The 57671-nt window shown below is 35.9% G+C and carries 44 protein-coding genes, 2 rRNA genes, 1 pseudogene and 1 riboswitch (1 of these 48 running past the window's edge); of the genes and pseudogenes, 11 read left to right on the top strand and 36 right to left on the bottom strand.

The genetic code is table 11. From position 1 onward, the window contains the following. Nucleotides 1–1885: the 3' portion of an S-layer homology domain-containing protein gene (locus tag HF990_RS08440; protein WP_168412409.1), read on the top strand. It extends 23 nt beyond the left edge of the window; only the last 1885 of its 1908 coding nucleotides appear in the window; its start codon lies beyond the left edge, outside the window; its stop codon occupies nt 1883–1885. Nucleotides 1886–2098: 213 nt separating this feature from the next. Here HF990_RS08440 and guaA read toward each other — a convergent pair whose 3' ends face one another. The 7 genes from guaA to HF990_RS08405 form a co-directional block, all read right to left on the bottom strand. Beyond that, nucleotides 2099–3646: a glutamine-hydrolyzing GMP synthase gene (gene guaA, locus HF990_RS08435; RefSeq protein ID WP_016838961.1), complete on the bottom strand. Its 1548-nt coding sequence runs from the start codon at nt 3644–3646 to the stop codon at nt 2099–2101. A 67-nt stretch (nt 3647–3713) separates the two neighbouring features. Continuing rightward, a complete protein-coding gene (locus HF990_RS08430; protein WP_168412408.1) occupies nt 3714–5885 on the bottom strand; it encodes a transglutaminase domain-containing protein in 2172 nt (723 codons plus the stop codon). Beyond that, nucleotides 5882–7066, bottom strand: coding sequence for a DUF58 domain-containing protein (locus HF990_RS08425; protein ID WP_168412407.1), 1185 nt, complete (start codon nt 7064–7066; stop codon nt 5882–5884). The genes HF990_RS08430 and HF990_RS08425 overlap by 4 nt, the downstream gene beginning before the upstream one ends. Continuing rightward, on the bottom strand, nt 7063–8007 hold the full coding sequence (locus HF990_RS08420; RefSeq protein ID WP_168412406.1) for an AAA family ATPase: 945 nt from the start codon (nt 8005–8007) through the stop codon (nt 7063–7065). Before HF990_RS08420 ends, HF990_RS08425 begins: the two co-directional genes overlap by 4 nt. A 340-nt stretch (nt 8008–8347) precedes the next feature. Further along, a complete protein-coding gene (locus tag HF990_RS08415) occupies nt 8348–8695 on the bottom strand; it encodes a hypothetical protein (RefSeq protein WP_096549759.1) in 348 nt (115 codons plus the stop codon). A gap of 199 nt (nt 8696–8894) precedes the next feature. Next, entirely contained in the window at nt 8895–9728 is an 834-nt protein-coding gene (gene nadE / locus HF990_RS08410) for an ammonia-dependent NAD(+) synthetase (protein ID WP_168412405.1), read from the bottom strand. Between the two features lie 9 nt (nt 9729–9737). Beyond that, nucleotides 9738–11198 carry a nicotinate phosphoribosyltransferase gene (locus tag HF990_RS08405; RefSeq protein WP_016838954.1) on the bottom strand — a complete coding sequence of 487 codons (1461 nt, stop codon included), beginning with the start codon at nt 11196–11198 and terminating at the stop codon, nt 9738–9740. 224 nt (nt 11199–11422) lie between these two features. On the opposite strand from HF990_RS08405, the gene HF990_RS08400 reads away from it, so the two are divergent. The 3 genes from HF990_RS08400 to HF990_RS08390 all read left to right on the top strand — a co-directional run bounded on the left by HF990_RS08400 (nt 11423) and on the right by HF990_RS08390 (nt 13988). Beyond that, nucleotides 11423–12151: an ABC transporter ATP-binding protein gene (locus tag HF990_RS08400; protein WP_016838953.1), complete on the top strand. Its 729-nt coding sequence runs from the start codon at nt 11423–11425 to the stop codon at nt 12149–12151. Between the two features lie 3 nt (nt 12152–12154). Continuing rightward, complete coding sequence (locus tag HF990_RS08395) at nt 12155–12928, top strand: ABC transporter permease (protein ID WP_016838952.1); 774 nt, start codon at nt 12155–12157, stop codon at nt 12926–12928. An 82-nt stretch (nt 12929–13010) separates the two neighbouring features. After that, entirely contained in the window at nt 13011–13988 is a 978-nt protein-coding gene (locus HF990_RS08390) for a proline dehydrogenase family protein (protein ID WP_016838951.1), read from the top strand. A gap of 52 nt (nt 13989–14040) precedes the next feature. Here the strand turns inward: HF990_RS08390 and HF990_RS08385 are convergent, their stop codons facing one another. The 9 genes from HF990_RS08385 to HF990_RS08345 all read right to left on the bottom strand — a co-directional run bounded on the left by HF990_RS08385 (nt 14041) and on the right by HF990_RS08345 (nt 26824). Beyond that, the gene (locus tag HF990_RS08385; RefSeq protein WP_026019112.1) at nt 14041–14649 is read right to left on the bottom strand and encodes a response regulator transcription factor; all 609 of its coding nucleotides are present in this window, start codon (nt 14647–14649) and stop codon (nt 14041–14043) included. After that, nucleotides 14649–15776 (bottom strand): sensor histidine kinase, encoded by a 1128-nt coding sequence (locus HF990_RS08380; RefSeq protein ID WP_026019111.1) that lies wholly within the window; start codon nt 15774–15776, stop codon nt 14649–14651. The genes HF990_RS08385 and HF990_RS08380 overlap by 1 nt, the downstream gene beginning before the upstream one ends. Nucleotides 15777–15866: 90 nt before the next feature. Then, nucleotides 15867–16898 carry a Delta(5) desaturase DesA gene (desA, locus tag HF990_RS08375; RefSeq protein ID WP_040764737.1) on the bottom strand — a complete coding sequence of 344 codons (1032 nt, stop codon included), beginning with the start codon at nt 16896–16898 and terminating at the stop codon, nt 15867–15869. Between the two features lie 195 nt (nt 16899–17093). After that, a complete protein-coding gene (locus HF990_RS08370) occupies nt 17094–17585 on the bottom strand; it encodes a GNAT family N-acetyltransferase (protein ID WP_016838947.1) in 492 nt (163 codons plus the stop codon). Nucleotides 17586–17752: 167 nt separating this feature from the next. Continuing rightward, the gene (gene metH, locus HF990_RS08365) at nt 17753–21184 is read right to left on the bottom strand and encodes a methionine synthase (protein ID WP_168412404.1); all 3432 of its coding nucleotides are present in this window, start codon (nt 21182–21184) and stop codon (nt 17753–17755) included. Further along, complete coding sequence (locus tag HF990_RS08360; protein WP_168412403.1) at nt 21177–23024, bottom strand: bifunctional homocysteine S-methyltransferase/methylenetetrahydrofolate reductase; 1848 nt, start codon at nt 23022–23024, stop codon at nt 21177–21179. Before HF990_RS08360 ends, metH begins: the two co-directional genes overlap by 8 nt. A gap of 102 nt (nt 23025–23126) precedes the next feature. Continuing rightward, nucleotides 23127–23231: riboswitch (SAM riboswitch) on the bottom strand. A gap of 69 nt (nt 23232–23300) precedes the next feature. Next, the gene (gene hemG, locus HF990_RS08355; RefSeq protein WP_168412402.1) at nt 23301–24701 is read right to left on the bottom strand and encodes a protoporphyrinogen oxidase; all 1401 of its coding nucleotides are present in this window, start codon (nt 24699–24701) and stop codon (nt 23301–23303) included. A 343-nt stretch (nt 24702–25044) separates the two neighbouring features. Next, entirely contained in the window at nt 25045–25923 is an 879-nt protein-coding gene (locus HF990_RS08350) for a tetratricopeptide repeat protein (RefSeq protein ID WP_016838943.1), read from the bottom strand. A 19-nt stretch (nt 25924–25942) separates the two neighbouring features. Further along, on the bottom strand, nt 25943–26824 hold the full coding sequence (locus HF990_RS08345) for a LysR family transcriptional regulator (protein ID WP_016838942.1): 882 nt from the start codon (nt 26822–26824) through the stop codon (nt 25943–25945). A 193-nt stretch (nt 26825–27017) separates the two neighbouring features. Here HF990_RS08345 and HF990_RS08340 point away from each other — a divergent pair, with 193 nt between their 5' ends. Beyond that, nucleotides 27018–27764, top strand: coding sequence for an alpha/beta hydrolase (locus HF990_RS08340; RefSeq protein ID WP_016838941.1), 747 nt, complete (start codon nt 27018–27020; stop codon nt 27762–27764). A gap of 181 nt (nt 27765–27945) precedes the next feature. Here the strand turns inward: HF990_RS08340 and HF990_RS08335 are convergent, their stop codons facing one another. Both HF990_RS08335 and ku read right to left on the bottom strand, forming a co-directional pair. Beyond that, the gene (locus HF990_RS08335; protein WP_016838940.1) at nt 27946–29106 is read right to left on the bottom strand and encodes an endonuclease Q family protein; all 1161 of its coding nucleotides are present in this window, start codon (nt 29104–29106) and stop codon (nt 27946–27948) included. A 180-nt stretch (nt 29107–29286) separates the two neighbouring features. Next, a complete protein-coding gene (gene ku / locus HF990_RS08330) occupies nt 29287–30111 on the bottom strand; it encodes a non-homologous end joining protein Ku (protein ID WP_096549768.1) in 825 nt (274 codons plus the stop codon). A 97-nt stretch (nt 30112–30208) separates the two neighbouring features. Here ku and HF990_RS08325 point away from each other — a divergent pair, with 97 nt between their 5' ends. Further along, nucleotides 30209–32044 carry a DNA ligase D gene (locus HF990_RS08325; RefSeq protein WP_168412401.1) on the top strand — a complete coding sequence of 612 codons (1836 nt, stop codon included), beginning with the start codon at nt 30209–30211 and terminating at the stop codon, nt 32042–32044. Between the two features lie 33 nt (nt 32045–32077). Here the strand turns inward: HF990_RS08325 and HF990_RS08320 are convergent, their stop codons facing one another. Both HF990_RS08320 and HF990_RS08315 read right to left on the bottom strand, forming a co-directional pair. Further along, nucleotides 32078–33037 (bottom strand): cation diffusion facilitator family transporter, encoded by a 960-nt coding sequence (locus tag HF990_RS08320; protein ID WP_096549770.1) that lies wholly within the window; start codon nt 33035–33037, stop codon nt 32078–32080. A gap of 49 nt (nt 33038–33086) precedes the next feature. Then, entirely contained in the window at nt 33087–33425 is a 339-nt protein-coding gene (locus HF990_RS08315; protein WP_340715121.1) for an ArsR/SmtB family transcription factor, read from the bottom strand. Nucleotides 33426–33711: 286 nt separating this feature from the next. Here HF990_RS08315 and HF990_RS08310 point away from each other — a divergent pair, with 286 nt between their 5' ends. From HF990_RS08310 to HF990_RS08300, 3 genes are read left to right on the top strand one after another with little or no spacing between them, the layout of a single operon-like run. Then, nucleotides 33712–34701, top strand: a complete 990-nt coding sequence (locus HF990_RS08310) for a TAXI family TRAP transporter solute-binding subunit (protein ID WP_016838935.1) — start codon at nt 33712–33714, stop codon at nt 34699–34701. Next, nucleotides 34682–35173: a DUF1850 domain-containing protein gene (locus HF990_RS08305; protein ID WP_016838934.1), complete on the top strand. Its 492-nt coding sequence runs from the start codon at nt 34682–34684 to the stop codon at nt 35171–35173. The genes HF990_RS08310 and HF990_RS08305 overlap by 20 nt, the downstream gene beginning before the upstream one ends. Further along, nucleotides 35170–37176, top strand: coding sequence for a TRAP transporter permease (locus HF990_RS08300; RefSeq protein ID WP_168412400.1), 2007 nt, complete (start codon nt 35170–35172; stop codon nt 37174–37176). The genes HF990_RS08305 and HF990_RS08300 overlap by 4 nt, the downstream gene beginning before the upstream one ends. A 45-nt stretch (nt 37177–37221) precedes the next feature. Here the strand turns inward: HF990_RS08300 and HF990_RS15305 are convergent, their stop codons facing one another. From HF990_RS15305 to groES, 7 genes and pseudogenes are all read right to left on the bottom strand, one after another. Beyond that, entirely contained in the window at nt 37222–39456 is a 2235-nt protein-coding gene (locus tag HF990_RS15305) for an S-layer homology domain-containing protein (protein ID WP_168412399.1), read from the bottom strand. 374 nt (nt 39457–39830) lie between these two features. After that, nucleotides 39831–41120, bottom strand: coding sequence for a LysM peptidoglycan-binding domain-containing protein (locus tag HF990_RS08290; protein ID WP_168412412.1), 1290 nt, complete (start codon nt 41118–41120; stop codon nt 39831–39833). Between the two features lie 411 nt (nt 41121–41531). Next, nucleotides 41532–42737 (bottom strand): EAL domain-containing protein, encoded by a 1206-nt coding sequence (locus HF990_RS08285; protein ID WP_016838930.1) that lies wholly within the window; start codon nt 42735–42737, stop codon nt 41532–41534. Between the two features lie 320 nt (nt 42738–43057). After that, nucleotides 43058–44515 carry a DHA2 family efflux MFS transporter permease subunit gene (locus HF990_RS08280; RefSeq protein ID WP_016838929.1) on the bottom strand — a complete coding sequence of 486 codons (1458 nt, stop codon included), beginning with the start codon at nt 44513–44515 and terminating at the stop codon, nt 43058–43060. A gap of 294 nt (nt 44516–44809) precedes the next feature. Further along, nucleotides 44810–45294, bottom strand: a pseudogene (tnpA, locus tag HF990_RS08275) (IS200/IS605 family transposase). A 222-nt stretch (nt 45295–45516) separates the two neighbouring features. After that, nucleotides 45517–47136, bottom strand: coding sequence for a chaperonin GroEL (groL, locus tag HF990_RS08270; RefSeq protein WP_016839635.1), 1620 nt, complete (start codon nt 47134–47136; stop codon nt 45517–45519). Between the two features lie 104 nt (nt 47137–47240). Next, complete coding sequence (gene groES, locus HF990_RS08265) at nt 47241–47522, bottom strand: co-chaperone GroES (protein ID WP_016839634.1); 282 nt, start codon at nt 47520–47522, stop codon at nt 47241–47243. 253 nt (nt 47523–47775) lie between these two features. On the opposite strand from groES, the gene HF990_RS08260 reads away from it, so the two are divergent. Next, the gene (locus HF990_RS08260; RefSeq protein WP_247595862.1) at nt 47776–48504 is read left to right on the top strand and encodes a CPBP family intramembrane glutamic endopeptidase; all 729 of its coding nucleotides are present in this window, start codon (nt 47776–47778) and stop codon (nt 48502–48504) included. 69 nt (nt 48505–48573) lie between these two features. Here HF990_RS08260 and tatC read toward each other — a convergent pair whose 3' ends face one another. From tatC to HF990_RS08245, 3 genes are all read right to left on the bottom strand, one after another. After that, nucleotides 48574–49404, bottom strand: coding sequence for a twin-arginine translocase subunit TatC (gene tatC / locus HF990_RS08255; RefSeq protein WP_016839632.1), 831 nt, complete (start codon nt 49402–49404; stop codon nt 48574–48576). Between the two features lie 23 nt (nt 49405–49427). Then, nucleotides 49428–49682 (bottom strand): twin-arginine translocase TatA/TatE family subunit, encoded by a 255-nt coding sequence (gene tatA / locus HF990_RS08250; RefSeq protein WP_016839631.1) that lies wholly within the window; start codon nt 49680–49682, stop codon nt 49428–49430. 90 nt (nt 49683–49772) lie between these two features. Continuing rightward, nucleotides 49773–50405: a redox-sensing transcriptional repressor Rex gene (locus HF990_RS08245; RefSeq protein ID WP_016839630.1), complete on the bottom strand. Its 633-nt coding sequence runs from the start codon at nt 50403–50405 to the stop codon at nt 49773–49775. Between the two features lie 130 nt (nt 50406–50535). Between HF990_RS08245 and HF990_RS08240 the strand changes: the two genes are divergently transcribed. Further along, on the top strand, nt 50536–52479 hold the full coding sequence (locus tag HF990_RS08240; protein WP_016839629.1) for an ABC transporter ATP-binding protein: 1944 nt from the start codon (nt 50536–50538) through the stop codon (nt 52477–52479). A gap of 452 nt (nt 52480–52931) precedes the next feature. On the opposite strand, the gene tsaD is transcribed toward HF990_RS08240, so the two are convergent. From tsaD to HF990_RS08210, 6 genes are all read right to left on the bottom strand, one after another. Next, nucleotides 52932–53963: a tRNA (adenosine(37)-N6)-threonylcarbamoyltransferase complex transferase subunit TsaD gene (gene tsaD / locus HF990_RS08235; RefSeq protein WP_016839628.1), complete on the bottom strand. Its 1032-nt coding sequence runs from the start codon at nt 53961–53963 to the stop codon at nt 52932–52934. Further along, nucleotides 53963–54406: a ribosomal protein S18-alanine N-acetyltransferase gene (rimI, locus tag HF990_RS08230; RefSeq protein ID WP_096549781.1), complete on the bottom strand. Its 444-nt coding sequence runs from the start codon at nt 54404–54406 to the stop codon at nt 53963–53965. Before rimI ends, tsaD begins: the two co-directional genes overlap by 1 nt. Beyond that, complete coding sequence (gene tsaB / locus HF990_RS08225) at nt 54403–55110, bottom strand: tRNA (adenosine(37)-N6)-threonylcarbamoyltransferase complex dimerization subunit type 1 TsaB (RefSeq protein ID WP_096549782.1); 708 nt, start codon at nt 55108–55110, stop codon at nt 54403–54405. The genes rimI and tsaB overlap by 4 nt, the downstream gene beginning before the upstream one ends. Beyond that, the gene (tsaE, locus tag HF990_RS08220) at nt 55107–55556 is read right to left on the bottom strand and encodes a tRNA (adenosine(37)-N6)-threonylcarbamoyltransferase complex ATPase subunit type 1 TsaE (protein WP_096549783.1); all 450 of its coding nucleotides are present in this window, start codon (nt 55554–55556) and stop codon (nt 55107–55109) included. Before tsaE ends, tsaB begins: the two co-directional genes overlap by 4 nt. A gap of 1838 nt (nt 55557–57394) precedes the next feature. Further along, nucleotides 57395–57509, bottom strand: a 5S ribosomal RNA gene (gene rrf / locus HF990_RS08215). Between the two features lie 68 nt (nt 57510–57577). Beyond that, nucleotides 57578–57671 (bottom strand): 23S ribosomal RNA (locus HF990_RS08210); the annotation flags it as partial.

Genomic DNA, 57671 nt, shown 5'->3' with positions numbered 1-57671 from the left:
CTTATTTGCACTAATTATTTTCATTCTTCCTTTAGTTATAAACGCTGAAGAGATACCACCCAAAATCGGTGTCATGTTCTCTCATCCAAACGAACAGTATGCCAAAATCACTAGCCCAGGCGGTAAATACAAACCACCTTATATGAATGAAGAAACGGTTTATCCTAAAGTAAGTTACAGCTCCATTTACGATAAAGAATTAAAATATTACCATTTTCTGAAACAGCAAGGTTACAACGTACAGAAAGTATCCCATGATGCATTGAACAGTTTAGAGTTGCTTCATCAATATGATGCCATCGTCTTCCCTTACACTACATTGATGAATCATCAACAAAGGGAAAACTTGAAACGATACATATACGGCGGTGGTGGTGCACTATTCATCTACGGAACAGGTAGAAACGAATTGGACTACATGCCGAAAAACGGACAGATGGACTTGACTCCGTTAATTTTCCATACCATCTCATATATTTGGGAATGGGACAATCTTACAGAATTGTTCCAATCTCGCTTCATCACCGACAATCACTTAAAAAATGTTGTCATTTCCAACAATCCGGACGTTACCCACCCAATTTTAACGGAAGCCTATAAAAAATTGGGACGAAACTACATACAGATTTCCGAAAATCGAAGCGACGGTTATTGGTATGAAATTATGGAGCCTTGGAATTCAAACATTAAACCTCTTCTTGTAATTTCAGACTTTTCCTACGCCAGCCAGCCTGAATACATGAAAAAAGGCAAAACTGGCGCCATGTTTGCATTGGAATATGGAAAAGGACGCGTCGTAGTCATCCCTTTCAAAATGTTCGACTTTTTGCATGTAGAAGCAAATGATAAATGGGAAGACAATACAAGAGGGCTTGCTTGGGATAAAACCTATGGGCACGAAGATGCTGCAGCGCTGACAAATTCTTCTGTGAATTGGGTAATCCAGCGTGCTTCATCCAACGCCTTTAAACGTCTGTATGATGTGCAATTGACCACATCCAACATATCGGCTTACGTAACTCCGCAAAAGAAATTTGCTATCAGAGGAACGGTAAAAACTTCTAACGGAGGCAATGTGCCGGTAAGAGGCTATTTAAAAGTTCAAGTGTTGGATCAAAATAATAAAGTGTTAGGCGAATATAAGCGGGTATTGCCAGGGCTTGCGCCTAAAGGAGCGGAGGATTCATCCTTCACGGAGAAATTTGAAATCTTGCTCCCAGGCAATTTGGCAAATGGAAATTATACCCTTTACATTACTTTCGAAGATACCAGACACGATCGCAAAGGGTTCATTACCCGTGCGGAAAGATTCACTATCACCAAAAAAGGTAACAGCGGAACTCTTTCATCATTTAAAATGTTCTCGGACGTACCAATGAACAGTAGCCATTATAAACATATCAGCGATGCTGCAAAAATCGGCATTATTACTGGTTATGGAAACGGCAAATTCATGCCGGCTTCGAATGTTTCGAGATTGAATGCGATGATGATGCTATTGCGGGCATTGGACATAAAACCTTCTTCCACAGCAACAATGCCGGCAAGCGACATGAAGAAGGGTCAATACGGATATGATGTCATGGCAACGGCTTACCAGCGGGGATTCATTACCCTCGAAAACGGAAAAGCCAATCCACAAGCACCAATACGCCGCGGTGTCATGGCACAAGCTTTGACAAAAGCATTCCAATTACAGGGGAAAAGTGATCTTCCATTCACAGACATCTCCCCTTCATATGAGCAATACAAAAACATCGAAGTACTTTACCATCATGAAATTACAACAGGAACAACTCCGACAACTTATAATCCGTACGCTCCTGTAACGAGACAACAATTTGCAACGTTCATCATGCGTTCGCTGAATGCATCTTCGAAATAAAGACCGCATTTGAAGGATTATTCAATCATTGGATTGGATGATCCTTTTTATTTTTTTGTGATGTAAATAAGAAATATCAATACTATATTTCATACATGGCCAAATCTTTTTCTGCTTTGTACAAGCAATAAAAAACACAAAAAAACTTTCCTTTATCCATGAAGAACTGGATAAAGGAAAGTCGATTGTTGATTCATAAAGCAGGTATTCTGTTTACTCCCACTCGATTGTGCTAGGTGGCTTAGATGTAATGTCAAGAAGTACGCGGTTTACATGTGGCACCTCATTTACGATACGAGTAGAAATTTTTTCTAACACGTCATAAGGAATGCGTGCCCAATCACTAGTCATACCGTCAACGGAAGTTACCGCACGTATACCAACCGCATAATCATATGTGCGTTGGTCTCCCATAACACCTACAGATTTAATGTTAGGCAATACAGTGAAGTATTGCCAAATTTCACGATCAAGGCCAGCTTTTGCAATTTCCTCACGTAAAATTGCATCGGATTCACGAACGATTTCTAGTTTCTCTTCTGTTACTTCTCCTAATACGCGAATAGCAAGACCTGGACCTGGGAATGGTTGACGCCAAACAATCTCATCCGGTAAACCAAGCTGAGTACCTAGTTCTCGAACTTCGTCTTTGAACAATGTTTTTAATGGTTCAATTAATTCAAATTTCATATCTTCTGGTAAGCCACCAACATTATGGTGAGATTTAATTGTTTGAGCAGTTGCTGTACCAGACTCAATGATATCTGTATATAAAGTTCCTTGTGCTAGGAAATCCATATCATTCAATTTGCTTGCTTCATCGGAGAATACATAGATGAACTCATTTCCGATGATTTTGCGTTTTTGTTCAGGGTCTGTTACTCCTTTTAATTTGTTCATGAAGCGTTCACGAGCGTCGATTTTAATGACTTTCATTCCGAATTTACCTTCGAATGTTTCCATTACGCTCTCCGCTTCACCTTTACGAAGAAGGTTGTGGTCGACAAACATACAAGTCAATTGGTCTCCAATTGCTTTATGAATTAATACCGCAACAACAGATGAATCCACACCACCTGAAAGGGCACATAATACTTTTTTGTCGCCTACTTGTTCGCGGATTTTTTTGATTTGTAAATCAATGAAATTTTCCATTGTCCAATCGCCTTTTGCGCCACAAATATCAAATACGAAATGACGTAAAATATCATTTCCATGAACAGAATGACGCACTTCTGGATGGAATTGAACGCCATATAATTTTCGTTCTTCATTTTGCATTGCAGTAATTGGGCAACTTGGACTCGTTGCAATTGTTTCGAAACCTTCAGGTAATTGAGTTACAAGGTCGCCGTGACTCATCCAAACCACTTGCTCTTTTGGAAGGTCGCCGAACAATGGATTGTCTTTTGTAATTTCAATTTCTGCCTTACCATATTCACGAGTATTTGCGCTTTCTACCTTACCGCCAAGAGTATGGGCGATTAATTGCATACCATAACAAATTCCTAAAATCGGTAAACCTAAATTAAAAATCTCTTCATCGACTTTAAAAGCATTATCGTCATATACTGAATTTGGGCCACCTGAAAAAATAATCCCTACCGCATTCATTTCTTTAATTTCTTTAGCAGAAAGTGTGTGAGGCAAGAGCTCCGAAAATACACCAAATTCACGAATTCGTCGGGTAATTAATTGATTGTATTGACTTCCAAAGTCGAGAACAACGATTTTTTCTTGTTCTTTTAATTGAGTCGTCACGATTTACACCTCTTCTATATTTACTGCCTTATAATTTTTTAAATTTTACTCTTACTCATATATAAAATCAACTACTAGTGCGATTGATTAAATTTTCCCAACATTCTTTCACTTTTCCGTAGTCAATTTGCTGTTTATTACCATAGATATAATTTTCGTAGGCTTCCGTAATCTGTGACATATGTGTAGAAGAAAATATTTCATCAACTTCTTTCGCAAAAGATTGTAACGTTTGACCTTCTTTCCTCTGCAATCCGTTTAATTCCAACACTTTCAACAGTCTCAAATAAATGATTTCAAAAGTTGCTTCATTAATAGTTTGATGTTTCAGCCACCGACTATACAATTTCGGCATCCATCTTTTGCGGAAAATAAATAATAGTATACTCGCCATAACTATTCCAATAAAGGCAATGTTTAATATAGGTCCGATATGGTTAAGCCAATTCTTAAAACTTGTAAACTCAACATTACGTTGTTTCATTTCCTCATTTTGTTCATCTTTTAGTTTGTCAGGTTCCGTATCTTCATCTACTGTTAACATATCATCCTGATAAGCATCCGTTTCAAAATCGTAATGAATGTTACGATTTGTAGTAAAACCAATTGTTGGTTCAAATGGAACCCATCCAACCTTTGGAATATATGCTTCTACCCAAGAATGAGCATCGTTGTTTGTAATTTCATATGTTTTTAAATCACCGTCACTTGCAATCACTTCGCCTCCAGCAAACCCTTTAACCCAACGAGCTGGAATCCCCACCGCTCTCAGCATGACAACCATCGCTGTTGAGAAGTTGTCGCAATAACCGATTTTTGATTCAAACAAAAATTGATCAACGTAATCTTGGCCCTCATCAGGAACAGGCACCCCTTCCGTTTCATAGCGGAAGCCATTTAAACGAAAATAGCTTTCGATTGCGCGAGCTTTATCATAATCACTTTCTTTCCCCTCAACAATTTCCTTTGCCAAATCAATGACTCTTTGAGGTAGGGATTCTGGCAACTGTAAATATTTTTCCTGAATGCTAGAATCAATGGGTTGTTGAATTGTTGAAGTCAAATCGCTATATAAATACTCCGGAGTGCTATACTCAACGTGATACAAAAACTCCCCAGCATAATCTGTAGATATTTTCTCCGTTTCAAGATTCATAATCAGACGAATTGGGTTTTCCACGTCTGTTCTTGCATCGATGGAAATAAGTCCATACGGTTGAATAATAAAATCGTATGGGTATCTTAGTTCTATATGGGCAAATTGCCTTTTTTCATCAGGTCCCACTGGCAATGAGTGAAAATGATGAATCGGCTCCCCAAGTGAAATGGATGCCAATTCATCTGAATGCGACGTCTCCCAACCTTTTGACGTGTATACATCTTTTGTTTCAACCCGCCAATATTGCTTTGTCGTAGCATGAGCAATAAAAACAACTGTATCATCCCCAACGAACGATCCTCCTAGTTGGGAGTCATCTTCATCATAACCGATTTTTTTCACAGGGCCGCCCAACCCATTTCCTTGTCCTGCCATAGTTTTGATATACGGAACAGGATCTGGCCATTGTGGGGATGCTTTCGGCAATAACGCCCCTACCAATCCAACCATTCCTATCATCAGCAGAACAGGTAATGCAAGTTTTAAATAGTTATACCAATTGAACGATATACCTGATTGCAACATGAGCCTTTTCACAAACAAAAATACCATCATTAATAATCCAAGCAGCACGACTTTAACAATGGCCGTCGTCCCATCGTAATCAGTAAATGTATCTAAAATACCAATGAATACTACCGTTAACACAAGGAAGTAAAAAATATTCATTCTTACCGTTAACCAATGATGTACTAAATAAACAAGCATCCAAATGAGAATAAAAAATAAAATAGATTGGAAAGAGTTCGTTATATGAAAAAATTCTCCTTGAAACATCAAAGCAAAATTGTACAATAATTCATTCAACAGAAACTGAATGCCTTCATTTGAAAAAATCGATAAATCACTATACACATAAACGATAAACCATGAAATATAAGATATTTTCATAATCCATGAAATAAAAATTGGTAAACGGAACAAACTAATAGCGAGGCACAGAGCAATAAATAACAAGATTAAATCCACATACCCTATTCCTGTAATGCTCATGATAGGCGTCAACCATTCCCGTAATATAAAAAAAATAAGAACGTAATATAGTGCAAGTTCTATTGTTTTATAAGCTCCATTTTTCACGGTTTTATCACCTCCGTGAAGACATCACTAAACCTCTCTTTTGTAATTGGTATAATAGTTACGTTGAAAAACTCTTCCCTCGCTTGTCCTATTTCTTGTTGGGATGACAAGACAAAACAAATAATTCCTTTTGTCTTTTTCGAGTGATTCATAAAGAAATTTCTTAACGACTCTGTTAATTCACCTGTAAAAAGCAGCATGAAAGAATCGAGTGTCTTGCCCTCTCTCGTTAATATCCATTCTATATTTTTTGAATCAATCGCTTCCACCAACGATAGTTGTTTCATAATATTTCCAAATTGACTTTGTTTCAGTTGTGGATAAAAAACTTGTTCATCTCCTGCAATGAAAAATGATACTTCACCATGATTTTTTACAATGGTTTGCAAGACTGATGCTGCTAATTCCACCACTTCTTCAAAATGTCTTTTCACAGTAGCATCTAACACAAGCATTACTTCATGGCTTTGCTGCACTTCAAAGTCTTTCGTCCTTAACGTTTCATCCTTCGCAAATGACTTCCAATGAATCCAAGAAAACCGGTCGCCAGCTTGATAATTTCTAACGCTTGAAACCAAAGTAGTATCTTTCAAGAAAGCAAAAGGAGCTAACACTCCACCTTGATCAATATGCCGTTGGAATTGGCGATATTTCATTTCCGTTATTTTTGGATATACTATTACCTTTTGTTTTACATCTACAAATTTATGTCGTACCGTCCAACCAAAAAAATCGGTAAAAGTAAATTGTAATGTTGAAAATTCAATAACTCCTCGCTCTAATTCAGGTATCTCATACGTCCAATGAAAGCTTCTTTTAAATCCCGCAAAAAAAATGTTTGAACAACCTTTAGACTTTGCAACAATATCATCTTTCAGTCCAATCTCCCTTACTGTTACAAATGCTAATGGAAACCATGTTTTATTTTTAAAATGAATTGTGACGGACGCTCCATCGCCTCTCACTAGTTTGGTAGGGTGGATTTCCCTCTTAACTTCCTCTATGCGTACAGGAATAAAGTTGAGAACTAAGGAATAAAGCAAAAATGGAATTAATGTGTAAAATAAAAACCAACTGACAAACCCACCTTGAAACATGGCATAACTGAAGGTAATTAGAATTAATAAGATATTGACGATAAAGCGACCGATCTTGCTGAATATTCTGTTCCAATAACTCATTTTTCTACAAACCTTTTAATAGGGATGACAGACTTTGTAATGATATTGTTTAGAATTTCATCCACCGTTAATCCTTCATAGCGTGCCTCCGGTTTTAAAATAATGCGGTGGCTGAAAACAAAGGGAGCTAAGTATTGTACATCATCAGGCTTTACAAAATCCCGATTGTGTATTTTCGCATATGCTTGACATGCTCGCATTAATGCAAGAGTTCCCCTTGGACTAACTCCTAAATATACATTTGGTTCTTCCCTAGTGGCTCTAGCCAACTGAACAATATAGCCTTTTACCGAATCATCTACATAGACGTTTTTCACTTCGTCTTGTATCGCTAACAATTCATCTATTGTAATCACTGGTTCTAAATTTTGAATCGGTGCTGATTTTTCAGCTCTTCTTAAAATTTCTATTTCTTCTAGTGCTGTTGGATAGCCCATATGAATTTTCATTAAAAATCGATCTAACTGTGCTTCTGGTAAAGGAAATGTGCCTTCGTATTCTATCGGGTTTTGTGTAGCCATGACAAAAAACGGTTTCGGTAACTCAAACATTTCTCCATCGATGCTCACCGATGATTCTTCCATGCTTTCAAGTAAAGCCGATTGCGTTTTAGGAGAAGTTCTATTAATTTCATCTGCTAAAATAATATTTCCAACAATCGGACCTGGTCTAAATTCAAATTGCAATGATTTTGGATTATAGATTGAAACGCCAATGACATCAGAAGGTAACAAATCAGGAGTAAATTGAATTCTTTTGAAATCTGCGCTCACGGATTTCGCAAGAGCACGCACCATCATTGTCTTTCCTACTCCTGGCACATCTTCAAGCAGTACATGTCCACTAGCAAGCAATGCGACAATGCTCAATTCTGCGACTTCTCGTTTTCCAATCATTACTTTCTCAATATTTTTGATTATCATTTCAATTTTTGGATGCATACATAAATCCTCCTGATCTTTGAGTAAAAGTCAGAATTTACACAAAATAACATAAATAAAGCATAAACGAACCTTCAGATAAAAGACAACTAATTACAATTTAAAAAAGTTAAGATTATACATTAGTATAGTTTCCACCTTTTACCGAAAAATTAAACAAAAAAATGGACCGTCTGAAATGATTTTGAGACGGCCCATTTGCGATAAGGATAGCAACTACAGAAGGAGCAAAGATTTATAAAAGACGCGAGGTGATGGAATGTTTATACTTTATGGATAAATCCATATCTTTGTTACTGGCTGTAAAACATTGCTCTTCCATTTATTTTATATCTTGTTTTCAAATAGAAGTGCGGTAAGCGCGGATGAGAACTTTCTTATTTCTTGCCCTCTTGATTTTCTCTTTATGTTGTAATAATCTTTTTCGCATTTTTTCCATCGATTCACCATCAAATTGTTGCCCTACAATAAACATTCTTTTTGCGTTGCGATTTAAAACCGTATTGGATAAGCGTGATTGAACAGCACTACTTTTACTTCGATTTTTCCGCTGTTCTCGAGGATTCTTCGAAAACGGATGATTTCCTCTTCCTTCATCCATCACTCGAAATACTTGTTCATTGTTTGTGTGTAAATATTGCTTCGAATAAGTGCTACTCGCAACAGGTTGAATACGAGAAGTTCTCAATGCGCTCACCTCCATTCCCTGTTTATTTACCAACTTTTTTATTATATTATCGGAATAAATTGATTAAAATGAAATTTTACAATATGAAATTTGTACTAAATTTATATTTTTATTTTTTCGTTCCAATACATTTAATGCATATAAAAAAGAATTCGCTACAAATAATGTATGCGAATTCTCTTCATAAAATGATGTTCATTTACTTCCAAAAATCATCAAAGATTGTGATAGGTAAATGACGTTTATGTTTTGATCGTAAGTAGTGGCCTTCAATTATTTTTTTTGCATCCTCCGGAACAGCTTTTCCTTCTAAATAATCATCAATCATTTCATAAGTAACCCCAAGAGCTTCTTCATCTGGTAATAGCGGTCTTTCATCTTCTAAGTCGGCTGTAGGTGTTTTCATATATAAATGTTCAGGACACCCTAAATATTTAAGCAACTGTTTTCCTTGGCGCTTATTTAATCGGAAAATCGGAACTAGATCGACTCCACCATCGCCATATTTTGTGTAAAAACCTGTTATTGCTTCAGCGGCATGATCCGTACCAACAACAACCGAGTTTGTCATCATCGCAATGGAATATTGCACTTTCATTCGTTCACGTGCTTTTTCATTTCCTTTAGCAAAATCGCTCAAAATAATTCCCGCTTCTTTCAATGCTTCAATACTAGCGTCTACCGCCTTTTTAATATTAACTGTAATAACTTTAGTAGGTTGGATAAACTTTAACGCATCTTGAGCATCTTGTTCATCCTTTTGTTCACCGTAGGGAAGGCGAACCGCGTAACAAGAATATATTTGCTCGCCAATTTCAGCATTTAACTCATCCACTGCGATTTGAGTCAGTTTTCCAACTAGTGTTGAATCTTGCCCACCGCTAATTGCGATGACAAATCCTTTAACAAACGGATGTTTCTTTGCATATTCCTTCAAAAAATCAATGGATTTTCGAACTTCTTCTGCTGGATCTATTTTTGGAAGTACACGCAACTCTTCAATAATTTGTTTTTGTAAACTTTCCAAGAGCATCCCCCTAAATTATTCGATATTTTCAATCGCATCGCGAATTTCTTGAATCTTTTGCATTTTGTTATCCCAACATTTTTGGCTAAGGTCAACAGGATATTCTTCAGGATTCAGAGAGCGTTTATATTCATCCCATAATAATTCTAGACTTTCCTTTGCATATTGTTGCATTTCCATCACTGAAGGACTTTCATATACGATGGCACCTTCATCGATGATTTGTTTATGTAATTCTCTCGCTTCGAAGTTTGTAACAAATTTTGAAATAAACGTATGCACAGGGTGGAACATTTTTAGACGCTTCTCTTCTTGCGGGTTTTCATTCGCCATTGTAATATAGTCCCCTTCTGCTTTTCCGTTTTCTTTATTCACAATGCGAAACACTCTTTTTAATCCTGGTGTCGTTACTTTTTCAGCATTTGAAGTAATTTTTAATGTATCTTCCATCTCACCTAGCTCATTTTCAATCGCGACCATTTTATATACAGCACCTAATGCCGGCTGATCGTAGGCAGTTATGAGTTTCGTTCCAATTCCCCAAGAATCCACTTTAGCCCCTTGAGCTTTTAAGTTTAGGATGGTGTATTCATCTAAATTATTGGATGCAATAATTTTAGTATTAGTAAAGCCAGCTTCATCTAGCATACGTCTCGCTTCTTTTGATAAAAAGGCAATGTCACCGCTATCAAGACGAATTCCGACGAAATTGATTTGCCCTTCTAATTCTTTAGCTACACGTATTGCATTTGGTACGCCTGATTTTAACGTGTTGTAAGTGTCTACTAAAAATACACAATCTTTATGACGTCTTGCATAGGCTTTAAAAGCATCGTATTCATTTTTATAAGCTTGGACAAACGCATGAGCATGGGTACCTGATACAGGTATATTAAATATTTTCCCTGCACGAACATTGGAAGTTGATTCAAAACCGCCAATGACTGCAGCCCGTGCTCCCCAAATAGCTGCATCCATCTCTTGTGCACGGCGAGCACCAAATTCTGCAGCAGCTTCTTCCTTTACAATTTGCTTTATACGGCTCGCTTTTGTTGCAATTAATGTTTGAAAATTAATAATGTTTAGTAGGGCTGTTTCTATTAGTTGGGCTTCTGCTAGGGGAGCTTCGATGCGAACAATCGGTTCATTAGCAAAAACAACTTCCCCTTCAACTACTGAATACATGGAACCTGTAAAACGTAAAGAACTTAAATAATTAAGAAATTCCTCATCATATCCTAACTCTCGTAAATAGGCCAAATCTGTTTCAGTGAAACGGAAATTCTTTAAGTATTCAATAATCCGTTCAAGCCCTGCAAAGATGGCATATCCATTCCCAAAAGGAAGTTTTCTGAAAAAAATTTCAAATACAGCTTTTCTATCATGAATACCGTCTGCCCAATAACATTCCACCATATTGATTTGATATAAATCTGTGTGCAAAGTTAATGAATCATCCTTATATATTTCTTTCATTAGGAACTCCTTCTTCCATTATTCATTAGTCCTAGTATACACTATTCCATTATTCTAATCGAAATTTTAAATAAATTATATTTAATTATTATAAACATCCTTTTTGTAATAACACATATAATTTGTAATTATTTTTCTTTTGTTCTATATAAAAGTTATGATGACCTTAGCATCTTCACATATCACTTATTGACCATTATCAACATTTTGAATAGGAGATTGTTATGACGCAACCTTTGGAAGTTACCATTCATTTTGAACACGTTCATTACGAAAAAAATAGTTCTTTCATATTAAAAGATGTTACCGGCGATTTTTACAAGGGAAAAATTACAACGATCGTAGGTCCATCTGGAGCAGGAAAAACTACCGTTCTGAAAATGTGCAATGGATTAATTTCACCAACATCAGGGGATATTATAATTGATGGCAAGAATATTAATGAGTTCAGCCCGACTTCCTTGCGTCAATATGTTGGAATTGCCCTTCAAAATGCTCCTTTAATTAGAGGAACAGTATATGATAATTTAGCTTTACCAATGACTTTACAAAACAAATTGTTATCGGAAAAGAAAGCGATCTCAACCTTAGAAGACGTTTCATTAGATATGAATATTTTATACAGAGATGTCCATAATTTATCTGGTGGACAAAAACAAAAAGTTTCGATTGCTAGAACATTAATGAACCAACCAAAAATACTCTTATTAGATGAAATCACATCCGCTCTCGACCCAACATCAACAAATGAAATTGAACAACTAATATTAAGCATTAATAGGAAATATAACGTGACAATCATTTGGATCACACATAACTTGGGGCAGGCAAAAAGAGTTGGTGACTATACTTGGGTGATGATGGGTGGGGAGCTCGTTGAAAGTGGAGAAAGCAGCTTGCTTGATCATAGTACAAACAAACGAATTCAACAATTCGTAGAGGGGAAGGCGTAAAACATGACATATACTTCCCTCGCATTGACTCTTGCGTTTGTACTCATCCCACTCATCCTTTCCAAAACATTAAAATTAGGTTTGGAAAAGGACACAATCATCGCAACCGTTCGATCTGTTATCCAACTATTTTTTGTCGGTTATGTATTAAAATTTGTCTTTGATTCCGAGAGTTTTTTTTATATTATTTTAATGGTGCTATTGATGATCACGGTAGCTACACTAAACGCCCGTAAAAAAGGAAAAAATATCAAAGGAATTACATGGAAAATTGCTTTTACGTTGATTGTTATTGAAATAGTGACTCAAGGGATTTTGATTGGTTTTCAAATTATTCCGCCTACCGCCCAATACATTATTCCAATCAGCGGGATGTTGCTAGGAAATTCCATGGTGTTGTCCATTTTATTTTTAAACCGGTTTACAGCAGAAATTGAGGCAAATGTAGAAATCATAGAACTGATATTATCTCTTGGTGGCACTCCTAAGCAAGCCATTCACAATCAATTGATAAATGCTATTAAAACAAGCGTAATCCCTACCATTGAAAGTCAAAAAACGATTGGCTTAGTACAACTACCCGGAATGATGAGCGGTCAGATTATCGGTGGTGCCGATCCAGTGCAAGCAGTGCAATTCCAACTATTAATTTTATTTGGCTTACTTACAACAGCGACTTTGTCCAGCATTTTAATTGGTTTCTTAAGTTATCCAACGTTATTTAATGAACGAATGCAATTTATCACACATAACTTGTCACAAAAAAATAATGATTAACAAGTATTAACTGAAAGTATTATAATTCTTGTGTGATATAATGAACTTAAACTACAACTTATATGAAAAGAGGAGATCATCTATGCCAGTTTTACGAGATTTTTTCATCGCATTATCAGAAAATCAACTTTTAAATAAAGCCGCACAAAAATACGGTTTAAAACTCGGTGCACAAAGCGTTGTTGCTGGTACAAATATCCCTGAAGTTATTGAAAGTATTAAAGAGCTAAATGCTCACGGCATTTCTTGTACTGTGGATGTACTTGGTGAGTTTGTTAACGAACGTTCAGAAGCGATTAAAGCAAAAGAATATATTATCGAAACAATTGAAGCTATCCATGAACATGGTGTTGATGCACATATCTCAATTAAACCTTCTCAACTTGGTTTAAAAATTGACTTCGATTTCTGTTATGATAATATCATGGAAATTGTTGGAACTGCACACAAATATAATATGCACGTGAATTTTGACCAAGAAACTCACGATTTACTTCAACCAACATTCGACTTAATGGAAAAAGTATCAGAAACTTATGATAACGTAGGTACTGTTATTCAAGCATATTTCTTTAAATCAAATGAATACGCGGAAAAATATAAAAATTACCGCCTTCGTATTGTAAAAGGTGCTTATAAAGAATCTCCAACTGTTGCTTATCAAGATAAAAAAGATATTGATTTAAACTTTATTGAAATCATTGAATACAGCTTGTTGAATTGCAAATTTACATCAATTGCAACTCATGACCATAACGTAATTAATCATGTTAAACAATTTGTGAAAGACCATAATATTCCAAAAGATAGATTCGAATTCCAGATGCTTTATGGATTCCGTAAAGATATGCAGTTAGAATTGGCTAAAGAAGGCTATAATTTCTGTACTTATGTTCCATTTGGTTCAGACTGGTACGGATACTTCATGCGCAGACTTGCGGAACGTCCACAAAACATCAACCTTGTAACAAGACAAGTATTCAATAAAAAGACAAACACAATTATTGGTTTAATGGCTGCTGCCTTTGCATTAGGCCGCGTTACAAAGAAAAATAAATAATTAAATATAATGAAGGACATAACAAGCAAAACGTTGTTATGTCCTTCATTTTTTATTTATTCCATCCTTTTTCTTTAAAGCGAGAAATGGCTTCTATTCGATTTCCAACCCCAAGCTTATCTAAAATAGTGGAAATGTAGTTTCTTACAGTTCCTGTTGATAAATATAGTTCGGCAGCAATTTCCTTTGTTGTTTTTCCTTCTGCAACAAGCTCTAGCACTTGGCTTTCTCGTTCAGTTAATGGATTTTCGCTTTCTTCATCATATACAATATCAACGAGTTCTGGAGCATAAATTCTTCTTCCTTCCATAATGACTCGAATTGCATTTACTAACTCTTCAATCGGACTATCTTTTAGTAAATATCCTCTTACTCCCGCTTTTCTTGCTCGATCGAAATAACCAGGTCTTGCAAAAGTCGTTAAAATGATAATTTTACAATCTGTTTTTCCATTTAATTCTTCAGCAGCATCTAAACCGGTTTTTACTGGCATTTCAATGTCCATAATGCAAATATCTGGTTTTAATTCATTGACAAGTCGCACTGCTTCTTCACCATTTTTTGCACGCCCAACTACTTCCATATCATCTTCCATGTTTAATAGTGAGCTCAACGCTCCAAGTAGCATCCCTTGATCTTCAGCTATCACGATTCGAATCATCATACACTTCCTTCCTGATGAGTAATAGTAAGGGGAATGGTAATTGTTAATTTAGCTCCTGGATTATTTTCAATAGTTAACGTGCCGTTAATAAATTCTAATCGTTCTCGTATCCCTTTTAATCCATTCCCTTCATATCCAACTTTTTTATTGAGTCCTTTCCCATCATCTTCTATCATCATCATCACTTCATTTTCATTTTGTTGAATTTCGATTTTGCAATGTTTTGCACCGCTATGCTTTACGATATTTGTTACTGCCTCTTTTAAACACATGCTTAACACATTTTCGACTAATATCGGTATTTTCAGTTTATGGACATCCCCAATCAACTGATAGTGAATCTCAGCAGCTTGTAACATTTCCTCTACACGTATACATTCATCGCTCAACTTCACCGCTTTCATATTGGAAACGAGCTCCCGTACTTCCTTTAATGCAATTCTCGCCGTATGTCGTATTTCTTTAATTTCTTGAATAGCCGCTTTCGGATTTTTTTCAACAAGCCTACTTGCTAGGTCGCTCTTTAATCCAATCATGGATAGTTTTTGCCCTAATGTATCATGCAAATCCCTTGCAATTCGCTGCCTTTCTTCATGGATTATAAGTTCTGCAATTCTCTCTTTCGCACTTTCTAACTCGCCTTCCAAGTTTTCCTGCTTATTACGGTGATAAATGGCAATCGGCAAAATAACTACCCCAACTACTGCGATAATAATAAATGGCGTTTGGTCGAGGAAAGACTCCAATTCAATGAAATAGCCAACAACAATTGACACAATCGTAAACCCAATATGTAAACCGTACATGATATAAAATCCGACAGTACTTTTTATATTCCCAATAAAGAAAGAGGTAAATATAGCTAAATACACATAGCCATAAAATAATGTCATGATGATATTTAGCACCATGTCAAAGCTGACCCACATATATAAGAGTCCGTTTTTCGACTGGAAGGAAAAATAATAAAATAAAAAATAGAGTAAAATGATGACTACGCCGAAAAAAATCTGGATGTGAGATAATGTACGAACAAGAAAATAGAAAGGCAAAATACAGAATATAATCCATATATATATACTGATCCATTTACTTTTTGGAAAAATCATGTACCAACTACGCATTGCTTTCATCAAGTCCTTTTTCTATTCATTATACATGGATAAACTAAAAAGTCCCAAAAGTAGGTTATACATACTTTTGGGACTTCTCATTTAAGCCTCAACCGACTTTACTTTTCCAGCATACACTTTTTCAACCTCTTTAAAAGTTACAAACTTTTTCTTTTTTGGATCGTACAATTTATAACGTATCGATTGAAGGCTCGTTCTAATTGTAATAGTTGTCGCTTTTTGAAGTGGCGGTACGGAATTATGGGCGGCTTCTAAATAATAATTTGGTACTCTTGGCGCTAAATGATGGACATGATGATATCCAATGTTCCCAGTAATCCATTGAAGTACTTTTGGCAGTTTATAAAATGAACTTCCTTCTACTGCCGCCTTTACATAATCCCATTCCGGGTCATATTCAAAATAAGAATCTTCATACGTATGTTGAATATAGAATAACCAAATCCCAAGAGCTCCTGCAATAAACATCGTAGTACCATGTACTAGCAATACTGCCTGCCAACCAAATGCCATAATCAAAGAGAGAATAATACATAGTACCATTACATTTGTAAAATATGTGTTTAATCGCTCTTTTTCTTTAGCGTCTTTACGATTAAAGCGATTCAACACCAACACTAAATACAAAGGCCCTAATCCGAACATTACAAATGGATTGCGATATAAACGATAAGCCAGTCGTTTCATTTTCGAAAGAGCCAAATATTCATCTACCGTTAACATATCAATATCACCAATGCCGCGCTTATCTAAATTGCCACTTGTTGCATGGTGAATTAAATGTTCCCTCCTCCATTTGGCATAAGGGAAGGAAGTGAGTATTCCCGTGATGTTACCAACGAGATCATTCGCTTTTTTACTTTTGAAAAATGAGCCATGAGTGCAATCATGAAAAATTATAAACGTGCGCACTACAAATCCAGAAGCAAGCACTCCGCAAAAAGCGCCAATCCATGGATTTGTATTCGCGAAACCATATCCAATTCCCCAAATGATAAGGAGGGGAATTATCGTATTCATTATCTGAATTATACTTATCTTTGTTTCCGATTTTGCAAAAGGAGCAACATCTTTACGAAGCTTTTTTGTCTTTTCTGCATCTGACATGGACATTTGTTTCACCTGTTCCTATGATTATTTGTTATGTTCATCGTACAATTGGATAAGTGTTTCCAATAGACTCAAATATCATGTATTTTATATTACAAATGTCATATACGAAAAAGTTGGTACTAAAAAAAGATTCATCTCATTCATAATTTGAGATGAATCTTGTTTTTTATTCGCCATATTGAGCTTATTGCATCCTTATGATTGCAAGTCTAATTGATAATAGACAGTGTCTAACCATTTACCAAATTTATAGCCCACATTTTTTAATTTACCTGCAAAGCAAAAACCAAACTGTTCATGAAATTTAATGCTTCCTATATTTTCTGAGTCAATGACAGCAATTAACGTTCTTACTTCCCGATTTTTCGCTTCCTCAATTAATGTTTGTAAAAGTTTTTTACCAATTCCTTTCCCTTGATGTTTAGATGATACATAAACAGAGTGCTCCATCGTATATTTGTACCCATCACTGGGACGAAATTTTTTATATGTAGCAAAACCTATAACATTCCCGTCCTCTTCATAGACAAGCATCGGATTATTTTCCTTTTCATTATCTAAAAACCATTTCTTTTTTTCTTCTAAAGATTCTGGCTCTAATCGGTATACAAATGTTATATTCAAAATGGCATCGTTATAGATTTCTAATACACTCGCTAAATCTTCCATTATCATTGGCCGAATCATTATGAATCTCCCCCTTGCTACAGTGTGTTTTCTCCCAAACATTTTTCATCACGTTAAGCGCAACTATTCATAAACCCATATTGTCACAAAAACTGGCGATCACTCAACAAAATTTTGTAGAGGTATTTGACCCCAAAAAAACATCCCCTAACTACGGGGATGCTTTTTTAAACATTAAAATATCTCGCGTTTGGGTGTGCAAAGACGATTGCTGATACACTTGCCTCGGGTTCCATCATATATCCTTCTGTTAAGTGCACACCAATTTCTTCAGGTTTCAATAATTTAAAGAGCTTTTCCTGGTCTTCTAAATTCGGACAAGCTGGGTAACCAAAGGAGAAACGCTGCCCTTGATATTTTGCAGCGAAACGTTCCTTCATTGTAAAGTCAGTTGGATCTGGGAATCCCCAACCATCGCGAATTTCTTGGTGAAGGCGTTCAGCAAATCCTTCTGCAAGTTCTAATGCAGTTGAAAGGAGGGCATGGCTTTCTAAAAATTTGCCTTCTTCTTTTAGTTGATCTGCTTTCTCTTTCGCTCCATGTCCTGCAGTCACTACCATTAACGCTACATAATCCATTTCACCACTATCTACAGATTTTAAGAAATCAGCTAAACAAAGATAAGGTTCCACTTGTTGGCGTGGGAAATGGAATCGCTCAATTTCAGTTTTACTATCTATCGGACTATAAATAACTACATCGTCGCCGTCACTTTGAGCAGGGAAGAATTGATACATCCCTGAAGGTTTTAAAACTCCAGAATTTAAAATATCTAGTACTAAATCGTATAATTCTATCGCCCGCTCGTCTTTCTCTGCCAACAGTTTTTCCACATTGCCTTTCAAACCTAAATGGTGGCCTAGCAATGTACGCATATTGATATAAGGCAGTAAATGTTGAACAGAGTAATTTTTCTTAATGTGTACTTTCAAATCTCTTGGTACGAAAACCGGTGCATCCTCTACAGTGCGAGCTTTCCTTTTTGAGACTTCTTTTACTGATTGATTTGCCCGTTTTGCATCTGCTTCTAATCGTCTTTCACGAGACTCCCTAATTTCTTTTAATAATACTTCACGTTCATTCGGATCCATTAAACGATTGGCATGCTCTAATCCTTGCATTGCATCCTTAGCATAAATAACTGGTCCATCATATTCTGCAGCAATTTTTGTTTCAGTAAAACGTTTTGTTAAAGCTGCACCACCTACGAGAATCGGGATATCAATTCCTGCTGCTTTAAAGTCTTGAGCAGTTAATACCATTTGTTGTGCAGACTTCACCAACAATCCTGACAAGCCAACAATATCTGGCTTTTCTTTGCGAATGGCTTCAATTAATTCTGCAGGCGTCACTTTAATACCCAAATCAATCACTTGATACCCATTATTGCTTAATATAATATCCACTAAATTTTTTCCAATATCATGGACGTCACCTTTTACCGTTGCCAAAATCACTTTTCCTTTTCCAGCGCTGTTCTCCACTTTCTCCATATATTGTTCAAGGTGTGCAACCGCAGCTTTCATGACGCCAGCGCTTTGTAATACTTCCGCCACGATTAATTGGTTATCATTAAATAATCGGCCTACTTCAGCCATTCCGTCCATCAACGGTCCATTTATGATATCTAATGGTGTATCAAAGATTTTTCTTGCTTCTTCTAAATCTTCAATTAAACCCTCTTTTGTACCTTCCACGATGTAATAAGCAAGACGTTCTTCCACCGTAGCAGGTAGTTCAACAGTTTTTTCCTCTTTCTTTTTATCACGATAAAATGCTGTAAACTTCGCCAATGTTTCATCGTTTGTATTGAAGATTAAATCATTAGCTAATTGTATTTCTTCTTCCGGTAGAGATGCATAACGCTCCAATTTTTCTGTATTAACAATGGCATAATCTAAACCAGCTTGCGTGCAGTGATATAAAAATACTGCGTTTAATACTTCCCTGCCAACCGGTGGGAGACCAAAGGAAACGTTGCTAATCCCAAGAACCGTTAAAGCTCTCGGATATTTTTCCTTTATGAGTCGAATTCCTTCGATTGTTTCTTCTGCAGCGCCAATGTATTGCTCATCCCCAGTACCTACGGGGAAAACTAATGGGTCAAAAATAATATCTTCCGGCGCAATGCCCCATTTTTCCGTTAAAATTTTATAAGAGCGCTCTGCTATCGCCAATTTTCTCTCGCGAGTGACGGCCATTCCCTCTTCATCAATTGTGCCTACAACAACTGAGGCACCATATCTCTTCACGATTGGCAGCACTTTATCAAAACGTTCTTCTCCATCTTCTAAGTTGATGGAGTTGATGATTGCTTTTCCTTGAGAATATTTCAATGCTTCCTCTATCACTCGCTCGTCAGTTGAGTCTATGACTAAAGGTACTTTCACTTTCTTTACCACTTCTTGCATAAATCGGCGCATATCTTCTAGCTCATCTCGGTCAGGGTTCGCTAAACAGATATCAATCACATGCGCCCCGTTTTTCACTTGGGCTCGAGCAATTTCAGCCGCTTCCTCGTATTTTCCATCAATAATTAACTGCTTAAATTTACGAGATCCAATAACGTTTGTTCTTTCACCAATAAATAACGGACGCATTGAATCATCATAAAGCAGCGGTTCAATACCTGATACTGCATGTCCAAGGGATTTTTCCTTCTTCTTTCGAGGTTTATAGCCTTCTACTGCTTCACGGATTGCCTTTATGTGGGCAGGAGTTGTACCGCAGCATCCACCGACAATGTTTAACCAACCTTTTTCAGCAAATCCTTGCAATTTCTTCGATAAAGATTCGGGCGTTTCATGATAATGTCCCTCTTCATCTGGTAATCCAGCGTTCGGATAACAGCTTATATAGCTTGTAGATAATTCGGAAAGCGAGCGAATATGATCCGTCATAAATTCTGGCCCTGTCGCACAGTTAAGCCCAATTGAAATTGGCTTGATGTGTTCAATAGAAATATAGAAAGCTTCTATAGATTGCCCAGCAAGTGTTGTTCCCATTGGCTCAATCGTCGCAGAAACCATAATCGGAAGCTCTTTTCCAGTTTCTTTAAATGCCCGCTTCAAACCAAGGGTTGCCGCTTTCACGTTTAACATATCTTGGCTTGTCTCAAGTAACAATAAATCTGCGCCGCCTTCAATTAGTGCTTTCGCTTGGATATAGAAGTTTTCAGATAGCTCATCAAATGTAATACCGCCCGTTACAGACAATGTTTTCGTCGTTGGACCTATGGATCCTGCAACGAAGCGAGGCCAGTCGCTTGTTGAATATTTTTCAGCTTCTGCTTTTGCAAGTTCTACAGCCCTCTTATTAATTTCTTCTGCTTTATAACCTAATCCATATTCATTTAATACGAGTGGGGTTCCTCCAAATGTATTTGTAGAAATAATATCTGCTCCAGCTTCTAAGTACGCTCGATGGATTTTAGAAATGACATCAGGTCTAGTTAATACAAGGTGTTCATTACATCCATCAAATTCTTCCCCACCAAAATCTTCCGGTGTAAAATTTTCCTGCTGGAGCATTGTTCCCATTGCCCCATCGATAATCAATATTCTTTTTTGCAATTGTTCCTCTATTGGATGGTTAACCATTTGCTTTAACTCCTTTATTTTGCTCGTCAAGTTGTTGAATATATTGCAATAGTTGTAAAGTGATTTCATATCGCATAAACGGCGTAATTAAATAAATGCCGTTGAAGTATTTCGTTGCTGTATCTAACAATTCTTTTGCAATTTCTAGTCCTACTTTTGTTTCTTGTTCTTTATTTCCGCTTACTTGTTGCATTCTTTCTAACACATCATCAGATAATTTAATTCCCGGTACTTCATGATGCAAAAATTCCGCATTTTTAAAGCTAGTAAGCGGCATAATTCCTATATAAATTGGTGTATCTAAATGTTTTGTCGCCTCATGAATTTCCACAATTTTTTCCTTCGAATAGACTGGTTGCGTAATGAAATAATCCGCACCATGTTCAATTTTTTTCTCTAGACGGCTGACAGCACGATCTAACACTCTCACGTTAGGATTGAAAGCCGCTGCTACTGAGAAATTCGCTTTTTTTCTTAGTGCTTTGCCAGAAAAAGAAATCCCTTCATTTAACTGCTTAATTAATGATATCAATTCCATCGAGGAAACGTCATAAACACTTGTTGCACCTGGAAAATCCCCTACCTTTGTTGGATCACCAGTTACAGCCAACACATCATGAAGGCCAAGAGCATTGAGCCCCATTAAATGGGATTGCAGCCCAATTAAGTTTCGATCTCGGCAAGTAATATGTGGCATTGTGCGGATGCCATATTGCAGTTTTAAAATGGCCCCCATTGCCAAGTTGCTAACCCTTGGAGATGCTAGTGAATTGTCTGCCATCATGATAAGATCTGCCCCTGCATTGTAAAGAGCTTTTGCTCCTTCAACAAACTGTTCAATTTCAAGATGCTTCGGCGTATCCAATTCTACAATGACAGAACGTGCTCTTTTTGCTTTTTCGTGGAGAGGTTCAAAACTATGCGGTTCAGCCTCGCGAATGATTATTTCCCTCTGAGGTTTTGCCTCTTTCTTTTCAACCGGCTGAAAATGAGCAAGCTTCTTTTTCATCGCTTCAATATGTTTCGGTGTTGTACCGCAACATCCTCCAATGAGCCTTACTCCTTCATTGCATAATTCAACCGCTGCCCTTGCAAAATAATCTACTTCTGATTCGTAAACGACACGCCCCTCTTCAATATCTAATAAGGAAGCGTTCGGATAAACAGATAAATACGCTCGTTCAGGAATTTCTACCTGTTCAAAAGCCTGTATTGTGTGGTATGGACCAAGTCGACAGTTCACCCCTACAATATCTGCACCTAATTTTTCTAACTGCTTTAATGCTTCATTCAATTTCATGCCATTCATTAATACGCCCGGCTCTTGCATTGAAACTTGAGCAATGATGGGCATATCCGTCATGGCTCGTAACATTTTTAACGTCTCGCATAGCTCTTCAAAATCATAATAAGTTTCTAACAACAAACCATCTAACTGCCCCGCAATTAGCACTTCTGCTTGTTCACGAACTGCTGCGAGAATTTCATCTAATGTATAATCTACTTTGCGAACACCACGGATACCACCAATCGAACCTAAAATAAACACTTCACTGTTCTTGGCTGCTTGTTTGGCAATATCTATCGCACCTTCGTTAATTTCCACTACTTTAGACTCCAAACCATAACGAGTGAGCTTGATTCGATTAGCGCCATATGTATTCGTTTGAATAACATCTGCGCCAGCTTGTATGTATTCCTTATGAATTTTTTTAATGATTTCCGGTTTTTCAATATTCATTTCTTCGTGACAATTTTCAAGTCCATATGAATATAACAGCGTTCCCATAGCACCATCTGCAACTAACACTTTATGTTTTAACGCATCTAGTAGCCCCATCCGAAATTCCCTCACTTTTCTTTACTTCATAAATTTTCTGTCAATTCATCTAATAGAAAAAGCCTTCTTGCGAAAGAAGGCTTGTCATTTCCTTTAGAAGTCACCTTATCTTTCGGCAATTGCCGCTGGATTTAGCACCTTACTAAAAATTTTTAGTGGTTGCTGAAGCTTCACCGGGCCAGTTCCCTCCACTTCTCTTGATAAGTCATATTCGATTTTAAAATATCAATATAATAACTTACATCATAAAATCAATACTTCATTTTGTCAAGTTAATCAGTCGGAATTATTTAAAAAGTTGTTTATAATTTGTTTTGCTGTTTCTTTCCCGTTATCAATGCATGCACCAATTCCTACGCCGAAATAAGAGCAACCAGCAATGTAAAGATTCGGATAGAGGTTATCTAATTTTGTAATTATTTCTTGCAAAGCTTCGTGATGAGCTAAATCATAAGTTGGCATGGCATCAATCCATTTTGTAATATTCACAATGGTAGGTTGTGCTTCTATATTCAAACTCAGTTGAATATCGTTCAAAGCAACCTTTGTTAACTCTTCATCACTCATTTTCACTAATTCTTGGTAGCGAGGATTACTTTCTTTATAAAACAGTCGAACAAGTAGATTTCCTTCTGTTGAAGTATGCTTCCATTTACGGCTTGTCCAAGTAGAGGCATTACATAATAAGTCGCTGTTGTAGGAAACGATAAATCCAGTGCCATCCTTAGGCAAAATAGAATCTGGTAGATCGAAGCCTACATACATCGTAATGGCTGATGCATTTTTAAATTTGTTGAAATAAGGATTTAATTCATCATTATTTAAAACTTGCTTCACGACTTGGTTGGGCAATGCTAACACAACAACATCCGATTCCAATTTTTCTCCGTTAGCGAAGGAAATTTCATAACATTGTTCTTTCTTCTCAACAAGAACTGTTTCAGTATCTTTATATATTTCTACATCCACAAGCAGTTCTTCCATTCGATCAATTAGTTGAGATAGTCCATTTTTAAAAGAAAGGAATTTTTTATTCGCTTCCCGTTCAAACTTTTCCTGATTTGCTTGCAAACCTTTCATTATACTTCCATATTCATTTTTGTAATCAACTAAGTATGGAAGCGTAGAGGCAATGGACAATTTATAAATGTCCCCTGAGTAAACACCAGCTAATACAGGAGCTATTTGTTTCTCCACGATTTCTTTTCCTAAAAAGTATTCTAAGAAATCTCCGATGGAACTTTCCTTCGTAAATTTCGTATTCGGTATTTCCTCATCTTTTAACACTCGTTGTTTCCCTTCTTCTGAAATTAATGTGCTCGCCTTTAGGGATTCGAGAGTCATAGGAATGCCAAATACAGAGTCCTTTGGAATCGCATGTAATTCATTATTGGTGTGAATATAAGAAATTCCTGTTTCGTTATATACGACTTCCGATTCAAAATCTAGTTCCTTTACAAGTTCAATTACGCTTGGATATCGTGCTACAATGGAATCTGCTCCCGTTTCCATGATGAATCCTTTTTCACGCGCTGTGTGCATTTTTCCGCCAAGGTACGGATTTTTTTCCACAAGTACTAAACGGGCAGGAATTTCGTTTTCCTTTAATTGTTTTTGTAAATAATACATCGTGCAAAGTCCTGTAATTCCTCCACCGATAACTGTTACCGTTTTCATTCTTTACAACTCCTATAAGATCATTTTACCGTACTTTTAGTATAAACTTTTTTTATAACTCTTTCTGTGTCGGCTTTAGTAAATTTCAATATAGTAAACAACAAATATGCTTTTGACTGTTGAATTTATTTCAAAAGGAATTTTGATAATTTATTCAATTTATTAAACAATAAAAAACAGCCCTTTCCACTATACTACAAAGGACTGTTTCACTATATTCAACTAGTTTTTCATAATCCAACTTTAGAATCACAATCTCTTCATAGCATGTAATGTTCTGTCATCCCCACTACATTACGGAATATGGAATGTAGTAATGCAATACTTTTTAGTGTGCTTATTATTAATTATACTCATTTTGCTTTTGTTGTTTTGCCAGTTCTCGCCAGCGGGCTGCCGCTTTTTTATCTACTTCAACATCAATCCCATTTTCGTAAATATATGCGATATTTAACTTTGCTTGATAATCTCCTAGCAACGAAGCTCTCTTATAATAATAAAGTGCTTTCTTTCCGTTTCTTTCAACACCGATTCCATTCTCATATAGAAACCCTAAATTATAAATTGAATCAATGTGATGGTATTCCGCTGCTTTTTCAAACCACTCAATAGCAAGAGGGACATTCCTCTCCCTGCCCAATAGACCCTCAAAATAGATGGAACCCATTCGATATTGGGCATCGAGATCCCCGCCTTCAGCTGCCTTCAAATAATATTGAAATGCTTTTTCGTCATCTCTATTTACCCCAATTCCTTGCTCATACATAATTCCTAATGTAAACATTGCTTCTACAACATTCTGTTTTGCAGCCACTTCAAACCATTTTAAAGCTTCCTTATAATTTACATTTCCTACTTCACCGTTTAAATACATGTCTGCTAAGTTATTAGCTGCATCAGGATTTCCGTTTTTTGCTGCCTTTTTATATAATGAAAAAGCCATTTCAATATCTTCTTCAACGCCAAGTCCTTCGTAATAGCAATTAGCCAACTGATATTGTGCTTCACTATTTCCCGCTTTACTCGCTTTTTGCAACCAGTAAACAGAAAGAGAATATTCCTCCATGATCCTGTATATATCCGCTAATTCAACCATCGCTTCTACGTTCTTTTCATGGGCAAGTTGGTATATATTTTTCGCTTCTAGCATTTGTTCTTCTGTAAGCAAATGACGCAATTGTTGTAAACGCTCTTCAAATCTTTCCTGCATCTCTAATTCCATCACCATCGACACCTTATCTTCATTTAAAATATTCGACTAAATAATTTTTAAATTTCGTTGCAGCAGGAGACATATAACGGCCTTTAACCCATGATACACCGATTTTCCGCTCACAAATGGGTTCTTTAACCGATATTTTTCTTACATTATACTCATTCAATCCTTTAATGTCTGGAATAATCGAAATACCATGGCCAGCACTAACAAATCCTGCTACTGTATGTGGATCTTCTCCTTCAAATGTAATATTCGTTTTAGCAATTCCCACATCTTTTAATAATTGGTCTACAATATGACGTAATGCATTCCCTTTTTTTATAGATACAAAAGGTTCATCTTTTATTTCAGACAAATTGATAAATTCTTTATTTGCAAACCGATGATTTTCTGGAACGATAACAAACAATTCTTCCTTCCATAATTCAATCCATTCAATATCAACTATTTTTGATTCAATACGTTGGGATAAACATAAATCGATATCCCCTTCTTCCAACAATTCTAATAAATTCAATGAAGAAGCTTGAGTTAAAGTAAACTTGATATTCGGATATTTTTCGTGAACATGAGCCATCAATTCAGGCACAATCTCCATCCCTAAAGTGTGGATAAATCCTAATGATACCTCTCCATATCCTGGCATAATCAATCCATTGATTTCCTGTTTCGCTCGATTATATTCTTCTAAAATCGTATTCACTCTTTCCAAAAAAAGTTTTCCATAGCGATTCAATACAATGGAACGGCCTTGCCTATCAAAAAGAGGTACTCCAATTTCTTGTTCGATATTTGAAATCGACTTACTTAATGCCGGCTGAGAAATGTTTAACAATTCAGCAGCGTGAGTCATATGTTCTATTTCAGCAACAACTTTGAAATATTCCAATTGTTGTATTTCCATTTACATACCCCTTTTGTTAATTGATAACCATTTAGAATGGTTTTGATAAAAATAATAAATTGTATTTATGTAAGGCTGTATCTATAATAAGTTTACAAGATTGATTTGCATAACAAAATTCATTTTAAAAAACAAGATATTTTCATTTTTTTTCATTTTATTGTAACATTATTTATAAAAGGAGTACTTCATAATGAAAATCGTTTCGCCAAAACCATTTACTATTGAGACGGGAAAACGCGCTGTCTTATTACTACATGGTTTTACAGGCAACACTAATGATGTGAAGCGTTTAGGTCGTTATTTAGCAGATCGCAATTATACGGTTCATGCTCCTTTATATAAAGGGCATGGAAGTGACCCTTTAACCCTTATTAACACAGACCCGATCGAATGGTGGAATAGCGCTGTTGAAGGTTACGATGAACTTCGCAGAAGAGGGTATAAAGAAATTGCGGTTGCTGGTGTTTCTTTAGGCGGCATTTTCTCACTACGCCTAGGTGAAGAACGACCAATTAAAGCAATCGTAACAATGTCAGCACCAGCGTTATCTAAAAGTGTTGACAGCTTACAACAACGTATTATTAGCTACACAATTAATTACAAAAAATTAACTGGCACATATAATGAAGATGTAGATAAACCAGAAAACTTAGCGAAAACATATCGAATGCCGAAGCTAGAATACTTGCAAGGCATTATTAATGATACAAGCGCAAAATTAAATCAAATAGACAAACCTGTTCATATTTTACGTGGGTTAAATGATGATGAATACTACTGCCAAAGCGCAGATTACATTTATAACTCTGTAAAATCGCGCATTAAATCTGTTAAAAGCTTTATTAATTCAGGTCACATTTTAACTGTAGATAAAGAACGTGACCTTGTATTTGAAGAAGTATATCGCTTCTTTGAAAGTTTAAAATGGGAAGAATAATATTTGAATCTTCTCAACATAATAAATAATGTATCCCCTAGCAAATTCCCCAATTTGCTATAAAATATATGTCCTTGAGACATACATCCCTTTGGCAAGCTACGAAATAGATCCCCGTCTAACTTCGTAGCTTGTTTTTAATTTATATATAGGAGAAGCTTAAATAAGTTAAGCATGTTTTTTACTCAATTACTTTCCCATACACACCGCCTCCGCCAACCTCAATATTTAATTTTCCTCTTCTTGCTAAATCAATTAGATTAGCAATTTTCTTTGGAACCACTTGCTCCAATTGTTCTACCGACACTTCATGTAAAATAGCCATTTCCGTACCGAAAGCTTCAATCAATCGACGAATCGTCTTTGCTCCAACTCCCGGGATAAAATCTAACGGAACTTGATGGATATATGGTGGTCGATGACGAGTAGGGGGTTTATGATCCTTCAATTCGTTTATTCTTTTAGAAACGCCCTTTACCAAATGGCTGCTTCCGCATGCTGAACATGATTCTTCCGATTCAACATGTTCACCACATTCTTGACAAACAGTGGAGTGATACTTTCCTAATAGAGGATTTAATCCATAATTCGCTAAAATCTTTCGGCCGCCTTTTTCTTGTAAAGCGTAAACAAGCTCTTTAAAATTTGCATCCTCCAGTTGAACTTTTTGATATTCTCTTGCCAGTTTCCCTAAAGAATGAGCATCTGAGTTTGTGACGAAAGGATATTTTTCAAGTTCACTAATTCCTTGCACCATATATGTATCAGAGCTCAATCCAAGTTCAATGGCATCAATTCGTTCAGGATCAAACACTTCCGATAAGCTTTTTTCTACTCCCTTTCCATAAAGGCTTTTAAAAGGTGTAAACACATGGGCTGGAATAAATAGCCCCTCTAATTCTTGTACTTTTTGTTGTAAAGTCCTCCCATCACAATAGATGCGTTGTGAACTTAAATGAATATTTTTCAAAAGAGGACGCATCCATTCGGAAAATTTCTTCATGTACTCAAGAGTTGGAAAGAAGGAGAGAACATGAATCGGCCCCTTACAGTGTTCATCAAAAATCTCGATTTCCGAGCCTGGAATGAGTGTCGTCTTATCAAATCGCAATCCCCCTTCCGGAAGAAGCTCAATTCTTTGTTCTTCTACCAGTTGTTCGATTTCCTTTATGACTTCAGGTGAATGGCAATCGATTATCCCAACGATGTCAAGTCCTTTTTGACTTGAGGCGGTTTGTAATATATTTTTTAGCGTTAAATTTTTACTCCCTGTTATTTTTACTGCTCGTCCACTCTCAGTTCTTCCGATATGTATATGTAAATCAACATAGTAATTCTTCATCTTTTCACGTCCTTGTAACTTAAATTTTATTTTAGCATATTTTTTTCGTAAATTTTTCGTATAAAAAAGGACATTACAAAGGAGTTAATCTTTGGAATGTCCCTTTACTCAAAATGTATTTATTAAATTTTTTCTAATGAAGTGTTTCACACATCAATCAAAAAATTAAATAGTGCAACATTATGCTTCTTTTTTCTCTTTTGTTTTTTTCTTTCTTGTGGCAGGTTTCTTTTTCGTTTTATTTAATGATGCTTCTAGAGCACTCATTAAATCGGTCATATCAGGTGGAATGGCTGGATTTTTCTCCGCAGCTGTTACGGTTTCTCCCGCTTTTTTCTGCTCAATCAGTTCGAGAAGTGCTGTACGATACTCATCATGATATTTCTCTGGTTCAAATTTTACCGTCAGTTGATCAATTAACATCAATGCAGTTTCTAATTCTTTTTGTACAACCTTTTCATCACTCGGGATATTCGGAACATCTTTAGCATTTCTAACTTCATCTGGAAAATAAATTGTTTCCATTAACAATGTATCTTCATATACCCGAACAACTGCTAATTGTTCTTTTGAACGTATAGTAATTTTAGCAACTCCGATTTTTCCTGATTCTTTCAACGCTTGACGTAGCAAAGCATATGCTTTCAATCCACCTGTATCAGGTGATAAAAAATAGCTTTTTTCAAAATAAATTGGATCGATTTCTTCTAGCTTGACAAATTCTATAATTTCTACAGCCTTTTCTTCATTTTCTTTCCTCAATTCTTCCAAATCTTCCTCATCCAACACGACAAATTTATTCTTTGCGTATTCATAAGCTTTGACAATCTCTTCACTTTTCACTTCTCTGTCGCAAACGGGACATACCTTTTTATAATTAATGGGACTATGACATTCTTTGTGAAGCTGTCTAAGTTTTACATCTTTATTTTCTGTAGCTGCGTGGAGTTTAACAGGTATATTCACTAACCCAAAACTGATGCTACCTTTCCATATCGTATGCATAGCGTCACCTACTTTTTTCTTATTATGCTTAAATGAAAAATAACTATGTATAACCTTTAACCTCTGTTCAACAATAATGAAAAAAGAGGTTTTCGTCATGAAGCCAATGTTATTAACTTCAGTAGAGGAGTTACCTGTAGGTGACGAGTGGATTTATGAAGCTAAATATGATGGTTATCGAGCGATCTTGGTATGGGAAAATGAAATTCCTACCATTATCAGCAGAAATGGCAACGACTTAACACCACTTTTCCCTGAATTAATTGAATTTTGTAAGCGGTATTTTTCGTTCGTTAAATCTTTTCTTCCACTAACTTTAGATGGGGAAATTGTATACTTAGAAAACAATTTTCGAAGTAATTTTTCTATCGTTCAATCCCGGGGAAAAACAAAAACAAAACAAAAAATTCAACAAGCTAGCCAAAAATTTCCTTGCCAATATATCGCTTTTGATTTACTGCAATTCAAAGGAAAAGAAATGCATTTCTTTCCTCTATCCAAAAGAAAAGAACATTTAAGTCAGCTTTTTTCAAAGGCGAACCTCCCAAAAAATATACAATTTTTCTGCCGTGGACAAATACAATGTATTGAAAGCTTCCAACAGAGGGATGTTCTTTGGAAAATCATTAAAGAGCATAATGGTGAAGGAATGGTTGCAAAACGAAAAACAAGCCTATGGATTAGTGGAAAGCGTTCAACGGACTGGTTAAAAATAAAAAACTGGCGACTTGTATCCGTTGTTGTCCATTCCTTCAACAAAGCAAACGGCTATTTTACAGGTGCAATTTTTAAAGAGCATCAATTAATAGAAGTAACAACTTTTAAACATGGTTTGTCCGATGAAGAATTTAACACATTGGGATCGTTTTTTGAGACGAAAGGAGAAAAAATCTCCAGTTCAATTTGGACTTTACCTCCTTCCATTTGCGTTGACATTGCATGTATCGATTTTGATGGAAAAACATTAAGAGAACCTCGTTTCCATTCTTTTCGTTTCGATTTACTACCAGAAGAATGTAATTGGAAAACATTTTTAAAACAACTTCATCCCATACCCGAACATGTACAAGTTACTCATCCTGAAAAACCAGTCTGGCCGAAACTTAATTTATTGAAAGATGATTATATTCTTTATTTAGACATGATTGCTCCCTATTTGCTTCCCTTTTTACAAAACCGAGCTCTAACGGCGATTCGTTATCCACATGGCGTTCCTGGCGAAAACTTTTATCAAAAAAATGTACCAGACTACGCACCTGATTTCGTTCAAACTATGCGGATCGATTCTATTGATTATATTGTTTGCAACGACATACCCACATTATTATGGCTAGGCAATCAATTAGTATTGGAATTTCATATTCCTTTCCAAACGATTAACACAACCTATCCAACAGAAATCGTGTTTGACTTAGATCCACCTTCCGTCAGCGAATTTCCATATGCCATTGAAGCAGCTCTAAGAATGAAAGCAATTTTTGATCGATTTCAGCTGCAATCATTTGTCAAAACGTCTGGCGGAAAAGGTTTGCAACTCTATATACCGTTGCCAAAAAATCAATTCACCTATGATGAAACCCGCATCTTTACTGAATTCATTTGTAAATTTTTAGTAAATCAGGAGCCGAATATTTTTACATTAGAGCGGTTAAAAAAGAAAAGAGGAAATAAGTTGTATTTAGATTATGTGCAACATGCAGAAGGAAAAACAATTATTGCACCATATTCTCCCCGTGGAAATGAATTAGGCTGTGTCGCAACACCTCTTTACTGGGAAGAGGTGAAAGAAGGATTGCATCCAAATAACTTTACGATTCCAAAAGTGGTTGAACGACTGAATACGTTAGGCAACCCATTTAACAATTATTTTGAGGCTGGAGAAAAACAGAATTTTAAAGAAGTCATTGAAGAATTAAAAAATATATTAAAATAAAAAATCCTCCATCAAAATTGATGGAGGTCCATATTAATGATGATGATGGTGATGATGGTGTTGATTACCTTGAATTTTACATAATACAGAATCTTCATGTACATGATCAGCATCTTCTATTTGTACGGTCATATGTGCAATTCCTAAATGCAGCAGTTCATGCTCAATTTTTCTTAATATCTTCTGAGTTTCTTTTAACGTTAAATGTTCATCTACCACTGCATGACAGGATAGTGCGTTTTGTCCACTTGTAATACTCCATACATGTAAATCATGGATACCGATAATACCAGGCGTATTGCTAAATAATGAAATAATTTCATCTATATTGACGTTGCTTGGTACACCTTCCATTAAAACATGAATGGCATCTTTCGTTACTCGATAGCCGCTATTTAAAATAATTATTGCCACAATAATACTTGCCACTGGATCCATCCATCCCCAGCCAAGGAACATGATGGATAGTGCTGCTACAATTGCTGCAACTGAACCTAACATATCTCCAATAACATGAAGAAAAGCAGCTCTCATATTTAAATTATCGTGAGTATCGCCACCGCGCATTAATATCCAAGCCACAAGCACATTCACTGCCAACCCGACAATTGCAATTCCAAGCATACCAACAGATGCAATTTCCGGAGGGGAAATGAAACGTTCAATTGCTTCAATAACAATAAAAATTGAAATAAGAATTAATGTAACACCATTAAAAACCGCCGCTAATATTTCAAAACGTCGATATCCATAAGTTCTTGAATAATCTGCAATCTTTTCACCAAACTTGAAGGCAAGCACACCAACTCCTAGCGATACTGCGTCACTCAACATATGTCCAGCATCCGAAAGAAGTGCAAGACTGTTTGTTAATAAGCCGCCAATTGCTTCTACAATCATATATGTAGCAATAATGAAAAATGCAATAGTTAATGTTTTTTTGTTAGCACCATGAGTATGATCATGGTGTGCATGATTATGGCCATGCCCCATCTGTAAACCTCCTTTATATTAGTATATATTCATATAAAAATAAATGTTCTTAATGTTTAGAATGCTCTATTGTTTGATGTAACATATGCATCACGTGGTCATCATCGTGAGAATAGTAAAGTGTTGTACCTTCTCTGCGATATTTGACAAGCCTTAAGTTTTTTAAAAATCGTAACTGATGAGAAACGGTAGGTTGACTTAAATTTAATTTTTTTGCAATCTCATTAACCGAATACTCATTGTGTGAAAGTAAATATAAGATTCGTATTCGAGTTGGGTCGCTTAACGCTTTAAACGTTTGAGAAACTAAAAATAATGTTTCATCATCTAAATCATTATGTTCGGAATTTTCTTCTTGATGAATGAATTCGTTTTCCATGTTTAACACACCCCGAATAATTTCTTATATGAACATTTGTTCATATAAATATATTATAAATCATAGATTTCTCTATGGGAAGTAGTGAAAGAATTTAATTTACTCTAAATAAATATCGACTAATTAATGTTAAAAAAGATAGTATTCGTGAAATTTTGACATCTATATAAGCGATTTGATAAATAGCTTTGTCGTAAATTGTCGGAAAAATCTGTTTTTTGATGTATTCAATTTTTCTTTTATTATATGTACACTAAAAACTATAGTTTCAAAAAAATCCTTTGGAGGTAAATTTATGAATAGGGTACTATTTTTTGCTTTTGTACTATCATTATCATTGATGCTTGCGGCATGTAACAGCAGCGGAAATAATCAAGCCAGCGACAATGATAAATCAGCTGCAACTGATGGTTTAGATACGAACATTGTAACAATCGCAACAGGAGGAGCAAGTGGTCCTTACAATATTATTGGTTCAACACTTGCCGACCAATATACCAAAACATTTGATGTGAACTCCCGCACTCAAACAACAGGTGCTTCTGTTGAAAATATTAATTTATTAGAACAAGGTAAAGCAGAAATTGCATTTGTCATGAGTGATGCTTTATCCCAAGCTATTAATGGTGAAGTAAGTTTCAATGAGCCAGTGAAAAATGTATCTCATATAGCAACTTTATATCCAAATGTTGTACAAATTATTACAAAAAAAGGAACTGGTATTAATACGATTGAAGATTTAAAAGGTAAACGCGTTGCCGTAGGTGACCAAAATTCAGGGGTTGAAATCAATGCACGCGTGTTATTAAAGGGACATGGCATTACTTACGATGATTTGAAAGTGGATTATTTGGGTTATGCAGAAGCAGCTGATGGATTAAAAGCGGGGACAATTGATGCCGCCTTCTTAACAAGTGGTCTTCCTAATGCTTCAGTATTAGAATTAGCCGAATCAATCGATTTACAATTAGTTTCAATCAATCCTGACAAAGTGGCAGAAATTGCAAAAGAACATCCGTACTTTGTTGCTTACGACATTCCAGCAGATACTTACGGAAACAAAGAAGCGATTCCTACAGCAGCAGTTCCGAATGCACTAGTAGTTCGTGCAGATATGAGTGAAGATGATGTATATAAATTAACAAAACAATTCTTCGAAAGTTTGCCAACATTACAAAATGCTCACCAAGCAGCAAATGATATCACATTAGAAGGTGCACAACAAAATATTGTTGCACCGCTTCACCCAGGTGCTAAACGCTTCTATGATGAACAAAGTCAGTAAAACACTTCTCATGGGAGGTACGGGTTTTCTCGTCCTCCTTTTCTTATCCCACTTGATCAAGTTTCCTCTCTTAACTTTTGAAATTAAGGACCACCTACTTTGGTCAACCAATAAACATTTCGCAATCAAATGGATTCATTCTGTAGAAAAGGAAGAATGGGTGGAGTTCTATGAAATAAAAGAAGACGCTTTGTTATTAACAAAAACAAAATTTAAAACTTTCGGTGCCGGGGTTCCAAGCACCCCAAAAGAGAGTAAACAAGCAGCATTAATAGATGGATTTGTAGAATTGGAAATTAATCGTTCCTTTCCATCCATTCAACTAGTCGTATCTGAAAATGTGAAGAGTACCTTAATTATCGATGATAAAGAAATTTTATTATATGAACTGGCGGGAGACTACGAACCCGTAACCATTTCCATACAAACAATTTCTCTTTGGGACATGTTATTGAAGGGGGAATGTCTATGACACAAACAATCAAAGAACCAGTCCTTTCAGAAAATATTTCGGACGAAAAAATACAAGAGGTTTTGGAAAAATACGATGCCGATTCGAAAGTGAGAAAATACAATTCAAAAAAATTAATTATTTTTGTTAGTATTCTTTGCATTTTATATTCATTATTTCATTTGTATACAACTTTCAATCCGCTCCCTACACTTCTCATGCGATCCATTCACTTATTATTTGCGATGGGACTTGTTTTCCTCCTTTATCCTACATACGGAAAACAAGGACGAGATAAAATTCCAGTATACGATTGGCTCTTGTTTGGTTTATGTCTTGTTTCTTGCGGCTATCTATTTATGGAATACGAAGAAATTATGACTGCTAGAGGAGGCATTCCAAATACATTCGATATCGCAGTTGCCATTATGACTGTTTTACTGGTACTTGAAACTGCAAGACGTGTAACAGGTTGGATTTTACCTCTGTTAGCACTGGCATTTTTAAGTTATCCATTCTTCAGTCATCAAGCTTGGCTGCCTCGTATCATGATGACACGTCCCTTTGATTTAGGAGATATTTTTGGACAATTGTACTTAAAAACGGAAGGATTATTTTCTACTGCAATTGGTGCCTCTGTGCAATATATTTTCCTTTTTATTTTATTTGGTTCATTTTTAGCCAAATCTGGAATGGGACAGTTTTTCAACGACTTAGCTCTTGCTCTTGCAGGCCATAGACAAGGTGGTCCTGCAAAAGTTGCAGTAATTTCGAGCGCCTTTATGGGAAGTATCAATGGTTCAGCAGTTGCCAATGTCGTTGGAACAGGTGCATTTACCATTCCATTAATGAAAAAAATTGGTTACGAGAAAAACTTTGCAGGCGCCGTTGAAGCCAGCGCTTCGATTGGTGGGCAAATTTTGCCTCCAGTAATGGGAGCCAGTGCATTTATTATGGCTGAAACCACAGGAATCAGCTATGTTACAATCGCCCTTGCGGCAATTATACCAGCGCTTTTATACTTCTTAGGTGTTATTATGCAAGTTCACTTCCGGGCAGGTCGTACCAATTTAAAAGGGATTCCGAAACCTGATTTACCACGTGTAAAGGAAGTATTTAAAGAAGGCGGCCATTTAATCCTTCCTCTTATCGGGCTTATAGTATTACTCGGTTCAGGTATGCCTGTTGCTCATGCTGCCTTTTGGACAATTATCATGACAATCGTTGTCTCTGCCCTTCGTAAAAATACACGAATGTCCTTTAAAGACATTTTGCTTGCTCTCGAAGACGGGACACGCCAATCATTATCGACAGTTATAGCATGTGGTGTAGTTGGAATTATTATTGGGGTAGTCAACTTGACTAGTTTCGGTGCTACGTTAACATCTGCCATCACGACTCTTGGGAGTAATAGTTTATTTTTAACATTATTCTTGACGATGATTGCTTCGATTATCTTGGGAATGGGCTTACCAAGTATTCCAGCTTATATTATTACTGCAACGATGGTTGCACCTGCATTAGCGGACTTTGGAGTGCCAGTTTTAGTTGCACATATGTTTGTTTTCTACTTTGGTATTTTCGCCAACATCACGCCTCCTGTGGCTCTTGCTTCCTTTGCCGGTGCGGGGCTTTCAGGCGGAAGTCCAATGAAGACCGGTTTTATTTCCATACGTTTAGCACTTGCAGGCTTCATCGTTCCGTATATTTTTGTCTATGCACCAGAGATGTTATTAATCAATCCAACAGGACTTCCAATGAATGCAACAGAATTCCCGTTTGCCTCTCCATTTAACATTATAACGGTGACCGTTTCTTCTATAATAGGTGTAATAGGCATTGGTGCTGCAATTGAAGGGTACTTTAAAACAAATGTCAATATAGTCCTTCGTCTTGTACTCGCTGTAGGATCATTGTTATTAATTATTCCTGAATTTTACACAGATATAATTGGTATAATCACTGTTTTAGGTATCTTCGCATTCAATACACTTCAAGCAAAAAAACAACTTAAAAATGCATAGAAAAAGGCTGTCTAGTACATTCTCTAGACAGCCTTTCAACCATTATTAGTCAAAATACAAATTCATATCATTTGCTTTCTGGGCAAGTCGTACTGCAGATGTAACAAAATCAGCATATGTGACAGGTCGTTTTGGTTCAAATAGGTTATTTTCTGCAGGAATTAATCCAAGAGAATTGGCTAACGATACATAGCCAATATAATGACTATTTACTAAATCTACATCTTTCACATTGCTTTTATATATTTCTGAATGCTTCGCAGCTTCTTCTAATCCTAATGCTCTAATGTACCAAACAGCTAATTGTTCTCTCGTAATGTTTGTATCTGGGTTAAAGCCTTTATTTTTCGGATCAAGAATGCCCATAGAAACAGCTTTTTCTACGATATGGAAATACGGATGATCTGGTCCAATATTTTCGTATGTTTGTTTTTTCATTTCTTCGCTATTGTAATAATAGTCTTCATAGAAGTAAGTTAAAGATTTAACTAAACCTTTTAATACTTCTCCTTTCGTAATTGGAGCATCCGCATTAAAGCTATCAATATCCCCTATTTCTAAATAGCCGTTCTCAATAAAGAAATTCAATTCTTTTTCCGCAGTTGGATGAGAAACCTTTTGCTCTTCACTTATTTCTGGATTTTGCAAATAGCTCGGAGTTTTCCATTCCCCACTTATCGCATCTAAATAACTATAAATATTTCCATTATAAATTGGCGAGTACACTAAAGCATAATGAGGATTTTCATCTGGTTGTATATAGCTAAGCTCCACATCTGTACTGTTCATTATAATATTTTTTGCTTCTTCTGCTGAAATTGCATTATTTATTGCCGGCCATTCACTGTTTTCATGATATCCGACATGTAAATTAATCAATTCACCAGTATCACTTATAGCTACATGTAATTCATCGCCAATCACTGGAATTCCATTTACTATTCTTGGGAATGTAAAGAAATACAATCCATTATAATGTTCTAACCTTTGCTCGATTGGTTTTGAATAATGGTGAAGTTTTGATGGCGCATATTGTTTTAAATAGCCAATCGCTTTAGAAAGGGCTTGTTCCTCCGTTATTTTTCTTTGATTTTTTGGCTTTTCTCCAATCTGAGCTAATACGTCAGATTTAATATCATAGTACTCGATTAAATCTCCAGTCTGTTTATCAAATGTAATGTTTGTCCCATATCCACCACGGTCATATTCATAGCTATATGAAACGTAAATAATTTCATTTCCATAATAGTTCTCTGTCTCTTCCACGCTATCAATCGTTAAACGTACTTTATTAGAATTAATCTTTAAAATTTGTTCTGCTAATTGTTTTGCTTGTTCAACAGTCATCCCTTTATATTTTGGTGAAAGGGGTTGATTCGTTAATTGGTCCACATTTTTGTTTTCTGGTGGATTAGATTGAAATTTATTTCCTACCAACCAATTTCCAGTTAAGGCGTGAATTCCCTCTTTAATGGATGGCACATATACTAACTCTGCTTTTTGTTCTCCCGTATAGTAGTTGTAATCTAATTGATATCGTAATTGAACAGATAAATTGTCTTTTATTTTTTTCATTATTTCTTCTTTATTTATTACTTTATTTACATCATCAAATGTTGCTGATAAAAATTCACTGCGATATAAATGAGTTACTTCTCCATTCCCTAAAACTGATATTGAAATTCTTTGATCTGGAATTGCAATACCGTTTTCTGTACGTACAAATGAAAATGAATATTGAACTGGTTCAGTTAATAATTGTTTTGGTCCTGGATAATAATATACATCGTCTTCTTCAGAAAGTTTATATTTTTTGCCTGCTGTAAATTGTTCAATAAATTTTTTTGCAATTTCCTTTGCTTCATCTTTTGATACTTTCGCAGGGAACATAGCATCTTTTGTATCAATTGGATCTAAATATAAAGATTCAATCTCTAAGTTTTCCCCAGCAAAAGTAATATCACCATAAACGTATCGATTGCCGCTTATTTTTTTGTGGAAGCTTAAATTGTAACGAACGGTATTATCATTTGGATAGTGTCCACTTCTTAAATGGAAGTCAGATTCTGATAAAAAATCATATTTATTTGGGAAAACATCTTTAAACTTTTTAATTAATTCGCTTTTTGATACAGTAGTTTCAGTAGATGCAATAAGAATTTCCAATTGTTGAGGTTTTTCATATACGTCCAAAGGCGTTTCAGCTAAAGCTGGTGTTGCAAGTAATCCAACTGACAATGTAGCAGCAGTTGCAATCGTTCCTATTTTTTTAAATTTCACCAATAGTCCTCCTTTTTATTTACTAATTTTAATTTTAAGACATTTCTATATTGGTTTAAATAGGAAATTACCCCTGTATTTAACTCTGAAATTAATACTTCTATAACAAAATTAGCATTTTTTAATAATTTTAAATTTATCAATTTTACATATTGCTAATAATCCGTACTTTTATGTATTAGAAAAATATATTTGATATGTCATTCTGTGAACAAATTAATGCCCGGCTCGAGCTTACTGATGAAATAGTTTTCTATATCTCGAGACTCGGGCTAGTTTCCTAAATTTTGAGGATTCTTTTTTATAATCATGCAATTTGTGCAATTCACTATTAATGAAATCTCCATCAACCGTTTAATAATTGCATTGCTATTTCATCTTTTAACAATATTAAAATTGTCTTGAATTAACAACCAATTTTGAGGAAAAGCAAAGCTTAACTTCCAATAACTAATCCCCCGCAAATTCAACCTTTTCATTAAATTAAACTTCGCTTGAATCGACCTAGCATCTTCAAACCAAACTTCATGATTTTTACCCTCATCATCTACATAATAAAAATAAGGAGCTTGAGCAATTGGGTCAAATTGAATTTCTGCATTATGTTCACGGGCAAGAGCAATCGCTTGTTGAGGGCTTATAGCTCTTGCATATTGTCCTCCTTCAACATAAGGAAGGGTCCAATCATAACCATATAAATTTTGTCCCATCATAATTTTGCTTGGCGGCATCTCTGTTAAAGCATAGTTTAACACTTTCTCCACTTCACTAATTGGAGATACTGCCATTGGTGGTCCTCCTGAATAGCCCCATTCATAGGTCATTAATACAACAAAGTCCACTATTTCTCCATGTGCACGATAATCATGAGCTTCATACCATTGACCAGTTTGTTCACGGGATAGTTTTGGAGCTAATGCACTGGAAATTAACAATCCTTCCTCATGAAGACGATCTGCTGCTTTCCTTAAAAAATTATTGTACGCTTCTCTTTGATCTGGAGGCAAAAATTCAAAGTCAAAATGAATGTCTGATACCGTCCCAATACGTTTTGCCTCATCAATAATGTTATCTAGAAGAACATCCTGAACTGCTGAGCTTTGCAATATATCTCTACCAAGTTCCCCACTAAACTGACCATTTTCTAAATTCGTCACAACAAGCATCAAAGAAGCCCCACTATTCTGAGCCACTTCAGGTATTCCCTGTATTGGCATTGGTACGAGACTACCATCTCTTCTTGCTTCATAACTGAATGGCGCTAAGTATGTGAGATAAGTTCCTACTTCACGGGCACTATTCAATAATTGTTCACTAACTGTATCCCCGGATGGTTCAATATAAATATTAACTTCTGCTCTCGTTTTCGCCCTCGGTGGAATATATAATCTTAGTCCTGGCAGCAATGGCTGATTGGGATTTAGTCCGTTAATTTGTGCAAGGGTGAGATAGTTCATTCCAAAACGCTGTGCAATGGTAAATAACGTATCCCCCGGCTGAACCCAGTAAAAACTTCCAACAATCGGAATCACAATTGCTTGCCCCACCACTAATTCATTTGGTAATTCAATTTGATTCGTTTGAATGATTGTTTGTGGATTGACATTGTAGCTTTGAGCAATCCCCCAAATCGTATCTCCCGGCCGAACAACGTGTATTTGAATGGTGCATCCTCCTTTTTGCACTTATGACAATCAATAGATTTTATGATGTGTTTTGAAAGAAAATAACAATTGTAATTGATAAACATTCTAAGGAGTTTATATGGAGGATTGAATGTGAATAGAGCAGTTCTTGTGAGAAGATTCCCTTGAATCGTGCGGATAACGCCTGAACTTGTGTAGATAATTCCTCTACTTGTGCGGTTAGATCCTGAGCATTTGCAGATAATTCCTCTACTCGTGCGGATAAGTCCTTAGCTTGTGCAGATATTCCGCGAATAGCTAATCTCTCAACTTATGCAAATAGCCCCCTTCCAGTTGCTTCTCTCCATAAAAAAATAAGGCTATCTAGAAATTTCTAGACAGCCTCCTAAAATTCACTTTTTCCTTCCATTTATCGAACACGATTAAATATTAATGTAACAGATTATGTTCATACAAGTAATCGTACGAAATATCAACAAATAAATATTCATTATCAGCTAATGCCATGGAGAACGTACGAGTTAATTCGCCGGTTTTGATGTCACTATATATATTTGAAAGTTCACCTTTCACATCATCTTTTAATTTGATGATATTTAAGAGAAAGTAAGGTCGCCAACTCCAATTTTTACCGATAGCTTCTTTTTCCACTATCCAATTTCCATTTCTACGCACGATATTTGGGGATATTTGAAATCCTTCTTCATTGCAAATATAAAATCGGAAAGCATATTTTGTTAATTTGTTTGCTAATGCTAAGAGTGACTCCTCATCATGACTTTGTAGTTTTGATTGATCAACAATTGTAGCAATATCCTTTTTCAATTTTTTCATTTCTTCATATTTTAATTCCAACTGCTTTCTTTCAGTTGCAATAAATTGTTTACAATCATTGCGGAATCGCTCTTTTAATGAGTCTTTCGGATTTAAATGTGTAGAAGGTTTCTGTAAATATTCTCCTTTAAAATATCGAGCACCATGCTTCCATGCGTGATGTAATTGATAATCCGTTTTTATATCATTAAACATTAAAGCGGCACCCATTTTGATCGCCAAACTTTGAATTGTTGTAAACACATGACTTTGGGAACCCCAAGCATTGTAATTCAATTGATTAATATTGATTTTTAATACAGTTGGCTCCAACATTAGTATTTGATCCAACTTGCTTTCTTTACCAATTTCGTCTAAAGCGATTTTGACACCATACGTTTTCATATACCGAATTGGATGCTGTAATTCATCAGCTTCCCCTTCATATTTATGCGCTGGAATTACTAGAAATATTTTGGATAATAACGATTCACCAATTGTTTGTTTTATTGCTTGAAAATAAGCATCTCCAACATCTGTCATAAACAAATTTGGATTACATGGTAAATAAACATAGAAATCATTTAACGAATCCTTTACTTCTGTAACAGCTTTTTTTATGAGAGTAAGTTCTGCTTCTTTCCGCAAATCTTCGGGAATCGTTGAATCATAAGTTAAATTAACAATATCGATCGTTTTATCATTTATTAAAAGCTTTCCAGAAACTTCATAAGCAACAATCGAATGCGAATCCGCACTAAAAATTGGCTCATAAAACACTTCTATTTCATTTATTCTATCTAAAATATCTAGTACTTCCATAAGAAACCTCCACACACAAATTATGTTCAAACTTGCTATGCTAACTGTATTATACATGAAATAATGCATTAAAAAGCAACTTAAATAGAACATTCATTTCTAATATTCATATAACTGAAAAAAGAGCTACTTCCCCTTTCCCTAATTCTAAACATTCCTCAAATTTTATTTAATATCATTTCAAATCAGACCATTAATTATTATAAAATAATTTTATAATAAAATAAATCATATAATTCTTATAAATTTTATAAAGAATATTGGAAAATAAAATCACCATTTTTCAATATTGAAAATGGTGGTTTTTGTTCGTTTCATTTTTATTTAATTTGAGGCTGTGTTACACGTTTTAAGAAGAATGATAAAAGTAGTGGAATAAGAGTAAAGCAAGTTGCTACAAAGAATGCTAATTCAATTCCTTCTAAAAGGGCCTGTTGGGTAATGCTTGCCATTACTTCCTCCGAAAATGTACCAGCTTGCATCGCTTCCGCTGCCATTTTTTCTCCAACGGATGTAGCCTTTGTGTTCATCACCGCAATCAAGACTGCTGTGCCAATAGAACCAGCAATTTGTTGAATGGTGTTATTTGCTGCAGTACCATGTGGATTCAATCGAGGTGCTAGAGAATTTAATCCATTTGTCATGACAGGCATCATCACTAAAGATATCCCGATTGTTCGAACAGTATATACGGAAATGATATAAATAATTGAAGTGTCAATTTCTAAATGAGACAGTAGATATGTTGTAACCGTCATAATACTCATACCAATTATCGCCAATACGCGTGGTCCAAACTTGTCAAACAAGCGACCAGTAATAGGTGACATTGCAGCCATAACAAGCGCTCCCGGTAACATCATTAACCCTGACTCCATCGGTTCGATATGCCGCACACTTTGTAAATAAGCTGGAGTTAAAATCATTCCCCCTGTTAACCCCATTCCAAGCACGGAACTAAAAATTGCGGAAAGGGTATAGGAAGGAGCCTTAAAGATTTCCATACTTAAAAACGGAGATTCAAGTTTTAATTGTCTCAATACAAATAAAACGATGCCAATTATACCAATGATGATGGTTGTAATAATTACAGGGTCGGACCATCCTTTATTACCAGCTGTACTAAATCCGTATAAAAGAGAACCGAACCCAATTGTACTTAACACAATTGAAAAATAATCCAATGATTTTTTTTTCGTTGGTATGACATTCTCTAATTTCCATAAACCTAATAAAACACTAATAACTGCAAAAGGCAAAATCATCGTAAATAGAATTCGCCAATTATAATGTTCTACAATATAGCCCGATAATGTTGGACCGATTGCTGGTGCAGCCATCATAATAAGCCCGAAGAAGCCCATTGCTGTCCCACGTTTTTCAATTGGGAAACTAACTAACATCACATTCATTAAGAGCGGAGCCATAACGGATGAACCTGCAGCTTGAACCATTCTTCCGGCAAGCAATGTTCCAAAGTTAGGAGAGAAGGCTGCAAGTAGCGTACCTAAAGTAAAAATACTAGTAGCCACTACAAATAAAGGTTTTGTGTTAAATCTCGTGATGAAAAAAGCAGAGGCAGGGATTAATACACCGCTAACTAACATATAGCCGTTAGAAAGCCACTGTACAGTTGCATAACTAATTTGAAAATCTTGCATGATGGTAGGTAATGCAACATTCATTAAGGTATTATTTAAAAACGAAATAAAGGCTCCTATAAACAATACAGCGATCATTAAATAAGGAGGCCTTTGTGCTGACAGTTCTTTAGTCATATCTATTCACACTCTCTGTAACAATATTTAAGCGAAATCTATTCTATACCTACAGTTCAAATTTATCAAGAAAAAAATATTACCTTTTTATTTTACTTTAAATTTAGTAATTTTGAATTTATACTAGCAGTTCAATATTGTTATAGATGAAGATGTAAGCGAAATCAAAACCACCCGTGTGAACGGGTGGTTTGTTCTGCGGCTAGAAGCCTTTATTACTGGCCAACCCCTAAAGGGGCATCGAATGGTTCGCCAACTGCACTACTTTTCCAGCTGACCCTTAAAGGGTCTCTTTTATTTTTTCCTAGGTTTTCGCTTTATCTCTTCACCTGTAAATGGATCGACGAACTCTTCCATACTGAGTTGATCTGCAATGATATCATCTTGTATTTGATTTCGAATATATTCTTCAATTACCTTTTTATTTCTACCTACCGTATCCACATAAAATCCTCTACACCAAAATTTTCTGTTTCCATATCGATACTTTAAATGGGCATGTCGATCGAATATCATCAAACTACTTTTTCCTTTTAAATATCCCACGAATGATGAAACACTTAATTTTGATGGGATACTGACCAACATATGTATGTGGTCTTTGCATGCGGTAGCTTCAATTATTTCTACGCCTTTTCTTTCACATAGTTGTCTTAATATTTGTCCAATATCTTCTTTATCTTTCCATAAATTATCTGTCTTCTATATTTTGGTGCAAATACAATGTGATACTTACAATTCCACTTGGTATGTGCTAAACTATTTGTGTCAGAAGACATAATAGGTCCCTCCTTGGTACTAAAATTTGGTTGGCGAACCGTAATTTATTTTAGCATCAAGTGGGATCTTTTTTAATACCTCGCTGTAAGCTATACGGAACCCCCTGCCTAGCAGGGGGTTTTCTTTTTTACACAAAGAAAAAAGGTTCTTTCCATTGCTTCGGAAAGAACCCTTTTCTATTCAACACTGCCAAAAGGATGGCGTCTTTATTTATAACGTTATTACATCATGCCCATATCTGGCATTCCTGGATTTTGAGCTGGTGGCTCTGGGATATCAGCTACCACTGCTTCAGTTGTTAAGAATAATGCAGCTACACTAGCAGCATTTTGTAATGCTGAACGAGTTACTTTAGCTGGGTCAACAATACCTGCATCAATCATGTTTACCCATTCACCAGTTGCAGCATTGAAACCAACGCCAACTTCTTCACGTTTTAAGCGATCAACAATGATTGATCCTTCTAAACCAGCATTTTCTGCGATTTGACGAACTGGTTCTTCTAGAGCACGTAACACAATTTTCACACCAGTTGCTACATCGCCATCTACTTCATCTAATACTTTTTCTACTGCTTTATAAACATTTACTAATGCAGTACCACCACCTGCAACGATTCCTTCTTCAACCGCTGCACGAGTAGCGTTTAATGCGTCTTCGATGCGAAGTTTACGCTCTTTTAATTCTGTTTCAGTAGCAGCACCTACTTTAATTACTGCTACACCGCCAGCTAATTTTGCTAAGCGTTCTTGTAATTTTTCTTTATCAAATTCTGAAGTTGTTTCTTCAATTTGAGCACGGATTTGATTTACACGTGATTCAATAGCAGCTTGATCTCCAGCACCTTCAACGATAGTAGTGTTTTCTTTATTTACAACTACTTTACCAGCGCGTCCTAAAGATGTGATATCAGCTGTTTTTAAGTCTAAGCCAAGGTCAGAAGTGATAACTTGTCCACCTGTTAAAATGGCAATATCTTCAAGCATTGCTTTACGGCGGTCACCGAATCCAGGTGCTTTTACAGCAACTACTTGGAATGTACCGCGTAATTTGTTCAATACTAATGTTGCAAGAGCTTCACCTTCGATATCTTCAGCGATAATTAATAATGGTTTGCCTTGTTGTACTACTTGCTCTAATAATGGAAGAATATCTTGAATGCTAGAGATTTTCTTATCAGTAATTAAAATGTAAGGATTTTCGAGCACTGCTTCCATTTTATCAGTATCTGTTACCATGTAGTGAGATACGTAACCGCGGTCAAATTGCATACCTTCTACTACATCTAATTCAGTATTGAAACCTTTTGATTCTTCGATTGTGATTACACCGTCAGTTCCAACACGTTCCATCGCTTCAGAGATGAATTTACCTACTTCTTCATCGGCTGCAGAGATAGAAGCAACTTGTGCGATTTCTTCTTTATTTTGAACTTGACGAGAAATGTTTTTCAATTCTTCAATTGCAGCGGCTACTGCTTTATCAATACCTTTGCGAATTCCTACAGGGTTTGCACCGCTTGTTACGTTTTTCAAACCTTCACGAATCATTGCTTGTGCTAAAACTGTTGCAGTTGTTGTACCGTCACCTGCTACTTCGTTTGTTTTAGAAGCAACTTCTGCAACTAATTTTGCACCCATGTTTTCATAAGGATTTTCAAGTTCGATTTCTTTCGCAATTGTTACACCGTCATTAGTAATTAAAGGTGAACCAAATTTCTTTTCAAGTACAACGTTACGACCTTTAGGACCTAATGTTACTTTTACAGCGTTTGCTAATTTATCTACACCTTGTAACATTAACGAACGAGCTTCTTCTGCAAATTTAATATCTTTTGCCATTTTGCCTTACCTCCATTTATTTTTATCTATAGGTAATCAAAATCGGTATAAATACGCCTGACATTTCATACAATGGAAGAGGCGCAATTTTGATTTCTATATGATTATAAAACAGCTAAAATATCGCTTTCTCTTAAAATTAAATATTCTTTACCTTCATATTTCACTTCTGTTCCGGCATATTTAGAGAAGATAATCACATCGCCTTCTTTTACTTCAGGCTCAACGCGAGTGCCGTTATCTAATACACGACCAGAACCTACAGCAACCACTTTACCTTCTTGTGGTTTTTCTTTTGCTGAATCAGGTAGTACAAGTCCAGAAGCAGTTTTTTCTTCTACCTCAACTAATTCGATAATCACGCGATCTCCTAATGGTCTTAGCAAGTGAAACAACCTCCTACATTTCGTATTTTATCTACCATTATTAGCACTCTTATCACCTGAGTGCTAACACAATTATATAATAATGAATCATCCCTTTTTTTGCAAGTGAGAAGTATAAAAAATTTCTTTTCTTTCTATCTTCCTCTACAATAGAATATGATTAGTAAAAACACCATTCCTTAATTTGGATCGGAAAGATTAATATTATGATTACATTTTAATGAATTTGCATAAGAAAGAGGGAAATATACGATTGGCTAATTCGCAAAATATTCAAACTCAAAAGACCGCTTTTTATGTATTAATCACTTATATCTGTTTTCAACTTTCTTCTTTTTTACTATGGATTCCCCCGCTAAAAAGTTTCTTTTTAGGCTTTATTGATTTAGAGGGGCGTTCAGCGTATATTGCATTAGCAGGCTGGTGGTCATCCATTACCGCAGGAATAGCATTAATTATTTCTTTTATCTTAATCTCCAAAAATAAAAACTTTTGGAATTGTTTAAAAGGAGAAAAAATGCCATTGTCGGTAGCAATTGGTTGGGGAATTATCGGTTTTTTCATGATTTATTTAGGTCAAGTGATTGGTATTCAAATTGAATCGGCATTAGGCATTGAGCTTGGCTCTGAAAATACTGAAGCCATTATAAACATTACAAAAATCGCACCAATCATGATTCTAGCTTCCGTTATTTTTGGACCAATTTTAGAAGAACTTGTGTTTCGCCGCGTAATATTTGGATCGATTATGCAAGCACAAAATAACTTTTGGTTAGCTGCCTTCATAAGTGCAATCGTCTTTGCGATTATTCATTTAGATTTTAGTCATATCATTCTTTATACCATAACTGGTTTTATTTTTGCCTTCCTATATAATAAGACAAAACGGTTAATCACTCCAATCATTGCGCACATGATGCTAAATGGTTTTGTTACATACTTACAATTGAACATTGAAAAAATTCAACAATTTTTTCATTAAGCATAGCCTGCTTTATAAGCATGAATAAAGAAAAAGCCTATTTTCCATGAATTTCATAGAAAATAGGCTTTAATTTTGTTCCTTCATTTGTTCAATTAGACGTCTTTGTTCTGCTAACGCAGCTTCCACTTGTTGTCTTTGTTCCGCTTCCTTTTCTTCTTGCATACGCTGTTCTTCTGCTTTTAAATATTTCTTATATCCGATTTTTGCAATAGCAATGCTAATTTCATACAAAACAAATAACGGAATGGACATTAGAATATATGAAATTAAGTCAGGTGGCGAAATTAATACGGCAATAACAAATAATACAAAGTAAGAATACTTTCTAAACTTTGACATTAAGTTTGGATTCAATACCCCGAGACGGGATAAAAACAATGTAATGACTGGAAGTTGAAATAAAAAACCAAATGGAATCACTAATTTAAATAAAAAAGAGAAATATTCGTTAATGCCGATTGTTTGCTGAATATCTAACCGCTCCGACAAGTTCATCATGAAATTCATAACGTTTGGGAAAAGAATAAAGTAAGAAAACAATAATCCAACTAAAAACAAAACAAAGGAATACGGTATATATTTTAATGTTGCTTTCCTCTCAGATTCATACAAGCCCGGTGCAATAAATGCCCAAAGTTGGTACAAAATCACCGGAGATGTCAAAATTAATGCTACAAAGAAGGATACTTCTAAATATACAGTAAGCGGGTCGCTTACTTTGAATGCATTTAATGTTAATGCCTCTAATTCTTCATTATCATGCTGAATGAATTTAATGATTGGTTCTGCAACATAGAATCCAGCTATTAATGCGATAACGAAAAAAACAGCACAAATAATTAAGCGCTTTCTTAATTCCTCTATATGTTCTATAATAGGAAGTTCTTTTGGATCCATTTTTCTTTTAGACATCCTTATTATTACTTATTGTGTTCTTGTTCTTTCGTTTCAACTTTCTCAATGGATTTTTGTTGCTGATCTATCTCGATGATGTTCTTTTTATCAGTAACATCGCTATCATCTATTAAACCTTGTGTACCCTTTTTGAACTCACGCAAAGTCGTTCCCATTGCTCGTCCAAATTCAGGTAATTTTTTCGGTCCGAAAATAATCAATGCAACAATCCCGATAATAATAAGGGCAGTTGGTGTAATTGCACTTAAATGCACAACCATCGATGACACCTCCTCAGTTTATGTATTTATTTTACCCCAATTCGACATATTTTGCATTACATAACGGAAATAGATTGTGAAAACTTTTTATCAATCACTATTGCGAATTAAATAAATTAAAGCCTCTAGTTCAACTGCTAAATCGATATTCATTACTTTCATCGTTTCCGGAACATTTAAACGAACAGGAGTAAAATTCAATATTCCTTTTGCGTTGATTGCTGATAAGCGATCAGCAATGGCTTGGGCAGAGCGTGAAGATACAGTTAATATTGCAAGTTCTGCATTATATTTTTGATACATTTCTTCTAATCGATCGGGATGATAAACTGGGATTCCATTTACTTCATGCCCTTCCATTGGCGCCTTTGTATCGAACGCAACAACGATTCTCGTATTATGATTTTTTTGGAAATTATATTTCAAAAGGGCATTTCCTAAATTCCCCACGCCAATAAGAGCGACATTCGCGCCTTCATCTTGATCTAGAATTTGTCTAAAAAATTCCAACAAATACAAAACATCATATCCATATCCTTTTTTACCTAAGGCGCCAAAATAAGAAAAATCTCTTCGAATTGTAGCGGAGTCAATCTTCATTGCCTCACTTAATTCTTGAGATGAAACTCTCTGTTTTCCATCATTTGCGAAGTTCTGTAAAAACCGATAATAAAGAGGCAGTCTTTTTGTTGTCGCCTGTGGAATTTTTATATCTCTTTTCACAATAATCCCCCTGTTAACTTCAACTCGAAATTGATTTTATATTACTAAACATAGCTAAATAAGTAAAGCGTTCACATTGCTTGAATTCCTGTCTTCTATTACACTAATAGTAGTGAACAGAGGTGTAAACATGATCATACTTCAAGTAAATCAATTAACAAAATCATTCTTATCTGATGAAATATTAAAGGATGTAAAATTAGAAGTTCAACACCGTGACCGTGTCGCATTAGTAGGTCGCAACGGTGCGGGTAAATCTACGTTATTAAAAATCATTGCTGGACAATTGTCTTACGATTCTGGCGAAATCATTATTCCTAAAGATATAACAATTGGGTATTTAGAACAACATGCTGGTCTTGAATCCAAACGTACAATTTGGGAAGAAATGATGACGGTGTTTGAACCGTTAAAAAAACAAGAAATGCGACTTCGCGAATTAGAACAACAAATGGCTGACCCATCCGTGTATGAGAGTCCAACTAATTACTCTCGTATTATGGCAGAATATGATCAACTACAACATTCTTTTAAAGAATCCGGTGGCTATCAATATGAAGCAGATACACGTTCCGTACTTCATGGTATGAAATTCTTCCCCGACATGTATGATAAACCTGTTTCTTCCTTATCGGGTGGTCAACGAACACGACTTGCCCTTGCAAAATTGCTACTAAGCAAACCGGATTTACTGATTTTAGACGAGCCTACGAACCATTTAGATATCGAAACATTAAGTTGGCTTGAAAATTATTTAAAAGCTTATACAGGTGCCATTTTAATCGTTTCTCACGACCGTTATTTTCTCGATCAAATCGTCAATATCGTTTATGAAGTATCAAGAACTCGCGTAACAAAGTATATAGGAAATTATAGCGATTATTTGGACCAAAAAGCAAAACAATATGAACGCGATTTAAAAATGTATGAGCAACAGCAAGATGAAAAAGCGAAACTTGAAGCTTTTATTCAAAAAAATATCGCACGTGCTTCTACAGCAAAGCTTGCAAAAAGCCGAAGAAAAATGTTGGAACGTACCCAATGGATGGATGCCCCAATTGGTGATGAAAAATCAGCAAAATTTGGATTTGATATCGAAAGACAAAGCGGAAATGATGTACTATCAATCGATGATTTATCAATTGGATATGAGCAAAATCAAATAATTTCTGAAAATATCTATTTGCGCATCTTCCGACAAGATCGGGTTGCGATAGTAGGACCGAATGGAGTCGGAAAATCCACTCTATTAAAAACCATTGTCAAAGATTTATCTCCACTGTCTGGAAGCATTCGTTATGGAACGAACGTTAAAATTGGCTATTACGATCAAGAACAAGCAAAACTCGATAGTAATAAAACCGTTTTAAATGAACTTTGGGATGAATGGCCGTTAATGAATGAAAAAGAAATTCGTTCCGTTTTAGGTCAATTTTTATTTAGTGGCGATGATGTACTAAAACTTGTTAATACATTATCCGGTGGGGAAAAAGCACGCCTTGCCTTAGCAAAACTCATGTTGCAAAAAGCAAATTTCCTCGTATTAGACGAACCAACGAACCATCTTGATTTAGACAGTAAAGAGGTCTTAGAGAATGCGTTGATGGACTATCCAGGAACGATACTATTCGTTTCCCATGACCGTTATTTCATGAATAAAATTGCTACAAAAGTCGTTGAACTATCCGCCACAGGCACATTTGAGTATTTAGGTGATTATGATTATTATGTAGAGAAAAAACAAGAATTAATGGAATTAGCTGAACTGAATGAAACAAAGCATGAAGCAAAACAGGAAGAAATCAAAATCCAGCATCCATCTTCAGTAAACAAAGAAGTCAAAAAACGAGAGCGTCAAATTCGAAGAAAAATTGAAGAGCTTGAAAAAGAAATGTCCAATTATGAAGAGGAAATTAACAATATCGAACTGAAGCTTTGTGAACCAGAGATTTTTAGTGATTACGAAAAGGCATTAGAGCTCCAAAATAAACTGGATTCGTTAAAGCAATCTCACAGCGAGCTCGAAACTCAATGGCTTGAACTACAAGAAGAATTGGAAAACCTGAAAATTTAAGCTACCTGAATAATATTCAGGTAGCTTTTCATTTATATATGGAAAACATGAATCTTGTTTTCGAATATTACATATATCTTGGTCAATAGACAAATTTCGATAAATTTTCCCCACAGTTTTATTCACAATAAAAACTCAGTGATACCAACATATCAACAGCCTTTTCCACATTATCCACATCACCAGAAAAAAAAATCCACACTTCGTTCTGGAAAAATACACACAATATATTGATTTTTCACAGCTTTATCACAGGTTATCCACAAGTTATACACAGATTGTGCATAAGTACGAATGTTCGTCTTGACAAAAAAGAAAACTATTCACAAACTTGCGAATAAGTTTTAAGAAAAATATTCAATATTTTAATTCTGTGTATAATTTTGTGTATAAATAAAAAGGATATGACTTCATGTCATACCCCATCTTTTTCTGAAGAAAATATTATACTTTTATCGAAGTTTGTCGTCTGTATTACTCCAACTTTTCAATTCTTTCCCTGGCAAACCATTCATCGATAAATCGGATCTTACTCCCGCTTCAAACATGTAAGCCGCACAGGCGCCAATCATTGCTGCATTATCTGTGCATAAAGAAAGTGGTGGAGCCGTAAATGGTATCCCTTCCTGTTCAAGCGCTTTACTTAAACTTTCTCGCAATCCACGATTTGCAGAAACACCACCAGCTACTATTACTTGTTTAACCCCTAATTCCTTAGCTGCTTTTATCGTTTTAGTTGTCAATACTTCTACAACACTGTCTTGGAAGCCTTTTGCGACTTCTTCAGGCACAATTGATTGTCCTCTTTGCTCCAAATTATGTTTATAATTAATAACAGCTGATTTTAATCCACTAAAACTAAAATCATACGTATCTTCTAACCACGCTCGTGGAAAATCTACACCTTTTTTAGCTTCATGAGCCATTCGATCAATATGCGGACCACCGGGATAAGGTAAATTTAACACCCGCGCTACTTTATCATAAGCTTCCCCGGCCGCATCATCGCGAGTTTCTCCAATGACTTCAAAAGATCCATGTTCTTTCATATAGATTAATTCCGTATGCCCTCCAGATACAACAAGTGCTAATAAAGGAAATTTCATTGGTTCAACAAGCGCACTTGCATATATGTGACCGGCAATATGGTGCACCCCAATAATCGGTAATCCGTGAGCAAAGGCAAAGGCTTTTGCTGCATTAATGCCGATAAGCAATGCACCAACTAGTCCTGGGCCTTCCGTCACTGCCACTGCGTCTAAATCTGATGGTACAATGCTTGCCTTTTCCAATGCTTCTTCAATTACAACCGTTATTTGTTCAACATGGTGGCGAGACGCAATTTCTGGTACGACCCCCCCAAATCTTTTTTGACTATCGATTTGTGAAGCTACTACGTTTGAAAGAATTTCATTTCCATTTCTAATTACGCTAGCAGCTGTCTCATCACAGCTTGTTTCAATTGCTAAAATTAAGTTTTCCATTATAAATTCACCCACATTACTAGAGCATCTTCCTGGTTATCTGTATAATATCCTTTCCGAATTCCGCCATCTTGGAATCCGAGCTTTCGGTATAAATTTTGTGCCACTATGTTTGATACACGTACTTCTAAACTCATCGTTTCCGCATTGTGTTCTTTCGCTACTCTCATTGCCTCTCGCATAAGCCCTTCACCAATGCCTTGTCCTCTTGATTTTTCAGTAACCGCCACATTGGTAATTTGAGCAGAATCAACGACAATCCAGATACCGCAATATCCAACAATTGTTCCATGGTCATCTTCTGCTACAATGTAATGAGCAAAGGGATTTTCTCTCATTTCGTAATGAAAAGAATCCTCGGTCCAAGGAGTTGGAAACGATTCAACCTCTATCGCATGCACTGCCTCCACATCTTGTGCCGTCATTTTTCGATAGTGAATCATCCTTTTTGCTCCTTTTGATGTGCTTTTAACCAATTTGCCTCTGCTTCAGCTAAACGATGATATTTTGGCACAAAGGAATGAACCATTTCTAATGTTGGCAATGGTTCTTTTTCAGCTAATTCGATTAATTTTGAAGCTCTCGGTAAGTTAAGTGAAGGCGGTGCAAATTTAGCCTGTTCACCTAAAACGGATTGAATCTCTTCCTTAAATTTTTTCACATCTGAACCAACAAACATAATTGTTTCTTGATACTCTTTTAACTGTTGCAACAGTTCTTCCAAAGATCCATGATGTTCTGGAATAATCGTTTTCAATTCTTTCCCTTTATATACTGCAGCGTATACATTCTTTCTTCTAGCATCAAACATCGTGCAAATAATGCCATCAAACAATTCAACATTACTTGCAAGCACTTTTAGACTTGATATGCCAACTAATGGTTTCTTTAAAGTCCAAGATAACGTTTTTGCAATCGTTACCCCGATTCTTAGCCCAGTATACGAACCAGGACCTTCGGAAACCGCTACGGCATCAATATCAACAGGTTTTAAGTTAGTTTTTCGAAATACCTCTTCTATTGTTGGCATACAAGTAACAGAATGTGTTGATTTTGTATTTTGTACTATTTCTGAAAGCACTTCTCCGTCTCTTACGATAGCGACGGAAAGTGGAGCGTTTGATGTTTCAATTCCTAACCAAATCATGTAAATAACTCCTCACATAATCGTTCATACCGTTTTCCTATTGGTCTAAATATAAATTTTCTTTTATTTTCATCAATTCGTTGAATTTCAATATCTAATCTTTCATCCGGTAGATTTTCCTCAATTAAATGTGCCCATTCAATTACCGTTACCGCATCACCATAAAATATTTCATCCCATCCTAAATCTTCATCACTATTTTCTAAACGATACACATCTAAGTGATTAAGCGGCAACTTCCCTTCATATTGTTTCATGATTGTAAAAGTAGGGCTATTCACTGTTCGGGAAATACCCAGTCCTTTCGCTAAAGCTTGAATAAATGTTGTTTTCCCGGCACCTAAATCCCCTTCAAATGTTAGATTATCTCCCGGCTCAAGTAAATTCGCTAAACGAATTCCAAGTTGATTTGTTTCTTCTAAAGAATGCACTTCCTTTTCGTACATCGTCTTCACGTATCCTCTCACCCTAACATTAACAATAGTTTATCTAAAAGAATTCATTAATTCAAAATGTATCATTTATAAATCCAAAAAAAAACATCTCTCTATATAGTAACTCATTCATTTCTTATCTAGAAATAAATTGTTTTCATTTTATAGAGAGATGCGTTTCCCTATCCACTTATTGAAGAAAATAATGAAAGATAAAATGAATAAGACTTGCAATTAATATAAAAATTATCACCATTATATTTCTTCTTAACCGTCTCATTTTTCCACCTCAAAAAGGGATATTACTAATATATTTATTCTTTACTTGCTTTTATGACATGGTGTTGATTCGATGATGTCATGACCGTTTGTTTCGAATCAGATTAGGTGGAGTGTATTTTTATTTATATGTGTAAAATATGCGGCTTGCAATAACAATTTCTAGCAATAAAATAGAGGGGGCTTTACAAAAAAGCTACTGTAATGTATTACAAATTATGGTTCAAATTCATCGTCACATTTGATTTCAACTTTTAAACCGTTAGATTTTCACTTGTGAAATAAGCACCACTTTGCGTGATATTATGGAAAAGCAATGTCCTACTCTCGCAAGGGGACCCCTTTCTACCATCGGCACTAACTCCGAAGCACGTTGACCGGCGAATTTCTGTGTCAGCTTCGGCAGTCCGGTGCTCACGTACACTGTATCTTCTCTTTTTATTGAAATTAAATGTTATATATGCTTTTTCTTTTGTAGTGTTTCTTTAGATGTACTGCGGTTTATCGAACTCGAGTGGACTTTTTGTCCTTGTTGTTATTTTCAATTAAATGCTGTAAATATTAACTATTTATTGTTTTTTTAAACCGTTGGGTTTTCACTTGTAAAATTTGCAATTTACAGTGTCATATTAAAAAACAACGTCCTACTCTCACAAGGGGGACCCTTTCTACCATCGGCGCTAACTCCGAAGCACGTTGACCGGCGAATTTCTGTGTCAGCTTCGGCAGTCCGGTGCTCACGTACACTGTACGCTCCGCTCCGGGCTGCCTCGCTTCCTTGAACTTCTTGGTCCCCGTGCTTCTCGTCTCCTTCAAATATTTATTTTGCTTTTGTTTAGCATGTGGTTTCTGTATCGCGCCGATTGGACTTTCAGTCCTTGGTAGTAAGGGGCATAAAAAAAAGCCACTACCGACCTTACGTCAGTAATAGCTTTTTGAGCCTAGCAACGTCCTACTCTCACAAGGGGGACCCCTTTCTACCATCGGCGCTAACTCCGAAGCACGTTGACCGGCGAATTTCTGCGTCAGCTTCGGCGGTCCGGTGCTCACGTACACTGTATCTTCTCTTTTTATTGAAATTAAATGTTATATATGCTTTTTCTTTTGTAGTGTTTCTTTAGATGTACTGCGGTTTATCGAACTCGAGTGGACTTTTTGTCCTTGTTGTTATTTTCAATTAAATGCTGTAAATATTAACTATTTATTGTTTTTTTAAACCGTTGGGTTTTCACTTGTAAAATTTGCAATTTACAGTGTCATATTAAAAAACAACGTCCTACTCTCACAAGGGGGACCCTTTCTACCATCGGCGCTAACTCCGAAGCACGTTGACCGGCGAATTTCTGTGTCAGCTTCGGCAGTCCGGTGCTCACGTACACTGTACGCTCCGCTCCGGGCTGCCTCGCTTCCTTGAACTTCTTGGTCCCCGTGCTTCTCGTCTCCTTCAAATATTTATTTTGCTTTTGTTTAGCATGTGGTTTCTGTATCGCGCCGATTGGACTTTCAGTCCTTGGTAGTAAGGGGCATAAAAAAAAGCCACTACCGACCTTACGTCAGTAATAGCTTTTTGATCCTAGCAACGTCCTACTCTCACAAGGGGGACCCCTTACTACCATCGGCGCTAAAGAGCTTAACTTCCGTGTTCGGTATGGGAACGGGTGTGACCTCTTTGCCATCGTCACTAGACTCATTTGATTATGTATGTAATTTCAGAGAGGTTATTCTCTCAAAACTGGATAACGACATTGAAATGATTGGTTAAGTCCTCGATCGATTAGTATCCGTCAGCTCCACACGTCACCGTGCTTCCACCTCGGACCTATCTACCTCATCGTCTTTGAGGGATCT

The sequence above is a fragment of the Ureibacillus thermosphaericus genome (assembly GCF_012396605.1).
Taxonomy (GTDB): Bacteria; Bacillota; Bacilli; order Bacillales_A; family Planococcaceae; genus Ureibacillus; species Ureibacillus thermosphaericus.
This window is presented reverse-complemented; position numbering and strand designations above follow the sequence as displayed.

Bases quoted from the DNA above. Each gene is read 5' to 3' on its own strand.
- ku (WP_096549768.1), bottom strand. From the start codon at position 30,111: ATGCATACGATATGGAAAGGTAGCATCAGTTTTGGGTTAGTGAATATA.
- HF990_RS08240 (WP_016839629.1), top strand. From the start codon at position 50,536: ATGATCATACTTCAAGTAAATCAATTAACAAAATCATTCTTATCTGAT.
- HF990_RS08420 (WP_168412406.1), bottom strand. From the start codon at position 8,007: ATGCATCCAAAAATTGAAATGATAATCAAAAATATTGAGAAAGTAATG.
- tatA (WP_016839631.1), bottom strand. From the start codon at position 49,682: ATGGTTGTGCATTTAAGTGCAATTACACCAACTGCCCTTATTATTATC.
- HF990_RS08380 (WP_026019111.1), bottom strand. From the start codon at position 15,776: ATGCGTAGTTGGTACATGATTTTTCCAAAAAGTAAATGGATCAGTATA.
- HF990_RS08385 (WP_026019112.1), bottom strand. From the start codon at position 14,649: ATGATTCGAATCGTGATAGCTGAAGATCAAGGGATGCTACTTGGAGCG.
- HF990_RS08395 (WP_016838952.1), top strand. From the start codon at position 12,155: ATGACATATACTTCCCTCGCATTGACTCTTGCGTTTGTACTCATCCCA.
- HF990_RS08340 (WP_016838941.1), top strand. From the start codon at position 27,018: ATGAAAATCGTTTCGCCAAAACCATTTACTATTGAGACGGGAAAACGC.
- rimI (WP_096549781.1), bottom strand. From the start codon at position 54,406: ATGATTCACTATCGAAAAATGACGGCACAAGATGTGGAGGCAGTGCAT.
- groL (WP_016839635.1), bottom strand. From the start codon at position 47,136: ATGGCAAAAGATATTAAATTTGCAGAAGAAGCTCGTTCGTTAATGTTA.
- HF990_RS08320 (WP_096549770.1), bottom strand. From the start codon at position 33,037: ATGGGGCATGGCCATAATCATGCACACCATGATCATACTCATGGTGCT.
- HF990_RS08400 (WP_016838953.1), top strand. From the start codon at position 11,423: ATGACGCAACCTTTGGAAGTTACCATTCATTTTGAACACGTTCATTAC.
- tsaD (WP_016839628.1), bottom strand. From the start codon at position 53,963: ATGGAAAACTTAATTTTAGCAATTGAAACAAGCTGTGATGAGACAGCT.
- HF990_RS08280 (WP_016838929.1), bottom strand. From the start codon at position 44,515: ATGACTAAAGAACTGTCAGCACAAAGGCCTCCTTATTTAATGATCGCT.
- desA (WP_040764737.1), bottom strand. From the start codon at position 16,898: ATGTCCATGTCAGATGCAGAAAAGACAAAAAAGCTTCGTAAAGATGTT.
- tatC (WP_016839632.1), bottom strand. From the start codon at position 49,404: ATGGATCCAAAAGAACTTCCTATTATAGAACATATAGAGGAATTAAGA.
- HF990_RS08310 (WP_016838935.1), top strand. From the start codon at position 33,712: ATGAATAGGGTACTATTTTTTGCTTTTGTACTATCATTATCATTGATG.
- HF990_RS08285 (WP_016838930.1), bottom strand. From the start codon at position 42,737: ATGGAAGTACTAGATATTTTAGATAGAATAAATGAAATAGAAGTGTTT.
- HF990_RS08370 (WP_016838947.1), bottom strand. From the start codon at position 17,585: ATGATTCGGCCAATGATAATGGAAGATTTAGCGAGTGTATTAGAAATC.
- nadE (WP_168412405.1), bottom strand. From the start codon at position 9,728: ATGCTCTTGGAAAGTTTACAAAAACAAATTATTGAAGAGTTGCGTGTA.
- HF990_RS08360 (WP_168412403.1), bottom strand. From the start codon at position 23,024: ATGGGGCTACTAGATGCGTTAAAACATAAAGTGTTAGTTGCAGATGGT.
- HF990_RS08390 (WP_016838951.1), top strand. From the start codon at position 13,011: ATGCCAGTTTTACGAGATTTTTTCATCGCATTATCAGAAAATCAACTT.
- HF990_RS08425 (WP_168412407.1), bottom strand. From the start codon at position 7,066: ATGAGTTATTGGAACAGAATATTCAGCAAGATCGGTCGCTTTATCGTC.
- HF990_RS08350 (WP_016838943.1), bottom strand. From the start codon at position 25,923: ATGGAATTAGAGATGCAGGAAAGATTTGAAGAGCGTTTACAACAATTG.
- metH (WP_168412404.1), bottom strand. From the start codon at position 21,184: ATGGTTAACCATCCAATAGAGGAACAATTGCAAAAAAGAATATTGATT.
- HF990_RS08325 (WP_168412401.1), top strand. From the start codon at position 30,209: ATGAAGCCAATGTTATTAACTTCAGTAGAGGAGTTACCTGTAGGTGAC.
- tsaE (WP_096549783.1), bottom strand. From the start codon at position 55,556: ATGTACGAAAAGGAAGTGCATTCTTTAGAAGAAACAAATCAACTTGGA.
- HF990_RS08345 (WP_016838942.1), bottom strand. From the start codon at position 26,824: ATGGAAATACAACAATTGGAATATTTCAAAGTTGTTGCTGAAATAGAA.
- HF990_RS08300 (WP_168412400.1), top strand. From the start codon at position 35,170: ATGACACAAACAATCAAAGAACCAGTCCTTTCAGAAAATATTTCGGAC.
- hemG (WP_168412402.1), bottom strand. From the start codon at position 24,701: ATGAAAACGGTAACAGTTATCGGTGGAGGAATTACAGGACTTTGCACG.
- HF990_RS08305 (WP_016838934.1), top strand. From the start codon at position 34,682: ATGATGAACAAAGTCAGTAAAACACTTCTCATGGGAGGTACGGGTTTT.
- HF990_RS08405 (WP_016838954.1), bottom strand. From the start codon at position 11,198: ATGAAAGAAATATATAAGGATGATTCATTAACTTTGCACACAGATTTA.
- tsaB (WP_096549782.1), bottom strand. From the start codon at position 55,110: ATGATTTGGTTAGGAATTGAAACATCAAACGCTCCACTTTCCGTCGCT.
- HF990_RS08335 (WP_016838940.1), bottom strand. From the start codon at position 29,106: ATGAAGAATTACTATGTTGATTTACATATACATATCGGAAGAACTGAG.